Below are 55,250 nucleotides of genomic sequence, written 5' to 3'. Positions count from 1 at the left end.
CTCGTCGACGAGGCCAACCAGGAGAGCGACCCGGCGAAGGCCGTCGCGAAGTTCCAGGACTCCGAGAAGATCCTCGCCGAGCAGATGCCGGCCATCCCGCTCTGGTACCAGAACGGCAGCGCGGGCTACGCCGAGCGCCTCTCGGACGTGGCGCTCAACCAGTTCAGCGTCCCGGTGTACGACCAGATCAAGGTCGGCTGACCCACGTTTCGGATCGATCCTGGAGCAGTCCATGGGACGTTATGTGATCCGGCGGCTGCTCCAGATGATCCCGGTGTTCATCGGCAGCACGTTCCTGATCTTCGTCATGGTGTACGCGCTCGGCGACCCGGTCGCGGCCCTCTTCGGCGACAAGGCCCCCGACCCCGCGACCGCCGCCCGCATCCGCAAGGACCTCTACCTCGACCAGCCCCTGTGGAAGCAGTACCTCCACTACATGGGCCAGATCTTCCAGGGCGACTTCGGCACGGCCTTCAACGGACAGTCCGTCACCGAGCTGATGGCCGCCGCCTTCCCCGTCACCCTGCGCCTGACCCTGGTCGCGATCTTCTTCGAGGTCGTCATCGGCATCACCCTCGGCGTGCTCAGCGGGCTGCGCCGCGGCAAGACCGTCGACACTTCCGTGCTCGTGGCCACCCTCGTGGTCATCTCCGTGCCGACCTTCGTGACGGGCTACCTCCTCCAGTACCTCTTCGGTGTCACATGGGGCTGGGTACGGCCCACCGTCTCCCCGGAGGCGCCCCTCAACGAGCTGATCCTGCCCGGCATCGTCCTCGCGCTGGTCTCCCTCGCCTACGTCACCCGGCTGTCGCGGACCTCCATCGCCGAGAACGTCAAGGCCGACTACGTGCGCACGGCCACCGCCAAGGGCCTGCCCCGCAGCCGGGTCGTCACCCGCCACCTGCTGCGCAACTCGCTGATCCCGGTGGTCACCTTCATCGGCACCGACATCGGCGCCCTGATGGGCGGCGCCATCGTCACCGAGCGGATCTTCAACATCCACGGCGTCGGCTACCAGCTCTACCAGGGCATCCTGCGCAACAACTCGCCCACCGTCGTCGGCTTCGTGACCATCCTCGTCATCGTCTTCCTGCTCGCGAACCTGCTCGTCGACCTGCTCTACGCGGTCCTGGACCCGAGGATCCGTTATGCCTGAGCCCGAGCCCGAGCCGCCCGAGCGCGCCGAGGGCCCCGGCGGATACGACCCCGTCGGCCCCCGCCGGCACGAGGCGGTCTCCCCCACCGGCCAGGGAGGGCCCATGGATCTCGCGCTGGAGGAGGCGGAAAGCGTCGAGGGCATCGAGAAGACCGCCGGGCCGACCGGCCCCGGACCCACCGAGAAGGCCCGCTCGCTGTGGTCCGACGCCTGGCACCAGCTGCGCCGCAACCCCGTCTTCGTCCTCTCCTCGCTGCTGATCCTCTTCCTCGTCATCATCTCGATCTGGCCGCAGCTCATCGCGAGCGGCGACCCGCTCCAGTGCGACCTGTCCAAATCGCAGCAGGGATCCTCCCCGGGCCACCCCTTCGGCTACGACACCCAGGGCTGCGACGTCTACACCCGCACGGTGTACGGGGCGCGCGCCTCCATCACCGTGGGCGTCTGCGCCACCCTCGGCGCCGCCCTGCTCGGCTCGGCCCTCGGCGGGCTCGCGGGATTCTTCGGCGGCTGGGGCGACGCGCTGCTCTCCCGGGTCGCCGACATCTTCTTCGGCATCCCGGTGGTCCTCGGCGGCCTGGTCTTCCTGTCGGTCGTCACCAGCACCACCGTGTGGCCCGTGGTCGGCTTCATCGTGCTCCTCGGCTGGCCGCAGGTCGCCCGCATCGCCCGCGGCTCGGTGATCACCGCCAAACAGAACGACTACGTCCAGGCCGCCCGGGCCCTGGGCGCCGGCAACAGCCGGATGCTGCTGCGCCACGTGGCGCCCAACGCGGTCGCCCCCGTCATCGTCGTCGCCACCATCGCGCTCGGCACGTACATCGCGCTGGAGGCCACCCTGTCCTTCCTCGGCGTCGGACTGCGCCCGCCGACCGTCTCGTGGGGCATCGACATCTCCAACGCGGCCTCGCAGATCCGCAACGCCCCGCACATGCTGCTCTGGCCGGCCGGCGCGCTCAGCATCACGGTGCTCGCCTTCATCATGCTAGGCGACGCGGTGCGCGACGCCCTCGACCCCAAGCTGCGCTGAGGAGCCCCGCACATGCTGCTCGAAGTCCGCGACCTGCACGTGGAATTCAAGACGCGCGACGGAGTCGCGAAGGCGGTCAACGGCGTCGACTACTCGGTGGACGAGGGCGAGACCCTCGCCGTGCTCGGCGAGTCGGGCTCCGGCAAGTCGGTGACCGCCCAGGCCGTGATGGGGATCCTCGACATGCCGCCGGGCCGGATCGCGGGCGGCGAGATCCTCTTCAAGGGCAAGGACCTCCTCACGATGAAGGAGGAGGAGCGGCGCAGGATCCGCGGCGCCGACATGGCGATGATCTTCCAGGACGCCCTCTCGTCGCTGAACCCGGTCCTGAGCGTGGGCAAGCAGCTCGGCGAGATGTACGAGGTGCACCGCGGGATGTCCCGCAAGGACGCCAAGGCCAAGGCCGTCGAGCTGATGGACCGGGTGCGGATCCCGGCGGCGAAGCAGCGGGTGGGGGACTTCCCGCACCAGTTCTCGGGCGGCATGCGCCAGCGCATCATGATCGCCATGGCGCTGGCCCTGGAGCCCTCGCTGATCATCGCGGACGAGCCGACGACGGCCCTGGACGTGACGGTCCAGGCGCAGGTGATGGACCTGCTGGCCGAGCTGCAGCGCGAGCTGAACATGGGCCTCATCCTGATCACCCACGACCTGGGCGTGGTCGCGGACGTGGCCGACAAGATCGCCGTCATGTACGCGGGCCGGATCGTCGAGGCGGCCCCCGTCCACGAGATCTACAAGGCGCCCGCCCACCCGTACACGCGCGCCCTGCTGGACTCCATCCCGCGCCTGGACCAGAAGGGGCAGGAGCTGTACGCCATCAAGGGCCTGCCGCCGAACCTGCTGGCCATCCCGCCCGGCTGCGCCTTCAACCCGCGTTGTCCGATGGCGCAGGCCGTCTGCCGTGCCGAGGTCCCGCCGCTCGCGCAGGTCGCCGAGGAGCGGACCAGCGCGTGCTTCTTCTGGAAGGAGTGCCTCCATGGCTGAGTCCCTTCTGGAAGTGAAGGACCTGGTCAAGCACTACCCGCTGACCCAGGGCATCGTCTTCCGCACACAGGTCGGCGCGGTCAAGGCCGTCGACGGGGTCTCCTTCGACCTGCGCGCCGGCGAGACGCTGGGCATCGTCGGCGAGTCCGGCTGCGGGAAGTCGACCGTGGCCAAGATGCTGGTCAACCTGGAGCGGCCGACGGCGGGTTCGATCCTCTACAAGGGGGAGGACCTCGCCAAGCTGTCCGGCCGCGCCCTGAAGGCCGTGCGCCGCAACATCCAGATGGTCTTCCAGGACCCGTACACCTCGCTGAACCCGCGCATGACGGTCGGCGACATCATCGGCGAGCCCTACGAGATCCACCCCGAGGTGGCTCCCAAGGGCTCGCGCCGACAGAAGGTCCGGGACCTCCTCGACGTGGTCGGCCTGAACCCGGAGTACATCAACCGCTATCCGCACCAGTTCTCCGGCGGCCAGCGCCAGCGCATCGGCATCGCCCGCGGCCTCGCGCTCCAGCCAGAGATCATCGTGGCCGACGAGCCGGTCTCCGCGCTCGACGTCTCCGTGCAGGCGCAGGTGATCAACCTCCTGGACCGCCTCCAGAAGGACTTCAGCCTCTCCTACGTCTTCATCGCGCACGACCTGTCGATCGTGCGGCACATCTCGGACCGGGTGGGCGTCATGTACCTGGGCCGGATCGTGGAGATCGGCACCGACAGCCAGATCTACGACCACCCGACCCATCCGTACACCCAGGCCCTCCTTTCGGCCGTCCCCGTGCCCGACCCGGAGGCCCGCGCCCACCGCGAGCGGATCATCCTCTCCGGCGACGTGCCGTCCCCGGCCAACCCGCCGTCGGGCTGCCCCTTCCGCACCCGCTGCTGGAAGGCCGAGCCGCGCTGCGCGGCGGAGGTTCCGCTGCTCGCGGTGCCGGAGGTCTTCCCCTCGGGCCCGGCGGCCCATCCCTCGGCATGTCACTTCGCGGCGGAGAAACAGGTGGTGCCGCAGATGCCGCCGGAGTAGTCCCGGCCGGTCCGGCGGCGTTCCGCCCCGTGGGACACGCTCGCCGCCGACCAATCATTTCCGGCCACCCGTGGGGTGGGGGACGCGGGTGCGGCCGCCGCCCCGCAACGCGGTTTACACGGGGGCAACTTGACCGTTTCTGCCCCGAGATCTGGGGCATGCAGCCTGTGTGGCGTGCGGCCGTGCGGGTGCCGACAGTCGGCCGGGGAGGCGCACAGCCGCCCCGGCCGACCTCCCCGTGACCCCACCCGTGCGCGCCATGCGCCCCTCGTGCTGCCGGATTTCGATCGATGCGCTGGCACGGATAGTTATGATCCGTAGCGCACGGTGGGTATGACTCTCGCCGAGCGCGAATGCGCGTACCGATGTCCGCTCGACGTGGAGGTGAAACGCCGTGGCACTCTCGATCTCCGCCGTGGTGCTGCTGGCGATCATCGTCTTCCTGCTGGTCCGGAGGGCCGGCCTGAAGGCGGGACACGCGGTCGTCTGCGTCCTGCTCGGCTTCTACCTGGCGAGTTCCACCATCGCCCCGACCCTGAGCCAGCTCACCTCGAACGTGGCGAGCATGATCAGTGGCCTCAAGTTCTGAGCCGTGCCTCGTAGGCTAGGCCCATGAACGGTCTTCCCGCCCGTCGTCTGCTCCTCGTGCACGCGCACCCGGACGACGAGTCCATCAACAACGGCGTCACCATGGCCAAGTACGCGGCCGAGGGCGCCCACGTCGCGTTGGTGACCTGCACCCTCGGTGAGGAGGGCGAGGTCATCCCGCCCGCCCTCGCCCACCTGGCGGCCGACCGCGACGACACCCTCGGCGCCCACCGCGTCGGCGAACTCGCCGCCGCCATGGCCGAGCTGGGCGTCCACGACCACCGGTTCCTCGGCGGCCCCGGCCGCTACCGGGACTCCGGGATGATGGGCGCCCCGCAGAACACCCGCCCGGGGGCCTTCTGGTCCGCCGACGTGGACGAGGCGGCCGCGTACCTCGTGGAGGTGATCCGCGAGCTGCGCCCCCAGGTGCTCGTCACGTACGACCCGGACGGCGGCTACGGGCACCCCGACCACATCCAGGCCCACCGGGTCGCCATGCGCGCCGCCGAACTGGCCTCGGAGACCGCGTACCGGCGCGACCTCGGCGACCCGCACGCCATCGGGAAGATCTACTGGAACCGCGTACCGCTCTCCGTGGTCGAGGAGGGCTTCGCCCGGCTGCGCGCCGCCGGAGCCGGCAACCCCTTCCCGGGGCTCGGCTCGCCCGAGGACGTGCCGGGTGTCGTGGCCGACGAGCGGATCACGGCCGAGATCGCGGCCGAGGATGCCTTCGTCGCGGCGAAGGCGGCCGCCATGCGGGCCCACGCCACCCAGATCGCCGTGGACGGGCCCGTCTTCGCCCTCTCCAACGACCTGGCGCAGCCGCTCTTCACCCGCGAGTACTACGAACTGGCCGAGGGCCGGCCGGGCGTACCGGAGGGGACGCGCGAGCACGACCTCTTCGCCGGGGTGCGGGCATGACCGGCCGCATGACGGTGGGCCGGATCGCCGGCTGCCTGGGCCTGGTCGTCGCCGGCGCGCTGACGGGTGCGGCCGGCTGGCTGGTGGTGGACCTGTGGTTCCCCGGCGGGCTGCTGCTCGCCCTGCTGGCGCTCTTCGGTCTGTTCCTCGGAGGCCGGATCGCCCTCGGTACCGCCCTCGGCGTGGGCGGGGCCGCGGCCGGCTGGTTCCTCGCGTACGTGATGCTCAGCGTTCCGCGGCCCGAGGGGGACTTCCTCCTCAGTTCGTCCGGAATCGGCATGTACGCCTACCTTTTGGGGGGAACGGTGCTCGCTGTGATGTGTGCCACGATGCGCGGTCCGCTGGACCGGCCGGTTTCGGCCGCGCGCTCCGCCAAGTGACGTGGTGTCGGACCTCGTAGGGAGATCGGGGCAGGGCCGCTCACGGGGTCTCCGGGGCCGGTTCAGGGGGGTTTGACGGGCCCCGTGCGGAACCCCTGAATCCCGGCCGTCAGTTGCGTGCGGGCGGCGGCCAGTATGGTGGACGGGCCGCCGAGCTGCCCGCGCACGGTATGACGGGCGGCGGAGCCAACCGGGAGAACCTGCCTTGAGTCGTGAAACCGACAGTTCGTCCTCCGGGCCCAAGGGGCACGGTGGAGCCGCATACCCCTCGGGGACGCCGCCGTACGGAACCGGCCAGCACCCGTCCACGACCGTGTCGTCCGGACCTGGCGCGTCGACCGCTCCAGAGGAGAACCCTGTGACCTCGAAGCCGTCCACGCCCGAATCCGACGGGCCCAAGACCGAGACCACCCTGACGACCCGGATCCGGATCAACATCCCCGGTTCCCGGCCGATCCCGCCGGTGGTCGTGCGCAAGTCGATGGGCACCAACTCCGGCGCGGCCGCCGCCGCGCCCGGGCAGGGGCCGGAGCAGACGCCCGAGCCGAAGCCCGCGCCCGCGCCCGCGCAGCGGCCGCAGCCGACGAGGATCGAGGCCGAGCGGGAGCCGGAGCAGGCCCCGCCGGCCCCCGCCCAGCGCCCGGCCGAGGCCGAGGAGCCGGCCACCAGCAACTGGTTCGCCCCCCGCAAGCCCGCGGGCGCCGCCCCCACCGCCCCGCCGCCGCCCGCCGCCGCGCAGATGCCGCCGGCCGCCGCCGCCCCGCCGCCCCCGCTCGCACAGCGGCCCGTGCCCGGCACGGCGCCCGGCCCGACTTCGCCCGCGCCCGTGCCGGGCGGCGGCTACGCGCCCCCGCCGCGCACCCAGGCCCCGCCGGCGCCGGACAGCGCCTACGCGCCGCCGCGCACCCCGCCGCCGCCCGTGGCGGACTACGACACCGGCTACGCCCAGCCGCCCGCGCCCGGCGGCCCGGGCGTCGGGTCCACCCAGGGCTTCCCGGTGTACGGGAGCGACCAGGGCGACGGCGGCCCCGTCACCGAGGCCTTCCCCGTCTACGGCAGCCAGCCCGCCGGACCCACCGGCGGCCCCGGCTACGGCTCCGGCCCGGTCGCCGGACCCGGCGCCGGCCCCCGCGTCGAGGAGGCGGCGAGCTGGCCCGGCCCCGAGCTGGACACGCCGCCGCCGACCCCCGTACCCGCACCGGCACCCGCGGCGCCGCGCCCCGCGCCCGCCCAGCCGAAGGACACCGCGAAGCCCGCCAAGAAGGGCCGCTCCAAGCTGGTCCTGCTCGGCGGCGCCGTCGTGGCCCTGATCGGCGTGGCCTACGGCGCCGGGCTGCTCCTGAACCACTCCGACGTCCCCAAGGGCACCACCGTCCTCGGCGTCGACATCGGCGGCAGCCGCGACGAGGCCGTGGCCAAGCTCCAGACGGCCTTCGGCACCCGCGCCTCCACCCCGATCCAGCTCAACGTCGGCGGCAAGCAGGTCGAGCTGAAGCCCGACAAGGCCGGGCTGACCCTCGACAGCCAGACCACCGTCCGCAACGCGGCCGGCAGCGACTACAACCCCGTCACGGTCATCGGCTCCCTCCTCGGCAACGAGCGAGTCGCCGACCCCGTGATGCCGGTCGACGAGGAGAAGCTCCAGGTCGCGCTCCAGGAGCTCGCGGGCACGGCCGGCTCGGCCACCGAGGGCACGATCACCTTCGACACCGGCAAGGCCGTCGCCGTCCCCGGCAAGCCCGGCACCACCCTGGACGTGGACGGCTCCGTCGACCTGGTCACCAAGGCCTTCCGCGACCAGGTCGCCACCGGCAAGGCGGCCGTGGCCGAACTGCCGACCACCACCAAGGAGCCGGCCGTCACCCAGGCCGAACTGGACCGGGCGATGAAGGAGTTCGCGGAGCCGGCGATGTCCGCCATCGCCACGGTCAAGGCGGGCGGCAAGTCGCTCCCCTTCGGCTCCAAGTCCCTGCCGAAGTTCCTCAGCATGCAGGCCGTCGACGGCCGCCTCACGGAGAAGTTCGACCTGGAGGCGCTCAAGGAGGTCTACGGGAACACCTTCGACGGGGTCCTGATCACCCGCGGCACCGGCGCCAAGACGGCCGTCACCCCGCAGGACGTCGCCGGCGCCCTCGGCAAGGCCCTGCGCGGCAAGACCACCGCCGAGCGGACCGTCGTCATCGACACCAACGCGAGCTGACCCGCGCCGCGCCACGACGGACCAGTGCCCCCGCCCGGACCCCCGGGCGGGGGCACTGTCATGTCCGCCGCATGACATCCGTCATCCGGCACACACGACGCCCGGCACTGCCGCGCGGGACCCCGTACGGGCGAATCTCTACCCATGACGACGACGACCGCGGCACGCACCGCGAAAACCGCCACCGACACCGTGGTCAGCTTCGAGAACGTGACCAAGGACTACGGCACGGTCCGGGCGGTCGACGGCCTCACCCTCGCACTCCACCCGGGCGAGACCGTCGCGCTCCTCGGCCCCAACGGCGCCGGGAAGTCCTCCACCCTCGACCTCCTGCTCGGCCTGCGCCCCGCCGACTCCGGCTCCGTACGGCTCTTCGGCACCACCCCGCGCGAGGCCGTCGCCGCCGGCCGGGTCGGCGCCATGCTGCAGAGCGGCGGCCTGATGGAGGAGGTGACCGTACGGGAGATCGTCGCGCTCGGCTGCGCCCTGCACCCGCGGCCCCACCCCGTCGACGAGGTCCTCTCCCGCGCCGGCATCGACAAGATCGCCGACCGCAAGGTCGACAAGCTCTCCGGCGGCCAGGAGCAGCGGGTGCGCTTCGCCCTCGCCACAACCGGCGACAACGACCTGATCGTGCTCGACGAACCGACCACGGGCATGGACGTCACCGCCCGCCAGTCCTTCTGGGCCACCATGCGCGAACAGGCCGACCAGGGCCGCACGGTGCTCTTCGCCACCCACTACCTGGAGGAGGCGGACGCGATCGCCGACCGGGTGCTCGTCCTCGGCAAGGGCCGGCTGCTCGCCGACGGCACCGCCGCCGAGATCAAGGCCAGGGCCGGCGCCCGGAAGGTCTCCTTCGAGCTGGACGCCCTGGAGGCCGTGGACGAGCAGGTGCTCCGCGCGCTGCCCGCCCTCACCGCCTTCGAGCGGCACGGCGCGACCGTGCGGCTCCAGTCCGCCGACCCCGACGCGACCGTCCACGCCGTGTACGCGCTCGGGCTCTACCCCCGCCATCTGGAGGTCGCGGGCCTCGGCCTGGAACAGGCCTTCGTCGCCCTCACCGAGGCCGAGGAGGCCGCCCTGTGAACGCCCTGATCAGGCTGGAGATCGTCCGCGCCCTGCGGAACAAGAAGTACCTCTTCTTCACCGTCCTCTACCCGGCCGCCCTCTTCCTGATGCTCGGCGGCACCCTCGACGGCACCACCAAGGTCATGGGCACGGAGCTGACCATGCCCGCCTTCTACATGGTCGCCATGGCCTCCTTCGGAGCCCTGACCGCCGTCCTCGTGGGCAACAGCGAACGCATCGCCAAGGAGCGCGAGCGGGGGTGGGTCCGCCAGCTCCGGCTGACCGCCCTCCCCGGCCACGGCTACGTCCTCGCCAAGACCGCCGGCGCCGGCGTCCTCTCGCTCCCCGCCATCCTGACCGTCTTCGCGGTGGCGGCCGTCACCAAGGACGTACGGTTCGACGCCTGGCAGTGGCTCGCCCTCACCGGCGCGATCTGGGCCGGCAGCCTGGTCTTCGCCGCGCTCGGCGTCGCCATCGGATACCTGGCCGACGGCGACAGCGTCCGGCCCGTCTCGATGCTGTTCTACTTCGGCCTGTCGATCCTCGGCGGCCTGTGGATGCCCACGACGAACTTCCCGCAGTGGCTCCAGACCATCGCGAGCTGGCTCCCCACCCACGCCTACGCCGGCCTCGGCCAGGCCATCGAGCTGGGCGGCGCACCGCACGCCAAGGACGTGGCGATCCTCGCCGGGTACTTCGTACTGTTCACCGGTGCCGCCGCCTGGCTGTACCGCAAGGACTCACTGAAGGCATGAACCCGTGGCACTGACGAAGGAACGCGAGGACCGGGACTTCCCGGCCATCGGCAAAGTACCGGAGAGCCGCCGCCAGAAGACGGTGAAGGCGCTCTGGATCAGCATCTGGCTGTTCTACCTGAGCGCCCCCGTCACCGACCTGATCAGCGGCGGGCACAGCCCCGGGGTCCGGCTGCTCGGTGGGCTGGGCCTCGCGGCCTTCGTCGCCTGGTACCTGGTGCTGGTCTTCCGCACCGCCCGCCCGATGCCGGTCCGCCGGGTGCTGCTCTCCCTGGCGGTCCTCGCCGCCCAGGCCACGCTCCTGTCGCTGACCCTGGGCCGCGAATGGCTCGTGCTCTTCGTCTACGTGGCCATCTCCTCCGGGGCCGCGCTGCCGGCCCAGTACTCCCGCTGGACCGTCCTCGGCACGACCGCCCTGCTGGCGGTCACGGCGACCGCGGTCCCCGGCGGCACCGCCTACCTGGCGGGCCTGCTGATCCCGGCGCTGATGGGCGGGTTCGCCATGGTCGGCGTCCGCGCGATGATCCGGACCACGATAGAACTCCGCGAGGCGCGGGCCACGGTGGCCCAGCTCGCCGCCAACGAGGAACGCCTGCGGATGGCCCGCGACCTGCACGACCTGCTGGGGCACTCGCTGTCGCTGATCACGCTGAAGAGCGAGCTGGCGGGCCGGATGCTGCCCGGGCAGCCCGAGGCGGCCGCCCGGCAGGTCGCGGACATCGAACGGGTCAGCCGGCAGGCGCTGGTCGACGTGCGCGAGGCGGTGAGCGGCTACCGGCGGCCCACCCTGCCCGGCGAACTCGCCGGCGCCCGGACGGCCCTGGCCGCGGCGGGCGTGGTCGCGGACCTCCCGGCGGAGCCGTCCGGAGAGCTCCCGGAGGAAGCGGAATCGGCCCTGGCCTGGTCGCTGCGCGAAGCCGTGACGAACGTGGTCCGGCACAGCGGGGCGAAGCGCTGCCGGGTCACCCTGGAGACGCGCCAGACGCTGGACGGGCCGGTGCTGGAGCTGACGGTGACGGACGACGGCTCGGGCGGCCCCGGCGGCCCGGCCGCCCCCGGCAACGGCCTGACGGGCCTGACGGAGCGTCTGGCGGCGGTCGGCGGCAGCCTGTCGGCGGGCCCCGCCGGCCGGACCGGCTTCGCCCTCACGGCCCGCGTCCCGCTGGCCCTAGGATCGGGATCATGACCTCACGCCCGATCCGTGTCCTGCTGGCGGAGGACCAGTCGATGGTCCGCGAGGCGCTCGCCGCCCTGCTCGGCCTGGAACCCGACATCGAGGTGCTCGTGCAGGTGGCCCGCGGCGACGAGGTGGTGGACGCGGCCCGCGCGCACGACGTGAACGTCGCGCTGCTGGACATCGAGATGCCGGGAATGACGGGCATCGAGGCGGCCGCGGCCCTGCGGACGGCCCTGCCCGACCTGCGCATCGTCATCCTCACCACCTTCGGCCGCCCCGGCTACCTCCGCGGCGCGATGGAGGCGGGCGCCTCGGCCTTCCTGGTCAAGGACGCGCCGGCCGCGCAGCTGGCGGAGGCGGTGCGCAAGGTCCTCCACGGGGAGCGCGTCATCGACCCCACGCTCGCGGCGGCGGCCCTGGCGGAGGGCGCGAACCCGCTGACGGACCGCGAACGGGAGGTCCTGCGGGAGGCGGAGTCGGGCGCGACCAACGCGGAACTCGCGGCGCGGCTGCACCTGTCGGCGGGCACCGTCCGCAACTACCTCTCGACGGCGATCCAGAAACTGGCGGCGCGCAACCGTGCCGAAGCCGTGCGCGTGGCCCGCGAGAAGGGCTGGCTCTAGCCGCAGCCCCGCCCCCCGAGGCTCCGCCCCCGCTCCTCAAACGCCGGAGGGGCTGGATTGCCGCCGGCGTCGGAAAATCAAGCCCCGCCGGCGATTGAGGCGCGGGGTCCGGGGCGGAGCCCCGGTCAGTTCAGCAGGGCGCGGGCGGAGACGGCTTCGGCGTGGATGCGGGCCGCCGCGTCGGCGTCGATCGCGGCGACGACGCCTGCGTACGCGTCCAGCTCGGCCGCGCCCTCCTGGAACGCGCCCCGTTCCACCAGCAGCCGGGCCCGCTCGTACCGCAGCGCCGCCGGGTGCGACGGCAGCAGCAGCGACAGGTCGAGCGTCCACAGGGCCACGCCCGACTGCTCCGGGCGGGTCGACGCCCAGGCCCGGATGTTGCCCAGGATCCGCAGCACGATCGCCAGGGTGTCGGCCGGCGTGCGCGGCCCCGACGCCAGCTCCGCGGGCCCGGCGCCCAGCGACGCGCCGCCCGCGAAGGGGTCCACGACCACGCCCTCCTCGGGGTCCCCGAAGCCCACCACGAAGTGCCCGGGCAGCCCCAGCCCGTACACCGGCGCCCCCGCCCGCCGGGCGACCTCCAGCCAGACGACGGACAGGAGGATCGGGAGGCCGCGGCGCCGCCGCAGGACCTCGTGCAGCAGCGAGGACGACAGCCGGCCGTAGTCCGCCGGGGTGCCGTGGAAGCCGAGCCGTCCGCCCAGCAGTTCCGTCACGGCCGACGCCCACGCCCGCGCGCCCCGCAGCCCGTACGGCAGCATCCCGGCGAGCCGGTCCAGCTCGATCTGCGCCCAGTCCATGGCGCGTTCGTCCAGGTCCGGGTCCGCCTCCGTGGCCAGCAGCAGGCACAGCAGCGCCAGATCGGGCCGCTCCGAGCGGGCCTCCGCCGCGAACTGCTCCCGCCAGTCCACCGGACTCACCCCGCCGCCCGGTAGTGGTGGTACGCGTGGTGCGTCGCGAAGCCCAGCCCGTCGTACAGCGCCAGCGCCCCCGCGTTGTCCGTCTCGACCTGCAGCCACGCCGCCGACGCGCCCTCCTCCAGCGCCCGGCGGGCCAGCGCGGCCATCACCGCCGTCGCCAGGCCCTGCCGGCGCTCCACGGGATCGACGGTCACCGCCGAGAAGCCGGCCCACCGCCCGTCCACCACGCACCGCCCGACGGCCCGGCCCCCGGGCAGCGCCGCGAACCACACCGACGGCCCTTCCACCAGCAGCCGCCGCGCCACGTCCGGGTCGCCGACCTTCCCGTAGCGTCCGAGCCACTCCTCGTCCGGGACGCGGGTCAGCCGTACGGATCCGGCGGCGGGCGCCGCCACGTCGGCGACCGTCGCCAGCGCCCCGATCCGTACCTCCGCCGACACCTCGGACGCCCAGCCCCGCCGTTCCAGCTCCGCGCAGAGCAGCTCCTGCGTGCCGACGGCCCCGGTCGAGGCCTGCACATAGGCCGGAAGCCCTCGTTCCGCGTACCAGGAGGTCACTCGCGCGAGTGCATCGTCCAGCGGTATGCCCGGGTCGCCCACCGCCAGGACCGAATTGGCCCGCCGGGTGAAACCGGCGGCGGCGCGCAGCGTCCACTCGCCGAGGCGCTCGCTCTCCAGCGGCTGCCAGGACCGCGCCGCGACCCGCGACAGCTCCTCGAAGGAGGCCGCCGGACCCCGCCGCCGGGCCGGTGCCGGAGGCACGATCTTGCCCGCCACCAGCGAGGATTCCGCGATGCGGACGGACTGCCCGTTCTTCTTTGTGATCAGCAGCACACCCTGGTCCCAGGATGTGAGAACACCGACCGTGTCCGTGAACTCGGGTGATCCGCTCAGCCGGGCCTCCACCCGTCGTACAGAGACACGTTTACCCACGTCAGCCGGGGTAATTCGGACCTCCAGCAGTCCTCCGGCGTTGATTTCCACAGCTCTGTCCGCCCCTCCTGTTCGGATCGTGCCCGGGAACGGAGATACTAGGTGCGGGCATCGACGACGCCGCGCTCCCGCGCGATATGGAAAGCCCTACCGAGGAGGAACGAGAGCGTGACCTACGTCATCGCGGAGCCTTGTGTCGACGTCAAGGACAAGGCATGCATCGAAGAGTGCCCCGTCGACTGCATCTACGAGGGCCAGCGGTCCTTGTACATCCACCCGGACGAGTGCGTCGACTGTGGTGCGTGTGAGCCGGTCTGCCCGGTCGAGGCCATCTTCTACGAGGACGACACCCCGGAAGAGTGGAAGGACTACTACAAGGCGAACGTCGAGTTCTTCGACGAGCTCGGTTCGCCCGGTGGTGCCTCCAAGCTGGGCCTGATCGAGCGCGACCACCCCTTCGTCGCCGCGCTGCCTGCCGGAATCAACGGCGAGCACTGACCCTTCAGGCAGACGCGCCCCTCGGTCCCGTACGGCCTCGTCGCCGCACGGGACCGAGGCGTTTGCGGACCCGCTACCAGCCAGTACTCAGAGAGAGCAGAGACCATCGTGGCCGCAGTATCCGACCGTCTTCCCGCCTTCCCCTGGGACAAGCTGGAGCCGTACAAGAAGACGGCGGCGGCCCACCCGGACGGCATCGTCGACCTGTCCGTCGGCACGCCCGTGGACCCGGTGCCGCAGCTGATCCAGCGGGCCCTGGTCGAGGCCGCCGACTCCCCGGGCTACCCGACGGTGTGGGGCACCGCCGCCCTGCGCGACGCGATCACGGGCTGGCTGCGCGGGCGCCTCGGCGCGAGCGCCGCCGAGCACCGCAACGTCCTGCCGGTCGTCGGCTCCAAGGAACTGGTGGCCTGGCTGCCGACCCAGCTGGGCCTGGGCGCCGGTGACAAGGTGGCCTACCCCCGGCTCGCCTACCCGACGTACGAGGTCGGCGCGCGGCTGTGCGGCGCCGAGGCCGTCGTCTACGACGACCCCACCGCGCTCGACCCGGCCGGCGTGAAGCTGCTGTGGCTCAACTCCCCGTCCAACCCCACCGGAAAGGTCATTCCGAAGGAAGACCTGGTCCGGATCGTGGCCTGGGCGCGCGAGCACGGGATCCTGCTCTTCAGCGACGAGTGCTACCTGGAGCTCGGCTGGGAGGCCGAGCCCGTCTCCGTCCTCCACGACGACGTCTGCGGCGGCTCGTACGAGGGCATCGTCGCCGTCCACTCCCTCTCCAAGCGCTCCAACCTGGCCGGCTACCGGGCGGCCTTCATCGCCGGTGACGCGGACGTGCTCGGCGAACTCCTCGAGATCCGCAAGCACGGCGGCATGATGACCCCCGCCCCCGTGCAGGCGGCCACGGTGGCGGCGCTCGGCGACGACCAGCACGTCGAGGAGCAGCGCGGGCGCTACGCGGCCCGCCGCACCGCGCTGCGCGCGGCCCTGGAGGCGCACGGCTTCCGGGTCGAGCACAGCGAGGCGAGCCTCTACCTGTGGGTGACCCGGGACGAGCCCTGCTGGGAGACGGTCGCCCACCTCGCGGACCTGGGCATCCTGGTGGCGCCCGGCGACTTCTACGGCGAGGCGGGCGCGCGGTTCGTGCGCGTCGCCTTCACCGCCACCGACGAGCGCGTCGAGGCGGCGGTCAAGCGCCTCGGCTGAGCGGCGGCGGTCCGGAACGGCCCGAGGGGGCCGGGAGTTCGCACTCCCGGCCCCCTCGGTGTTTCCCGCGGGCGTCAGCCGCCCAGCGGCGCGCCACCGGGCAGTCCCGCCGGCAGGACACTGCCGACGGGCAGCTCGGCCACGGGGAGCTGGGAGACGGGCAGCTCCTTGGTGGTGGGCAGCCCGCCGAGCAGGCCCCCCGCCTTGCCGGCCACGTCGGCGGCCGGGGCCGGCAGGGTCTTGGCGGTGGAGCCCACCGCGTCGGTGGCCGCACCCGCGGTCGCGTCGGTGGCGGCCTCGGGCGCGTCCTGCGCGGTGAGTGCGCCCAGCTGCGGCACGGACTCCAGACCGGCGGCGCTGGCCGCGCCGGCCGCACCGACCACGGGCGCTGCCCCGGCTGCGAGGAGCAGCGCGGCACGGGCGATCCGACGGGTCAGGGGGAGAGACATGTTGCTCCTAAGCGGTAGCGGCTGAGTACGCCGTGACTAACCGCTCGCAGGGCGGGTGGAGTTGCGGTGCCGGTGGGTAAAGGATCGGTAACGCATCGTTTAATCGGCTTCCGCGACAAGCGCATCGGACACGCGCCGACCAGGGCTTCCGTCCGTCCCGGGGTCCGTGGCCGGCCCAACGGATCACCCTCGCAGGAGTGATCGCTCGTACGCGCGGCCGGGTGTCCGCCCCGGCGTGTCGTCAGGGCCCTGCGGAGGGCCGGACGGCCGGACGGCCGGCCAGACGGCCGGAGCCGGTGCGGGCCGGCCCGGACGGGGGTCGGCGGACGGGGTCAGCGGGCCATGAAGATCCGTACCTCGCCCGTGTCCGCGTTGCGCGGGTCCCCGTCCCCGTCCTTCGCCCCCGTGCCGCCCTTCTGCTGCCACTGGCCCCGGCCCTGCCCCCCGACCCAGGCGCGCAGGTCGTAGGACACCCGGGAGATCCCCATCTCCTTGGAGTGGGCCACCGCCCAGTGAGCCATCGCCCGGCTGCGGCGAACCGCGGCCTCCCCGCCGTTCGCCTTCTCCTTCAGGGTGACCTCGGCCTCCGGGCCGCCCTTGCCGCCGCCGTTGCGGCCGGCCTGGCCCGCCTGGCCGGCCTGCGGGGGCATGGTGTGCAGGCCGTCCTTGCCGAAGATCCGGACCATCTCGGCCCGCACCTTCTCCGGGTCGCCGGGCCCGACGGGCTCGGGACCGCCGCACTCCAGGATGCCGTCGCCGCCGAAGGCGGCCGTCAGCACGATCGCGTCCGGCTCGTGCTTCGCGTACGCCTGCGGGAACCCGCTGCGCTGCACCTTCTGCGCGGCCACCGTCAGCGGCAGCCGCGAGTACCCCGGCACGTCGACGAGGTGGTCGTAGAAGATGCCCGCCGAGTAGACCGGGTCCCGGATCTGCTCCGGCGTGCCCCAGCCCATCGAGGGCCGCTGCTGGAAGAGGCCCAGCGAGTCGCGGTCGCCGTGGTCGAGGTTGCGCAGCGCGGACTCCTGCATGGCGGTCGCCAGCGCGATCGTCACCGCCCGGTCCGGCAGGCCCTTCGCCACGCCGACCGCGGCTATCGTCGCCGCGTTCGCCGCCTGCTCCGGGGACATTTCGTACGATTCAGAGGTTCCGTCGTGGTTGCCCGAGTACACCCTGGCCGTGCAGTACGGGGCGCCGCCGCCGCCGTTCGAGGCACGCTGGACGGCGAAGTAGCCGACCAGGGCGAGGAGAACGAGCAGACCGACGGCCGCGCGCAGCGGGCGGCGGCGGCGAGGACGGGAAACACGGTTCTCGGACACGCGGCCCACCGTACTTGAGGCATATGACGCGTCCACCGGCCGGACGGCGAGGCCCCCTCCCAGTCCGGGGCGTTAGGGTCGTTCCATGTCCGAATCCGAGCTGGACCTCACCCTGGACGCCGCCGAGCTGACCGCCCGGCTCGTCGACATTCCGTCCGTGAGCGGCGACGAGAAGGTACTCGCCGACCTCGTGGAAGACGCGCTGCGCGGCCTGCCGCACCTGACGGTGGACCGTTTCGGCAACAACGTCGTCGCCCGCACGCACCTCGGCCGCGCCGAGCGCGTCGTGCTCGCCGGCCACCTCGACACCGTGCCGATCGCCGACAACGTCCCGTCCCGCCTCGACGAGAACGACGTCCTGTGGGGCTGCGGCACCACCGACATGAAGTCCGGCGTCGCCGTACAACTGCGCATCGCCGCGACCGTGCCCGAGCCGAACCGGGACCTCACCTTCGTCTTCTACGACCAGGAGGAGGTCGCCGCCGACCTCAACGGTCTGGGCAAGGTCGCAGGCGCCCACCCCGACTGGCTGACGGGGGACTTCGCGGTCCTGCTGGAACCCTCCAACGCCGAGGTCGAGGGCGGCTGCCAGGGCACCCTGCGGGTCCTGCTGCGCACCGCCGGGGAGCGCGCCCACTCCGCCCGCAGCTGGATGGGCTCCAACGCCATCCACTCGGCCGGCCCGATCCTGGCCCGGCTCGCGGCGTACGAACCGCGCAAGCCGGTCATCGACGGCCTGGAGTACCACGAGGGCCTCAACGCGGTGCGCATCGAAGGCGGCGTCGCCAACAACGTCATCCCCGACGCGTGCACGGTGACGGTCAACTTCCGCTACGCCCCCGACCGTACGGAGGCCGAGGCCCTGGCCCACGTACGGGAGGTGTTCGCGGACTGCGACATCGCCGAGTTCGTCGTCGACGACTCCTCCGGCGGCGCCCTCCCCGGCCTCTCGCACCCGGCGGCCGCGGCGTTCATGGAGGCGGTCGGCGGCCGGGCCATGCCGAAGTTCGGCTGGACGGACGTCTCCCGCTTCAGCGCGCTGGGCGTCCCGGCGGTGAACTACGGCCCGGGAGACGCACTGCTGGCCCACAAGGTCGACGAGCGGGTCGAGACCAAGGCGATCCTGCACTGCGAGGAACGACTTCGCGCCTGGCTGACCGCCTGAATTCCGCTTCCCGTCACCTTTGTGCGCCTACCCTGATCCAACGATCAGCAGGAGGGAGCACATCATGGGCAACCCCGAGAGTTCCGCTCGTCGTCGGCCCGAGGAGCAGCAGCTCGGGCCGGTGCTGAGGAGGCGGAGCCAGGTGCAGGCGGGCAGTACGACGGACCAGCGGCTGCTGGACTCCGCCGGGCCCTCCGAGTGGGTGCACACCGATCCCTGGCGGGTCCTGCGCATCCAGTCGGAGTTCATCGAGGGCTTCGGCACGCTCGCCGAGCTGCCGCCCGCGATCAGCGTGTTCGGATCGGCCCGTACTCCGGCGGATTCACCGGAGTACGACGCGGGCGTACGGATCGGGCGCGCGCTCGTCGACGCCGGCTTCGCCGTGATCACGGGCGGCGGCCCGGGCGCCATGGAGGCGGCCAACAAGGGCGCGCGGGAGGCCAACGGCATCTCCGTGGGCCTGGGCATCGAGCTGCCGTTCGAGCAGGGGCTGAACGAGCACGTCGACCTGGGGCTGAACTTCCGCTACTTCTTCGTCCGCAAGACGATGTTCGTGAAGTACAGCCAGGGCTTCGTGGTCCTCCCGGGCGGGCTCGGCACGCTGGACGAGCTGTTCGAGGCGCTGACCCTGGTCCAGACCCGGAAGATCACCCGCTTCCCGATCGTGCTGTTCGGCACGGAGTACTGGAGCGGGCTCGTCGACTGGCTGAAGAACACGGTGATCGCGCAGGGCAAGGCCTCCGAGTTCGACCTGCTCCTCTTCCACGTCACGGACGACGTGGAAGAGGCGGTGACGCTGGTCAGCAAGGAGGTCGGCGAGGGCTCGAACGAACGCGCCGCCCTCGGCGCCACCGAGGAACTGGCCCGGGAGGCCGGCGACTAGTGCTGTGGCCGGAAAGGTTTGCCGGGCGTCGCAACCGGGTGAACCTTGCCGGTCACAGCACTGGGTCGGCGCCGCCGTCGGGGCCGTCGCCTCAGGCGAGGCCCCGGCGGGCGGACGCCGATGGCGTCAGGCCAGTCCCCGGCGGGCGACCGCCGGGGGGCGGTGGCCCTGGATCGAGCGGACCATGTTTAGGATCTGGCGGGTCTCGGCGACCTCGTGGACGCGGTAGACCTGCGCGCCCAGCCACGCCGAGACGGCCGTCGTGGCCAGGGTGCCCAGCAGGCGCTCCTTGACCGGCTTGTCGAGGGTCTCGCCGACGAAGTCCTTGTTGGACAGGGAGACCAGGACCGGCCAGCCCGTCGCCGTCATCTCCTCCAGCCGGCGCGTGGCCTCCAGCGAGTGGCGCGTGTTCTTCCCGAAGTCGTGACCTGGGTCGATCATGATCGCGTCCCGGCGGACGCCGAGCGCGGCGGCGCGTTCGGCGAGGCCGACCGTGACCCGCAGGATGTCCTCCATCACGTCCTCGTACGCGATCCGGTGCGGGCGGGTGCGCGGCTCGACCCCGCCCGCGTGGGTGCAGACGAGGCCGGCGTCGTAGCGCGCCGCGACCTCGGCCAGCTTGGGGTCCACCCCGCCCCACGCGTCGTTCAGCAGGTCCGCCCCGGCCTCGCACACGGCCTCGCCGACCTCGTGCCGCCAGGTGTCCACACTGATCACCACGTCCGGGAAGCGGCGCCGGACCTCGGCCACGAAGCCGACCGTGCGCCGTGCCTCCTCGGCCGCGTCCACGTGCTCGCCCGGGCCCGCCTTGACCCCGCCGATGTCGATGATCGCGGCGCCCTCGGCGACCGCCTGCTCGACCCGGTCCAGCGCCGGCTCGTCGCGGAACGTCGCGCCCTGGTCGTAGAAGGAGTCCGGAGTCCGGTTCACGATGGCCATGATCACCGGCTCGTGGGTGTCGAACTCGCGCCTGCCCAGTCGCAGCATCCTGCTCTTTCCTCCTTCGGAGGCCCTCGCGCCTCGCCCTGCGACCTTAACCTGGTGGCCGGAGTCTCTCAGGGGAGTGATCGTGTTCTTCTTCTTGATGATCGCGCTGGTCGTGGTCGTGGCGGCGGTCACCCTGGCCGTGATCGGGGGCGGCTCGGAAGCCGTCCTGCCGGAAGCGGATCCGGACCGGGTGGCGGACGGGTTGCCGGAAACCCGCCCCGTCGTACGGGCCGACATCGACGCGCTGCGCCTGCCCGTCGCGCCGCGCGGCTACCGGATGGCCGAGGTGGACGACGTACTGGAGCGGCTCGCGGCGGAACTGGCCGAGCGGGACGCGCGGATCGCGCAGCTGACCGCCGCGGGGGCCGGCCCCGCCGGCCCCGCCGCCCCGGCCGGCCCGGCGGAGGTGACCGACCGGGTCGACCTCGGCAAGGGCGGTGAGCGGTGAGCGGCGTACTGGCCGGAGCGGACGGGCTGCGGCGCTGCCCGTGGGCGGTGTCCACGCCGGACTACGTCGCCTACCACGACACCGAGTGGGGGCGCGCGGTCCACGGCGACGACGCCCTGTACGAACGGCTGTGCCTGGAGGCCTTCCAGTCCGGGCTGTCCTGGATCACGATCCTGCGGCGCCGGGAGGGTTTCCGTAGGGCCTTCTCCGACTTCAAGATCGCGGCGGTCGCGGAGTTCGACGAGCGGGACGCGGAGCGGCTGCTGGCCGACGAGGGGATCATCCGCAACCGGGCCAAGATCGAGGCGACCCTGGCCAACGCGAAGGTCCTCGCCGGATGGGAGCCGGGCGAGCTCGACACCCTGATCTGGTCCCACGTCCCGGAGGAGCCAGGACCGGCGCCGCGGACGGTCATAGAGGTGCCGGCCATCACCCCGGAGTCCACCGCCCTCTCCAAGGCCCTGAAAAAGGCCGGCATCCGCTTCGTCGGCCCCACGACGGCCTACGCGCTGATGCAGGCCTGCGGGCTCGTGAACGACCACTTGGCGGACTGCGCGTCGCGCCTGGCGGCGAGCTGAGCGGGTCGGCTGCACCGGGCCGGTGTGGGGGCCTGTCGCGGCGCGGGCTAGCGGGTGCGGGGGTCGGTTGGGGCGGGGGCGGGCCGGTTGGCTGCGCCGCTCGGGGCGGTGTGGGGGGGTTGGTTGTGGCGCGGCCGGGCGGGTGTGGGGGTCGGTTGGGGGCGGGGGCGGGTGCGCGCCGGGGCGTCTCCTCGGGCGCCGAACGTGACGAGGGGTCGGAGAGCGGAGCCTTGTTGTGTTCGGCACCCTGCGGGGATCACCCCGACACACACCCACCCCCACCCCAACCGCCCCGGCTGACCAACCTTCCGGTGCTGGCGCACCATCCGGCCTCCCCACGCAAATCCAGCCCCGCCGCACCAAATCCAGCCCCTCCGGCGTTTGAGGAGCGGGGTCCGGGGCGGAGCCCCGATCTTTGAGCCGCACCGGCCAGCCGTGCCGTACCTTCCGGCTGGGCCGCGCAAATTCAGCCCCTCCGGCGTTTGAGGAGGGGGGGTCCCCCCGGACGGAGTCTGGGGGAGGGTGCGGGGCGGAGCCCCGTCTAGCGGCCGAGGTACTGGGGCGGCTGCTTCGCCAGGAAGGCCTGGACGGCGATGCCGTGGTCCTCGGAGGCCCCCGCACGGGTCTGGAGGACGTCCTCGTGGGCCAGGGCCTCCGCCAGGGAGTGCGAGGCCCCGTAGGCCAGGGACTCCTTCAGCGCGGCGTACGCGACCGTGGGGCCCGCGGCGAGGGCGCGGGCCACGGCCTCGGCTTCGGCGTGCAGCGAGTCCGCGGGCACCAGGCGGTTCGCGATGCCGAGCTCGTACGCCTCCTGGGCCTTGACCGACCGCGGGAAGAGCAGCAGGTCCGCCGCCCGGGAGCCGCCGATCAGGCGGGGGAGGGTCCACGAGACCCCGGAGTCGGCGGTCAGCGCCACCCCGGCGAACGAGGTGTTGAAGGAGGCGGTGTCCGCGACCACCCGGAAGTCCGACGCCAGCGCGAAGCCGAAGCCCGCCCCGGCCGCCACGCCGTTCACCCCGGCCACGACGGGCTTCGGCATCTCGGTGAGCGCCCGAACGATCGGGTTGTAGTGGTCGGCGACCGTGCTCATGGTCAGCGAGGTGCCGCTCTCGCGGTCCGAGGCGAGGTTGCCGATGTGCTCCTTGAGGTCCTGGCCCACGCAGAAGGCCCGGTCGCCGGCCGCGGTCAGCAGCACGGCCCGCACCGCCGTGTCCCCGGCCGCCGCCTCGACCGCGTCGCGCAGGGCGACCTTGGCCTCGGTGTTCATCGCGTTCATCGCGTCCGGACGGTTGATCGTGATGGTCGCGAGTCCGTCGGTCACTTCGTAGAGCACGCTGTCGGCCATGGCAGGGGGTCCCCCTTCGTCGCGGGCTTGGCTACCGGCCGGTACCGGCCGGTGCAAGGGCCAGCATGGCGGACCGGAGGCGGCGCGCACATGTGATGTGCGTCAAAGAAAGCCGGAGCCGTTCTCGTGGTGCGGCGGCGCAGTATCGCAGGCGGGTCCCCGAAATGAGTGGTTTTGGTCGAGCGCGTTGCGCAAGCGTTCCCGGGTGATGTTGGTCATCGGGTCCTGACATGCGGGATAATGGCTGGGAAGCAATGTGTTCGATGCCGGGTATTAGGCGCCTGAACGGGGCCGTCGGCTGACGATGAGCTGGTTTCAGGAAGGGGAACGAGCATGGCGGCCATGAAGCCGCGGACGGGCGACGGCCCGCTCGAGGTCACCAAGGAGGGGCGGGGCATCGTCATGCGCGTACCGCTCGAGGGCGGCGGTCGGCTTGTCGTCGAACTGACCCCTGATGAGGCGGACGCCCTGGGTGACGCCCTGAAGAAGGTCGTCGGCTGACCTCCCGAGGACGCTGACAGCACTTCCACCTTCTGCATTCTCTGCGCTGCCCCGACCGCGATCTGCGGCCGGGGCAGCGTTGTGTCGTGTTCGAGGACAGATCCCCTTCCGGAGCCACGCCGTGACCTTCTCCCCGCCCGCGCCGCCCGCCTTCGCCGACTGCAGTCCCCGGCAGAAGGCGGCCCGGGTCCTCTCCGACGTGCTGGCGCCGGCGAACCTGGTGGTGGCCCTGCTCCTGCTGATCGGCTGGCACAGCACCGCCTCGTGGACCGGGCTCGGCTGGGGCCTGCTCGGCGCCCTGTTCTGCGGCGTGGTCCCGATCGGCATCATCGTCCTCGGCGTCCGCCGGGGGGCGCTGACCGACCAGCACATCAGGGTGCGGCGCCAGCGGCTCGTCCCGATGGGGCTGAGCCTGCTGTCCGTCGTCGCCGGGATCACCCTGCTGCACGTCCTCGGCGCGCCCGGGGAGGTCTTCGCACTGGTCGTCGCGATGCTCGTGGGCCTGGTGTCGTCCCTGCTGGTCACGGTCGGCTGGCAGATATCGATCCACATGTCGGTGGCCGGCGGCACGGTGATGATCCTGGCGCTCGTCTTCGGCCCGCCGGTGCTCCCCGCGGCCCTGATCGCCGCCGCCGTCGGCTGGTCCCGCCTGGTGCTGAAGGCGCACACCCCGGCTCAGCTGCTCGCGGGCACCGTACTGGGCGGCACGGCCGCGCTCACCTTCGCGCTCCTGAGCTGACGTACGGAGCTCAGCGGCGGACGGCGCAGAGCAGCCCGTCGCCCACCGGGAGCAGCGCGGCCTCCAGGGCCGGGCTCTCCCGGACGCTGCGCAGCAGCTCGCGGACGCGGAGCACCTCCACCGGCTGGGCCGCGGAGTCGACCGTACGGCCGTCGGAGAAGACCCCTTCGAAGCACACCAGTCCGCCGGGGCGCAGCAGCCGCAACGATTCGGCGAGGTAGTCGAGGGACTCGGTGGGGTCGCCGTCGCAGAAGACGAGGTCGTAGCCGCCGTCGGCGAGCCGGGGCAGGACGTCGAGGGCACGGCCGGGGATGAAGCGGGCGCGGTTGCCCGCGAAGCCGGCGGCGCGGAAGGCCTGGCGGGCGAAGGCCTGCCGGTCCGGCTCGGGATCCACCGTGGTCAGCACCCCGTCGGGGCGCATGCCGTGCAGGAGGTGGATGCCGGAGACGCCGGTTCCGGTGCCGATCTCGGCGACCGCCTTGGCGTCCGCGGTGGCGGCCAGCAGGCGCAGCGCGGCCCCGGTACCGGGGGAGACGGAGCGCAGGCCCGCTTCCCTGGACCGGTCGCGGGCCCATCGCAGAGCGTCGTCCTCGGCGACAAACGCGTCGGCGAACGCCCAGCTCGTCTGCCGGTTGCCGGTAATGACCCTCTCCTGTCCCCATAGTTGGCGCAACGGTGACTGTATCCGCTGACGTCGGGAACCCGCAGATGGGACCGGGCGTTGTGCAGGGTGTGTGCGGGATGAGAAGGGACGGTGCCGGGCAGATCGACAGCCGCGGCCGCTCCGGGACCTAAATCTCGCGTAAAGATACTGCAAAAACGCTTATCCGGAGCTGACAGAGGGGGTGGCTATGGTAGGGACTCCACTGGACACCACCAGAGCCGACAGGGGAGGTGCGGCTGCGCCTGTGGATCGTGGGGGCGTACTGAGGCGCCTCTTCTGGTCGGCGGGTGAGCCGAAATCCGTGACCTACATTGCTGACCGCTTCCACACCGCCGACGCCGCAACCACCGCGACCTTTGCCGCCGATGCGGGCTCCCAGGCGTGGACCCCTCCTTCGTGGGAGGAGATCGTCAGCACGCACAGCGCGCGGGTCTACCGCCTTGCCTACCGTCTGACGGGCAACCAGCACGATGCCGAGGACCTGACCCAGGAGGTCTTCGTCCGCGTCTTCCGCTCGCTGTCCACCTACACGCCCGGCACCTTCGAGGGCTGGCTCCACCGCATCACGACGAACCTGTTCCTGGACATGGTCCGCCGCAAGCAGCGGATCCGTTTCGACGCGCTCGCCGACGACGCCGCCGAGCGGCTGCCGAGCCGTGAGCCGTCCCCGCAGCAGGTCCTGCACGACACCCACTTCGACGCGGACGTCCAGCAGGCGCTGGACACCCTCGCGCCCGAGTTCCGCGCGGCCGTGGTGCTGTGTGACATCGAGGGCCTGTCGTACGAGGAGATCGCCGCCACGCTCGGCGTGAAGCTCGGCACCGTGCGCAGCCGTATCCACCGGGGCCGATCGCACCTGCGCAAGGCGCTCAAGCACCGGTCTCCCGAGGCCCGTGCCGAACAGCGCGCCCTGGCGGGCGTGTCCATGGGTGCCCCCGGCGCCGGGGGAGAGGGCGGAGCCGAGTGAGCGAAGTCAGTCCGTCTCCTGCCGAACAGCACCTGGGCGACCGGCTCGCCGCCCTGGTGGACGGGGAGCTGAAGCACGACGCACGGGAGCGGGTCCTGGCCCATCTCGCGACGTGCGCCAAGTGCAAGGCCGAGGCCGATGCCCAGCGCCGCCTGAAGACCATGTTCGTGGAGAGCGCGCCCCCGCCGCTGTCCGCGGGGCTGCTGGCGCGGCTGCAGGGGCTCCCGGGCGGCGCCCCCGACGGCTCCTCCGGTCCGCTCGGCGGTCCGCCCGGCCCGACGGCGGCCGACCCCTTCGACGCGTTCGCGTACGGGCTGCCCCCGGCCGCCCGGCCGCAGCAGCAGGGCTTCCGCATACACGAGGTGGGCCGGCCGCGCCGTCGGTTCGCCTTCGTCGCCGCCGGAGCCGTGTCGCTGGCCGCGCTCGCCCTGGGCGGTGCGCTGCCGCAGGAGGGCCTGGATCCGAACGTCCGGGGGGAGTCCCCCGCGCCCGCCTCCAGGACCGGCCCCGCCCTCCCCGTGACCGACGCGTCGGTCCGTGAGCGCATGCCCACGCCCGCGGCCGTCCCGACCCTCCTGTCGACCGCCGCGACGCCCCTGCCGCCCGTGCACCCCACCCCCGCGAGCCCCGCGCGTCCGGTCTCCCTGCTGCGCTGACCCCGGAGCTGGTTGAATCAGCTGCACATGCGCACAGGTACGCGGGGAGCGCCCATGGCCGACAGGCAGCAGACCGACCCGGCTCCACAGTGGTGGAGCCGGCCCGAGGGCACGGCGGACGGCCGCCCCGGGGCGGTGCCCGCCCCGCGCCCGGGAGCCGGAGAAGAGGCGGACCCGGCGGCGTGGCAGGCGCCCGCGGCCGAGGACCGCGTCCCGGCCAGCCGTGAGGCCGGGACGGAGGGGGAACCGCCCGCCCGCGAGGTGCGCTACGACCCCTGGGGCGAGCAGCCGCTCCAGGTCGTGGACCGCGGCAAGGACCGGCGCGGATTCCGGCTGTGGCAGGTGGCGGCCCTCAGCGCCGCAACGGCCCTGCTCGCCGGCGGGACCGGCGGCTACGTCGGCGTCCTCGCCGAACGGCAGAGCAGCACCCGGCTGGAGCTCCCCCAGGCCGCCGTCGCCGACAAGGGCCGCGCACCCGAGAGCGTCGCCGGGATCGCGGCCACCGCGCTCCCCGGGGTGGTGACCCTGCACGTGCGGGGCGAGAAGGGCAGCGGCACGGGCACCGGCTTCGTCCTCGACGAGCAGGGCCACATCCTGACCAACAACCACGTGGTCGCCGACTCCAAGGAGATAGCGGTCACCTTCAGCACCGGCGAGAGCGTCACCGCCGAGCTGGTCGGCCGCGACTCCGGGTACGACCTGGCCGTGGTCAAGGTCAGCGGCGTACGGGGCCTGCGGCCGCTGAGCCTGGGGAACTCCGAGAACGTGAAGGTCGGCGACCCGGTGGTGGCCATCGGCGCGCCCTTCGACCTCTCCAACACCGTCACCGCCGGCATCATCAGCGCCACCGGCCGGCCCGTCACCGCGGGCGGCGACAAGGGCGACGGAAGCGACATCAGCTACGTCGACGCGCTGCAGACCGACGCACCGATCAACCCCGGCAACTCGGGCGGCCCCCTCCTCGACGCCAGGGCCCACGTGGTCGGCATCAACAGCGCCATCCGCGGCGCCGACAAGGACGACCCCAGCCGCCAGGGCGGCTCCATCGGGCTCGGCTTCGCCATCCCCATCAACCAGGGCAAGCGCGTCGCCGAGGAGCTCATCCGCACCGGCCGCGCCACGCACCCCGTCATCGGGGTCACGCTCGACATGGACTACACGGGCGACGGAGCCCGGGTCGGGGACAAGGGCGAGGACGGCAAGCCGTCCGTGGTCGCCGACGGGCCGGGCGCACGCGCCGGGATCAAGGCCGGCGACGTCATCACCAAGGTGGACGGACAGCGCGTCCGGGGCGGTGACGAGCTGATCATCAAGATCAGGGCGCACCGCCCGGGCGACCCGCTCACCCTCACCGTGGTGCGCGAGGGCCGCGAACGCACGCTGCAGGTGGTCCTCGGATCGGCGAACGGATCATGAGCGGCGGGTGACGGGCGGGTGAAACCGTCACGGAGGCCGCACACGGGTATGGGTGGGTGGACAACGCCGGGTACCGTGTGTTCGGGCCCGCAGTGACAGAGAGCCGAGGAGCGGCAAGGTGTTCAACGACATAGGCGCACTCGAACTCGTCACGATCGTGGTGCTCGGCATCCTCGTCTTCGGCCCGGAGAAGCTGCCCAAGGTCATTCAGGACGTGACCGGCTTCATCCGGAAGGTCCGTGCGTTCTCGGACAGCGCGAAGCAGGACATCCGCTCCGAACTCGGCCCGGAGTTCAAGGACTTCGAGTTCGAGGACCTGAATCCGAAGACGTTCATCCGCAAGCAGCTGACCGAGAACGAGGACCTCAGGGAACTCCGCAGCAGCTTCGACCTCCGCAAGGAGCTGAACGACGTCACCGAGGCCGTGAACGGCGACGGGGCCACCCCCGCGGCGCCCTCCTCGTCGGCCGCCGCCACGCCCATCGGCACCGGCCCCGATCTGCTCAAGAAGCCCGCCTCCCCGGACCTGGACCAGCGCTCGCGCTTCGACGCCGACGCCACGTGACGCGCGGCCTGCCCGGCGTTTGGCGGCCGGGTGGCTATCCTCCATCTGTTGTCCGGACCCAGGACGCCCGAGGGAGGGGGTCCCCCCAGCCCAGCGAGGGGGAGGGCCGTTCCGGACCCCACGGAACGAGAGGCCGCTCAGATGGAGACGACGAGCAGTAGCCGGGTCGGCGCCCAGACCGCCGAGGCACCCGCCACCGCCGCCGCACCCGCGCAGGAACCGCAGACCGACGCGCAGACCGACACACAGCCGCAGGACGCCGCCGCACCGGTGCCGGCCGCCCGGCGGACGGCCGAAGGCTTCCTGGCCGCAGACTTTCCCTGGTACGGGCTGGACGGGGCCTTCACCGGCCCCCGCTGGCTGATGCAGGTCGGCACCGCCGCCGACGGGACCGTGGAGCACGGCTCCACCGGTCACGGCGACGAGCCCTCCGCCCGGGGCGAGATCGCGACCGGCGAGAAGGAGCGTTTCGCGGTGGTCATCACCGTGGCGAGCAACCCGCTGCGCCGCAGCGGTGACGGCACCGGCGTCCTGGAGGCCACCTCGGTCTCCTCGGCGGCCTGGCTGGCCGGCTCCGGGCTGCTGGCCTACAGCTGGCCGGGGCAGATGGACCACTCCCTGCGCGACGACTGGCTCGACCAGCAGACCGAGGCCGCGTGGGAGCTCGCGGACGACCTCGCCGGGGAGGACTGGTCGACGCTGTCGCTGCCGGTGGACGGGGAGCCGACGCCGTTCCACTACCGCGAGTCCGAGTTCGGGTGGGTGCTGGCCGGCTCGACCGGCAGCGGGGTCCACCTCGGTGCCTACGGGCGCGGGATGAGCGCGTACGGGCTCGGCTTCTCGGCCATCGCGGACCTCACGACGTACGAGTAGGCGGGCGGGTACGGGAAAGGGCACCGCCGGCCGGCGGTGCCCTTCGTGCCGCGCGGCCCGGTGCGGGCCGCTCCCGGCTAGAACTTGTTGCGCGGGGTGATGCCCAGCGACATGCCCGAGAGGCCGCGGGCGCGGCCGCCGAGCTTGCCGGCGATGGCGCGCAGGGCCGCACCCGCCGGGGAGTCCGGGTCGGACAGGACGACGGGCTTGCCGTCGTCGCCGCCCTCGCGCAGGCGCACGTCGATCGGGATCGAGCCCAGCACCGGTACCGAGGCGCCGACCGTCTTGGTCAGCCCGTCGGCGACCTTCTGGCCACCGCCCGAGCCGAAGACGTCCACCATCTCGTCGCAGTGCGGGCACGGCAGGCCCGACATGTTCTCGACGACGCCGACGATCTTCTGGTGGGTCTGCACGGCGATCGAGCCGGCCCGCTCCGCGACCTCGGCCGCGGCCTGCTGCGGGGTGGTGACGACGAGGATCTCGGCATTCGGCACGAGCTGGGCCACCGAGATCGCGATGTCGCCGGTGCCCGGCGGCAGGTCCAGCAGCAGGACGTCCAGGTCGCCCCAGAACACGTCCGCCAGGAACTGCTGCAGCGCGCGGTGCAGCATCGGTCCGCGCCACACCACCGGGGCGTTGCCCGGGGTGAACATGCCGATGGAGATGACCTTCACGCCGTGCGCCGACGGCGGCATGATCATGTTCTCGACCTGGGTGGGCTTGCCGTCCACGCCGAGCATCCGAGGCACGCTGTGCCCGTAGATGTCCGCGTCGACCACGCCGACCTTCAGGCCGTCCGCCGCCATCGCCGCGGCCAGGTTGACCGTGACCGAGGACTTGCCGACGCCGCCCTTGCCGGACGCGACCGCGTACACGCGGGTCAGCGAGCCCGGCTTGGCGAAGGGCACCTCGCGCTCGGCGGTGCCGCCGCGCAGCGTGGCGGCCAGGTCCTTGCGCTGCTCGTCGCTCATCACGTCGAGGGTGACGGCGACGGAGGTGACGCCCGCGACCTTCTCGACGGCCTCGGTGACGTTCTTGGTGATGGTCTCGCGCATGGGGCAGCCCGACACCGTGAGGTAGACCGTGACGGCGACCGCGCCACCGTCGCCGATCTCCACCGATTTGACCATGCCGAGCTCGGTGATCGGCCGGTGGATCTCGGGGTCGTTCACCGTCGCCAGAGCGTCCAGGATCGCGTCCTGCTCAGGCACGGCGGCGGAGCTTGTGTCGGTAGCCATGCCCCGATGGTACGGCTCGGTAGCAGGCCTCGGGAAAGCCCGTCAGCGGTCGCCTTCATCACGTTCCGCCGGGAATAGCCGGCGCTCGTCCATCTCCTTGATCAGGTCCTGGAACTCGGATCTGATCCAGTCGCGGGTGGCGACCTCGCCCAGACCCATCCGCAGGGCCGCGATCTCGCGGGTCAGGTACTCGGTGTCGGCGATGGACCGCTCGTTCTGCTTGCGGTCCTGCTCCAGGTTGACCCGGTCCCGGTCGTCCTGCCGGTTCTGCGCGAGGAGGATCAGCGGAGCGGCGTACGAGGCCTGGAGCGACAGCATCAGCGTCAGGAAGATGAACGGGTACTTGTCGAACCGCAGGTCGTCCGGCGCGAAGATGTTCCACAGCACCCACACCACGATGACCAGGGTCATCCAGACGATGAACCGGCCCGTGCCGAGGAACCGCGCCACCTTCTCCGACAGCCGCCCGAAGGCCTCCGGGTCGTACTCGGGCAGCAGCGAGCGCCGCGGCGCGCGCGGCAGGTCCAGGCGGACCCGCGAGCGGGTCAGCGCGCTCGACCCGGTGCTCTGGGCCGACTTCCCCGCACGCTCGGCGGAACGTTCCGCTGCCTCCGCCGTGAGCCCGTGCTCACGCGCCTGCACCCGGGCCTGCTCGCGCCGCTCCCGGATCTGCTCGCGCCGCCGCTCACGGGCCTGCTCACCGCGCCCCCGGTCGAAGCGCCCTCGCTCACTGGCCACGCAGGGCCTCCTCGGAATGGAATTCCGTCTCCCGCCAGTCGTCCGGCAGCAGGTGGTCCAGTACGTCGTCCACGGTCACCGCGCCCAGCAGCGAGCCGCTCTCGTCGACCACCGGCACCGCCACCATGTTGTAGGCGGCCAGGTGCGTGGTCACCGCGGGCAGCGAGGCGTCCGGCCGCAGCGGCGGCAGGTCCGTGTCGACGATCGAGCTGACCAGGGTGAACGGCGGGTCCCGCAGCAGCCGCTGGAAGTGCACGGTGCCCAGGTACTTGCCCGTGGGCGTCTCGTCCGGCGGCCGGCACACGTACACCTGCGCCGCCAGCGCCGGCGACAGGTCCGCCTGCCGTACGCGGGCCAGCGCGTCCGCGACCGTCGCGTCCGGCCGCAGCACGATCGGCTCGGTGGTCATCAGACCGCCCGCGGTGTTCTCCTCGTAGGACAGCAGGCGCCGCACGTCGGCCGCGTCGTCCGGCTGCATCAGCGTCAGCAGCCGCTCCTTGTCGTCCTCCGGCAGCTCGGAGAGCAGGTCGGCCGCGTCGTCCGGGTCCATCGCCTCCAGGACGTCGGCGGCGCGCTCCTCCTTCAGCTTGCCGAGGATCTCCACCTGCTCGTCCTCCGGCAGCTCCTCCAGGACGTCCGCGAGCCGGTCGTCGTCGAGGGCGTTGGCCACCTCGGCGCGCCGCTTCGGCGTCAGGTGGTGCAGGACGTTCGCCACGTCCGCCGGGCGCATCTGCTCGAAGGTGGCGACCAGGCTCTCGGCGCCCTGCCCGTGCTCCTCCAGCGAGAAGCCCGTCACGGCCGACCACTCCACCGTCAGCGTCTCGCCGCGCCGGCGCAGCGCCCCCGACTTGCCCTTCCGTACGAAGATCCGGTCGATCTCCCAGTCCCGGCGGGCCGGCAGCTGCTGGATGGCCACGTCCAGGACGGTGACCTCCTCGCCGCTGCCGACCAGCGTCACCCGGCGGTCCAGCAGCTCGCCCAGGACCAGCCGCTCGGTGGGGCGCTGCTCGAAGCGCCGCATGTTGACGACACCGGTGGTGATGACCTGCCCGGACTCCACCCCCGTGACGCGCGTCATCGGCAGGAAGATCCGGCGCCGGCTGACCACCTCGACCACCAGACCCAGCAGCCGGGGCGGCCGGCCGCCGACGCGCAGCATCGCGACCAGATCGCGGACGCGCCCGACCTGGTCGCCGTTGGGGTCGAAGACGGGCACACCCGACAGATGCGAGACGAAGATCCGCGGGGCGCCTGCAGCCATCCGAGCGCCTCCTAGAGCGTCGACCAACAGTCTTATGGGCCCTCAGGCTAGCCCGTGCCGCGGGCAAGCGTCCTGGTGGGCGGTCCGCCCGGGGCCCGGCGGGGTCTCCCCCCGTCACGCGGGGCGCGGTCGCGGGCGGCGGCGTACGGGCGGGTACGCTGCCTGCTGCTCGCAGACGACCGACGAGAGGCACCCGCACGTGACCGCCTACTTCCCTGCCGCGCGGCTGCGCCGCGCCGCCTTCATCGGTGTGCTGTGCGCGGGCCTCGCCGTCACGGGTACGGGCTGCGGGGAGGACCCCGACGAGGGCACGAACGGTGTCGGCAAGCTCTCCGCCGACAAGATCGAGGAGAAGGCGAAGGCGGCCGCCACGGGCGCCGACTCGGTGCACCTGTCCGGCACGCTGGTGAGCGGCGGCAAGTCCTTCACCCTCGACATGCGGCTGAAGTCGGACGGCGGCTCCGGCGAGGTGAAGTCGAAGGACGACACCTTCCAGCTGCTGCGCGTGGGCGAGCAGCTGTACCTGAAGGCGAGCGCGGCGTTCTGGGGACAGTCCGACTCGGCCGGCAAGCTCGGCGACAAGTACGTGAAGGTGCCCGAGGGCGACCCCTCGTACAAGCAGTTCCGCGGGTTCACCGACATGGACGTCCTGCTGGACGGGCTGCTCGGCCTGGAGGGCAAGCTCGCGAAGGGCTCCTACACGAAGGTCGGGCACACCCGCGCGGTCCAGGTCACCGCGGACGCGGGCAAGGGCGGCAAGCTCTCGGTGTCCCTGGAGGGCACCCCGTACCCGCTGCTCATGGAGCGGGCGGGCGGCGCCGGCCGGGTGGAACTCGCCGAGTGGGGCAAGGCCTTTCCGCTGGAGGCGCCCGCGCAGGACCAGACGGTCGACTACGGCACCCAGCTGCCGACGACGAAGGACCAGAGCGGCGAGCCCGCCCCGGCCCCCTCGAAGGGCTCCGGCCAGGGCGCGAACCCGACGAAGCCCTAGGCCCGCTCCGGGGCGCCCCCTAGGCCGCCTTCCTGCGCTTCAGCAGGAGCTTCGGGAGGCCCGCCGGGATCGGCCGGCGCGTGGTCGCGGGGGAGGCCAGGGGGGCCGCGGCCAGCGAGCCGCCGGGCAGTTCGGACCGCACCGACGCCGGCTCCAGCCGCAGCAGCCGGCACTCCCGCGCCCACCGCTCCGTCATGTCCTCGGAGTCGGGCGCGTTCAGCCGCTTGCCCTTGAGTTCGGCTACCGCCGCCGCCCACTCCTCGCCGCGCGGGGGGAGCTCGCGCACGGTCGCCGTCCAGGCGACCAGCCGCCCGCCCTTGTCCTTGCTCCGCACGGTCACCTCGGCCGACGCGCCGTCCGCCAGCCCCGGGAACGGCTGCTCACCGGGCCCGTCGCCCACGACGTGGGCCGCGCCGTCCACCCAGGCGTGCCACAGGGCGCGGTCCGCCCCGGCGCCGCGGACCCAGATCAGGCCGGACTTCTTGGTGGCCTCCTCGACGAGGGCCAGGTCGAGCGTGCTGAGAGTCATGCGGACAGGGTAGGGGGTCCCTCCGCCCGGCCTACAGCCAGCCGTGGCGGCGCAGCGCGCGGTGGATGGTGAAGCAGGAGGCGGCGATCGCGACCATCACCATCGGGTAGCCGTAGCGCCAGTGCAGCTCGGGCATGTGCTCGAAGTTCATCCCGTACACCCCGCAGATCATCGTCGGCACGGCGATGATCGCCGCCCATGAGGTGATCTTGCGCATGTCCTCGTTCTGGGCCACGGTCGCCTGCGCGAGGTTGGCCTGCAGGATCGAGTTCAGCAGCTCGTCGAAGCCCATCACCTGCTCGTGCACCCGCGCCAGGTGGTCGGCGACGTCGCGGAAGTACTTCTGGATGTCCGGGTCCACCAGCCGCATCGGCCGTTCGCTCAGCAGCTCCATCGGGCGCAGCAGCGGCGAGACCGCCCGCTTGAACTCCAGCACCTCCCGCTTGAGCTGGTAGATGCGGCCCGCGTCGCCGCCGCGCGTACTGCCCTTGGCGGGGGCGGCGAAGACGTCGCTCTCCACCTCGTCGATGTCGTCCTGCACGGCCGCCGCGACCGCGATGTACCCGTCGACGACGTGGTCGGCGATGGAGTGCAGGACCGACGAGGGGCCCTTGGCGAGGAGGTCGGGGTCGTCCTGGAGCCGGTGCCGCAGACCCTTGAGGGAACCCTGGCCGCCGTGCCGCACGGTGATGACGAAGTCGGGGCCGGTGAAGCACATCACCTCACCGGTCTCCACCACCTCGCTGGTGGCGGTCAGTTCGGCGTGCTCGACGTAGTGGATCGTCTTGAAGACGGTGAAGAGCGTGTCGTCGTAGCGCTCCAGCTTCGGCCGCTGGTGGGCGTGGACCGCGTCCTCCACGGCCAGCGGGTGCAGTCCGAAGGTGGCGGCGATCCCGGCGAACTCGGCCTCGGTCGGCTCGTGCAGACCGATCCAGGCGAAACCGCCGTCCTCGCGGACCCGGCGGATCGCCTCACGCGGCGTCAGACACGCCGGCCCCAGCACCCGCCGGCCGTCGCGGTACACGGCGCAGTCGACCACCGCGCTGCTCGCCGACGGGTCACGGGTGGTGTCGTAGCCGGGCTGGGCGGGGGTGGACTTGCGCAGCGACGGGCGGACGGCCGCACGCAGGTAGGGCAGCATCGACATGGCAGGCTCCTTCGCACGCACGGCTGCGGACCGTACGGGTGGGAGACCCTCCACGACCGCGGGCGGGCACGCCCGGGCTCGGGGGAGGGAACAGGACGGGAGGACAAAGTTCTGCCGTCGCTCTTCTACTGATCAGGAGATCAGACGGAGCGGGAAGCGTCCGTCACAGAAGCGGAAGAGCGATTGGTACTGCACGATCGACTTCGATCCATTGCAGCCCCACCTCCTCCGGCCGGTCCCCCGTGGGGGAGGTCCTGTCTCCGGGGTGCCAGGCATGCTTCGGCATGCGGCCCCGAACAGCTGTCAACACTATCAGCCGACGGATGGTCAAGACCCGCCCTTTACCCGCCTGATACGAGTTCTATGCTCGCTCCATGGCAGAAATTCTGGCCCTCGTCGAGGCCCGGCTGCGCACCGCGTTCGGTGAACCCGACGCCCGCGCCGCCGTCACCTTCCTGGGCACCGACCGCATCGAGGTACTCCGTTTCGCCGAGGGCGACCTCGTGCGGTACGCGACCCTCGGGATGTCCGCGCACCCGATGACCGATCCGACCGCCGTGGTCGCCGACCCCGTACGGGGCCCGCGCGCCGAGCTCGTGCTGACCGTACGGGCAGGGCTGGCGCCCACCGACAAACTGCTCAGGCCGCTCGCGGTGCTGGCCGCGTCCCCGCAGGTCGAGGGGCTCGTCGTGGCTCCCGGGGCCTCGCTGGACGTGGGCGGTCCGCTGTGGGACGGGGCGCCCTTCACCTCCGTCCTCGTGGCGGAACCCGGCGGTCTGGTGGAGGACCTCGAGCTCGACGAGCCCATGGATCCCGTGCAGTTCCTGCCCCTGCTCCCCATGACGGCGAACGAGGCCGCGTGGAAACGCGTGCACGGGGCGGCCGCCCTCCAGGAACGCTGGCTCGCGCGCGGGACGGACCTGCGGGACCCTTTGCGTACCGCCGTCGCGCTGGACTGACGGCCCGGACGGGTGACCGCGCCTTGACTGGCGGCCGGGCGGGGAGGAGCGTGGCTTCCTATGAGGGGTGAACCAAGTTGCCCGAAGTGCGGTGGCCGGGTCAGGGCGCCCGGACTCTTCTCCGACTCCTGGCAATGTGCGCTGCACGGCGCCGTCCACCCCCTCCAACCCGTCATCCCGCCCAGTGTCGAAGGCCTGGGCGTCGTGGCGCACCGGTCCCGGGTGCCGGTGTGGATGCCGTGGCCGCTGCCGGTGGGGTGGCTGTTCACCGGGATCGCGTCCGCCGGTGACGACCGCAGCGGCGGCCGGGCGACGGCCGTGGCCTGTTCGGGCCCCGGGCCGCTGGGCGGCATCGGCGAGCTGGTGCTCGTCGCCGAGGAACTGGGCGTCGGACTCGGGGCGCGGTACGCGGGCATCGACGGACCCGACCCCGGCTCCCACATCGACGTCTCGTCACCGCCGCACGCCAAGGTCGTCGCCGCGGGCCGCCCGGCCCCCCTGTGGCACCTGAACGGAGCCCCCGACGACCGGGCCGTCTTCGCGGGGGAGGCGAGGGGCCTGTGGCTCTGGGCCATCGTCTGGCCGGAGCAGTCCGGCCTCCTCATGTACGACGAGCTCGTCCTCACCGACCTCCGCGACGCGGGAGCGGAGGTCGAGCTCCTTCCTTGCGGGGCCCTGAGCCCGCGCATCCTGGGCCCGGCCTAGGGGGCAGGGGCGCCCCGTCCGCCCGGTTATCCTGGAGTGTCCCCCACCCGTCCGTACGACCTCTGGAGCTCGGCTGTGCGCATCGACCTGCACGCGCACTCCACGGCATCCGACGGTACGGACACCCCCGCCGAGCTGGTGCGCAACGCCGCCGCCGCGGGCCTGGACGTGGTGGCGCTGACCGACCACGACACCGTGGGCGGATACGGGGAGGCCCTCGCGGCCCTTCCCGCCGGACTGACCCTCGTGACCGGGGCCGAGCTGTCCTGCCGGCTCGACGGGATCGGCGTGCACATGCTCGCGTACCTCTTCGACCCCGAGGAGCCCGAGCTGGCCCGCGAGCGGGAGCTCGTCAGGGACGACCGCACCCCCCGCGCCCGGACCATGGTCGACAAGCTGCGGGCGCTCGGCGTCGACGTCACCTGGGAGCAGGTGGCGCGGATCGCCGGCGAGGGCTCGGTCGGGCGGCCGCACGTCGCCACCGCCCTGGTCGAGCTGGGTGTCGTGCCCACCGTCTCGGACGCCTTCACGCCCGACTGGCTCGCCGACGGCGGCCGCGCGTACGCCGAGAAGCACGAACTCGACCCCTTCGACGCCATCCGCCTGGTCAAGGCGGCCGGCGGCGTCACCGTCTTCGCGCACCCCGCCGCCGTCAAGCGCGGCCGGTGCGTGCCCGAGTCCGCGATAGCCGAGCTGGCGGCCGCGGGCCTGGACGGCATCGAGGTGGACCACATGGACCACGACGCCGGCACCCGTGCGCGGCTGCGCGGTCTGGCGGCCGACCTCGGACTGCTGACCACCGGGTCCAGCGACTACCACGGCAGCCGCAAAACCTGCCGCCTCGGGGAGTACACGACCGACCCCGAGATCTACGGCGAGATCACGCGCCGCGCGACCGGGGCCTTCCCCGTGCCCGGCGCCGGCGGACGCGGGCGCTGACCGGCCCCTCCCGGCCCGCTCCACCCGTCCCCGCTTCTTTTCGCGACACCCCTCTCTCCTGCAAGGCATCACTGTGTTTGATTTCGCCGTCTTCGGATCCCTTTTTCTCACCCTTTTTGTGATTATGGACCCCCCGGGGATCACGCCGATCTTCCTCGCCCTGACCTCCGGCCGCCCCGTCAAGGTGCAGCGCCGGATGGCCTGGCAGGCCGTGTGCGTGGCCTTCGGTGTCATCGCCGTCTTCGGCATCTGCGGTCAGCAGATCCTCGACTACCTGCACGTCTCCGTTCCGGCGCTGATGATCGCCGGTGGTCTGCTGCTCCTGCTCATCGCGCTCGACCTGCTCACCGGCAAGACCGACGAGCCGAAGCAGACCAAGGACGTGAACGTGGCCCTGGTGCCGCTGGGCATGCCGCTGCTCGCCGGGCCCGGTGCGATCGTGTCCGTGATCCTGGCCGTGCAGAAGGCGGAAGGGGCCGTCGGCCAGGTCTCCGTCTGGGCCGCGATCATCGCCATGCACGTCGTGCTGTGGATCACCATGCGCTACTCGCTGGTGATCATCCGGGTCATCAAGGACGGCGGCGTCGTCCTCGTGACGCGGCTCGCCGGCATGATGCTCTCGGCGATCGCCGTCCAGCAGATCATCAACGGCGTGCTCCAGGTCGTACACGGCGCCTGAACCGACCGCCCCGCGCATGCGAACGCCCCCGCACCGGACCGGTGCGGGGGCGCGAACGTCGTCGTGCGGGCGTCAGAGGGACGCGCTCTCGGCCGGTCGGATCAGAATGCGCTGGCCGACGGCCGCGGCGTGCTGCACGATCCGGTTGACGGAGGCCGCGTCCACGACGGTGCTGTCCACGGCGGATCCGTCGACGTCGTCCAGGCGCAGAATCTCGAAGCGCATGGGGCTTCTCCCTTCGTCGGTGTTCTCCTTGCAGAGGGTTCAACGAAGTGTAGGCCGCAATCATTCCCTACGCTAAGGAAATTTTTTCACTGGCTAAGTACTAGGGGGCGCAGGCGTCCCAGAAGGCGGCCAGCGCGGCGGCCGTGACGGCCGGATCCTCGGCGTTCGGGGAGTGCCCCGTCCCGGGGACGACCACCCGCTCGGCGCCCAGGCGGCGGGCCATCTCGTCCAGCAGCGGGACCGGCCACGCGTCGTCGACGGCCCCTGACAGGACCAGCTTCGGCAGCCCGGTCCGGCCCAGCTCCGCCACCCGGTCGGGCTCGGAGATCAGCACCCGGCCCGTGACGATCAACTGCTCGGGAACGGTCGCCACCCACCGCCCCCGCAGGAACTCCGCCAGCTCGGCGGAGTCCGCGGCCGCGTCCTGCGGGTCGTAGGCACGCATCGCCGCCCAGACCGCGGGCATGTCCCCGCCCATCGCCTCCAGCGCCGCCACCAGCAGCTTCGTACGCGCCTGCTGCTCCTCGGTGATCGCGGCGGGGCCGCTGCTCAGCAGGGTCAGCGAGGCGAAGGGCGTGGGGTCGCGCAGCACCGCGGCGCGCGAGATCAGCCCGCCGAGCGAGTGCCCGACCAGGTGCACGCGGTCCGAACCCAGGGCCCGGACCTGCGCGAGCACGTCCCGAGCCAGCTCCTCCAGGGCGTACGGCGCCTCCTCGCGCGGGCCCGGGCTCTCGTACTGACCGCGTCCGTCGACGGCGACCACCCGGTACCCGGCGGCGGCCAGCGGCTCCAGGAGGCCGATGAAGTCCTCCTTGCTGCCCGTGAAACCGGGCACCAGCAGGGCGGTGCCGCGGACGGGCTCACCGGCCTCGTGCACGGCGAAGGTGCCGCGATCGGTGGTGAGGAGGTACGCACGGGCGGCGGCGGGCAGGGTCAGGCGCGGCGGCTTGCTCATGGGCCAGAGGTTACCGGCCCGTAGATTCCCGGCGCAGCCTCGCCCGGGCCGCGCCGGGTACGCCGACGGCCCCGGCTCCCTCGGAAGGGGGACGGGGCCGTCGGCGTAGTGCTCGGGTGCCTACGCCTCCGGGGCGGCCGCGACCTTGCGGGTGCGGGTGCGCTTCGGCTTGACCGGCGCCTCCTCGGCCACGGCGGCGGCCTCGGCGACCGGAGCGGCCTCGGCGACCTTGCGCGCACGGGTCCGCTTCGGCTTGGCCGGAGCCTCCTCCGCCACGGCCACCGCGCCGGCCTCGGCCGGAGCGGCCTCGGCGACCTTGCGGGTGCGGGTGCGCTTCGGCTTGACCGGCGCCTCCTCGGCCACGACGGGGGCCTCGGCGACCGGGGTCACCGGGGCGGCAGCGACCTTGCGGGTGCGCCGCGCCTTGACCGGCTCGACGGGCGGGGCCATCTGGAAGTCCGGCTCGGGGGCACTCGCCACGATCTTGCGCGGGCGGCGGGCCCGGACGGGCGCGGGCTCGACGGGCGCGGCCATCTGGAAGTCCGGCTCCGGGGCGCTCTCCTCGACCTTGCGGGTGCGGGCGCGCCGCGGCTTGACCGGGGCCTCCTCGGCGACCGGGGTCACCGCGGCCACGGGAGCCTCGACCACGGCGGCCGGAGCCGCCTCCACGACCTGAGCGCTCTCCACGGCCTGGGCCGGCACCGCGCCCACACGGGTGCGGCGGCGGCGCGGCCGGCGCGGCTCGTCGGCGGCCGGAGCGACCGGCGCGTCCACCACGGGGGTGACGGCGGCGGCCTCGGCGCCCTCGGCGAGCTCCGCACCGCCACGGGTGCGGCGGCGCTGACGCGGCGTACGGGTGCGCGCGGGGCGCTCCTCGGTCACCACGGCGGCAGCGGCCGGACCGGAACGCCCGCCACGGCCACCGCGGCCGCCGGTCTCGCCCAGGTCTTCCAGGTTCTCGGCCTTCAGGCCGGCCCGCGTGCGCTCGGCGCGCGGCAGGATGCCCTTGGTGCCGGCCGGGATGTTCAGCTGCTCGAACAGGTGCGGGGACGTGGAGTACGTCTCCACCGGCTCGTGGAAGTCCAGCTCCAGCGCCTTGTTGATCAGCTGCCAGCGCGGGATGTCGTCCCAGTCGACCAGGGTGACGGCGATGCCCTTGTTGCCCGCGCGGCCGGTGCGGCCCACGCGGTGCAGGAAGGTCTTCTCGTCCTCCGGCGTCTGGTAGTTGATGACGTGGGTCACACCCTCGACGTCGATGCCGCGCGCGGCGACGTCGGTGCACACCAGCACGTCGACCTTGCCGTTGCGGAACGCGCGCAGCGCCTGCTCGCGCGCACCCTGGCCCAGGTCGCCGTGGACGGCGCCCGAGGCGAAGCCGCGCTTCTCCAGCTGCTCGGCGATGTCGGCCGCCGTGCGCTTGGTACGGCAGAAGATCATGGCCAGGCCACGGCCCTCGGCCTGCAGGATGCGGGAGACGAGCTCCGGCTTGTCCATGTTGTGCGCGCGGAAGACGTGCTGCGCGATGTTGGCGACGGTCGCGCCCTCGCCGTCCTCGGAGACGGCGCGGATGTGCGTGGGCTGCGTCATGTACCGGCGGGCGAGGCCGATGACCGCGCCCGGCATGGTCGCCGAGAACAGCATCGTCTGCCGCTTCGCCGGCAGGTAGTTCATGATCTTCTCGACGTCGGGCAGGAAGCCCAGGTCGAGCATCTCGTCGGCCTCGTCCAGGACGAGCGCCTTGACGTGCGACAGGTCCAGCTTCCGCTGGCCGGCCAGGTCGAGCAGGCGGCCCGGGGTGCCGACGATCACGTCGACGCCCTTGTTGAGCGCCTCGACCTGGGGCTCGTACGCGCGGCCGCCGTATATGGCGAGGACGCGGACGTTGCGGACCTTGCCCGCGGTCAGGAGGTCGTTGGTGACCTGGGTGCACAGCTCGCGGGTCGGAACCACCACGAGGGCCTGCGGAGCGTTGGTCAGCTGCTCGGGCTTGGCCCGGCCCGCCTCCACGTCCGCGGGGACGACGACCCGCTCCAGCAGGGGAAGGCCGAAACCGAGCGTCTTGCCGGTGCCGGTCTTGGCCTGGCCGATGACGTCCGTGCCGGAAAGGGCGACGGGAAGGGTCATCTCCTGGATCGGGAAGGGGGACACGATGCCGACGGCCTCAAGGGCCTCGGCCGTCTCGGGAAAGATCCCGAGGTCTCGGAACGTAGTCAGGGTGCTGCCTCTTCTGTGAGACGCGGCGCGAGGCGGCGAGGGGGGTCGTACCGTGCTGTGCTTGCAGTACTGCTACGTACGAAGCTGCGCGGGACCACTAGCCTTCGCTCAGGCGCATCGGCCGCTGAGGGGGCCCCTCGTGGGAGGCGGTACGCATGAACGTACGCACCACACCGAGGGCGGTCGGTTGGAGCCGATCGGGCCACCGACCGGGCATCCTCATTGGGACGGCCCGCCGAGTATTCGGCAGGCGCATTACCACTGTACCCCGGAATCGCGCAGCTGTGTCGGGTGAATTCACCGGGTAGACGCGTTTAGCTGGACAGCCGGTCAACCGGCATGGTGCCTTGGAGGGCCATTCGGCGGGCTATTGTGCGGAGCATGTCGACCGTAGAAAACGCCTCGCCCGCCGACGACAGCGCACCCGACGAAGCCGTCGGCATCGCTTCCCAGGACTGGGCGACCGCCTCTGCCTCGCCGCAGTACCGGGCCGCCGTCGTGGACCTGCTCGGCGCGCTCGCGTACGGAGAGCTCGCGGCCTTCGAGCGCCTCGCGGAGGACGCGAAGCTCGCGCCCACCCTGGACGACAAGGCCGAGCTCGCCGCGATGGCCTCCGCCGAGTTCCACCACTTCGAGCGGCTGCGGGACCGGCTCACGGCCATCGAGGTCGAGCCCACCGCCGCCATGCAGCCCTTCGCCAAGGGCGTCGACGACTTCCACCGCCAGACCGCACCCTCGGACTGGCTGGAAGGCCTGGTCAAGGCGTACGTCGGCGACTCCATCGCCAGCGACTTCTACCGCGAGGTCGCCTCCCACCTGGACACCGACACCCGCGCGCTCGTGCTCGGCGTGCTCGACGACACCGGCCACGGCAACTTCGCCGTCGAGAAGGTGCGCGCCGCGATCGAGGCGGACCCGCGCTGCGGCGGCCGGCTCGCGCTGTGGGCCCGCCGGCTGATGGGCGAGGCCCTCTCGCAGGCGCAGCGCGTGGTCGCCGAGCGTGACGCCCTCTCGACCATGCTGGTCGGCGGCGTCGACGGAATGGCGGCCGGCTTCGACCTGGCGGCCGTCGGCGAGATGTTCACCCGGATCACCAAGGCGCACACCAAGCGGATGGCGGCCCTCGGCCTCGCCGCCTGACCCGTCGCCCCCACCCGCTCCACAGGGCCCCGCAGGGCTTCGTACGCCGGCCCCGGCGCGCATCGTGCGCGCCGGGGCCGGCCTACGTCCGTCGGGAGATCCTCGGACCCTCAGGGATCAGCCTTGCGACGGGAGTGAAAACGGAGTCCTGCGGGCGGGCCTGCGCGGCCCGGAGGCCGGACGGAGCAGCAGGGACAGGACCACGGCCGACACGAGCACCCCGCCGACGAAGGTCGCGGTCAGGGTGTTGTGCCCGGGACCCAGCGCGAAGTGGGTGAGATACGCCCCGAACAGCGCCCCCAGCACACCGCTGACCAGCACCACTCTCGGGGACGGAAGTCGGCGTGCGAGCACTCGGGCGGCTGTTGCGGACAGGGCGAGGCCCAACAGAGCGGAGCCGAGCACTTCCATCAGCAGCATGAGGTCTCTCCCATACGTCAGGGCAAACCGGGTCACTGCGGTCCTACCCGAAGCGGAAGAAAGGGAAACGGCCCGGTGGAGGCAACCACCGGGCCGTTCGCGACAGTTCTCAGAGCGCGCCGAAGCCGACCTTGCGCACGCTCGGCTCACCCAGGTCGACGTACGACAGGCGGTCGGACGGCACCAGGACCTTGCGGCCCTTGTTGTCGGTGAGGCTCAGCAGCGGCTCGTTGCCGGACAGCGCCGCGGTGACGATGCTCTCCAGCTCCTCGGCGCTCAGGTCGCTCTCCAGCACGATCTCCCGGGGTGCGTGCTGCACGCCGATCTTGACCTCCACGGCTTTGTCCCTCCGACGATCCGGTTCGCGCGATCAGCCGCGCCGTACGCGGTCCACATTAGCCCGGTGAGGGGATGGGGGCCGCGCGGAACGGACACGCTGGCAGCGAACAACGGCAGGTGCGGGCCACGGGCCCGCCGGCTCAGCCCAGGTCGGCGGTCGGCTCGGCGCCGTGCAGCGGGAAGCCGGCGATACCGCGCCAGGCGAGCGAGGTCAGCAGGCCGACCGCCGTGTCACGGGCGACCGGGCTCTCGCTGGACAGCCAGTAGCGGGCCACGACCTGCGAGACCCCGCCCAGGCCCACGGCCAGCAGCATCGACTCGTCCCGGGACAGGCCGGTGTCCTCGGCGATGACCTCGCAGATGGCCTCGGCGCACTGGAGCGAGACGCGGTCCACGCGCTCGCGCACCGCCGGCTCGTTCGTCAGGTCGGACTCGAAGACCAGCCGGAAGGCGCCGCCCTCCTCCTCCACGTACGCGAAGTACGCGTCCATCGTCGCGGCCACGCGCAGCTTGTTGTCCGTCGTCGACGCGAGCGCCGTGCGCACGGCCAGCAACAGCGCCTCGCAGTGCTGGTCCAGCAGCGCCAGGTACAGGTCCAGCTTTCCGGGGAAGTGCTGGTACAGCACCGGCTTGCTCACTCCGGCACGCTCGGCGATGTCGTCCATCGCCGCCGCGTGGTAGCCCTGCGCGACGAAAACCTCCTGCGCCGCGCCCAGGAGCTGGTTGCGTCGGGCTCGGCGCGGCAGTCGCGTGCCCCGCGGACGCGCTGCCTCGGTCTGCTCGATGGCTGTCACGCCGCCTCCCACTTTCTCTAAGAACACAGTGCGCTCTGCGCCGCGCCCGCCATCGTACTTTTCGGTAACCGAATCTGGAGGGTCCAAGCCGACTTTTCTCGCGGTACGGACGACCCGGAGGCGCTGGTCAGCGGTCGGTCGGGGCCGGTCAGCGGTAGTCGTCCTCGTCGAGCGGCACCACCCGCGCCTGCTCGGCCGCGTCCCCGTCCGCGGCCTCGCCCACCTCCGCCCCGGTCATCGGGTCGTCCTCGTCCGGCCGGAGGTCGGCCTGCTGCTCCGCCACATCCGCCTCGGGCGCCTCAGGATCGAGGGTCTCCGGGAACGGCTCCCGGAAGGTGTCCGGCTCCACAGGGTCGACAGTCATGCCGCTCCCCTCGCTTCCTTGCTCTCACCTATGAGCCTAGGAGGATCGGGGATGCACCGCTATGCGGATCCGTATCCGCATGTGTCTGTGACCGCGAACACAGGAAGTGGAGCGTGATCGTCTCGTAACATTGCCCGCATGTCTTCGACCGAGCTGCCGGGCGTACGGTCCACCGCCGAGCCGGCCTCCCTCGCGGGAGCCGTCCGGGTGGCCGAGGGAGAGCAGCTGCGCACCGCCGCGCTGCCCGGGCTGGAACTGGCCGTGCGGGTGCGCCCGCCCCTGCGCACGGGGCTGCCGCCCGCGCTCTTCGTACACGGACTGGGCGGTTCCTCGCAGAACTGGTCGGACCTCATGGCGCAGCTGGCCGACACCGTCGACGGCGAGGCCCTGGACCTGCCCGGATTCGGCTGGTCCCCGCCGCCCGCCGACCGCGACTACTCCGTCACCGCGTTCGCCCGCGCCGTCATCCGCCACCTCGACGCCGCCGGGCGCGGTCCCGTCCACCTGTTCGGGAACTCCCTGGGCGGCGCCGTCTCCACCCGGGTCGCGGCCGTCCGGCCCGACCTCGTGCGCACCCTCACGCTGGTCTCGCCCGCCCTGCCCGAACTGCGCGTGCAGAAGTCGGCCGTGCCGACCGCACTGCTCGCCGTACCGGGGGTGGCGGGGCTCTTCAGCCGGTTGACGCGGGGCCTCAGCGCCGAGCAGCGCACCCGGGGGGTGACGGACCTCTGTTACGGAGACCCCTCCCGGGTGACACCCGAGGGGTTCCGCCACGCCGTGGAGGAGATGGAGCGGCGGATGGCCCTGCCGTACTTCTGGGAGGCGATGACCCGCTCCTCGCGCGGCATCGTCGACGCCTACACCCTCGGCGGCCAGCACGGGCTGTGGCGCCAGGCGCAGCGGGTTCTCGCGCCGTCCCTGCTGGTCTACGGTGGCCGGGACCAACTGGTCTCGTACCGTATGGCGCACAAGGCCGCCGCCGCCTTCCGGGGTTCGCGGCTGCTGAGCCTGCCCGAGGCCGGGCACGTGGCGATGATGGAGTACCCCGAGGTGGTCGCCGCCGCCTTCCGGGAGCTGCTGCACGACACGGGCACGGGCGAGGGCGAGACCGACCGGGATACCGAAGACGGCAGAGGCTGAGGACCGTGGGACGACATAGTCGCAAGGGCCCGAGCCCGGCCCCGGCTCCTGCCGCGGCCCCCGCTCCCGCCCCGCCGCAGGCGGAGTACGAGCCGTGGCCGTACGAGGAACCGGCCGCCGCGCAGTGGCCCGAACCCACGGTGAACCACCAGGGGTACGTCTCCCAGGACCCGCCGTTCACCGGCGCCAGGTCCGGGGGCCACCCCCAGCAGTACGAGCCCGGCGGCGCCTGGGGGGCCCGCCCCGACTCCGTGTACGGGGACTGGCACGGGGTCCCGCGCCCCCGCCGCGCCACCGGCGGCACGGCCCCGGCGGCGCCCGCCGCGGGCGCGGCCCTCATGGACTCCGACACCCCGGCCTTCGGCACCCCCGCGGTGGGCTTCCCCCAGGTGGTCCTGGAGCAGCCGGCCCCGGCACCTGCCCGGGCCCCCTTCCCGTTCCCGGCTCCCGAGTCCGACCCCGTCACCTCCACGGGCTCGCACCGCCGCGTGCCCGGGCCGCGCGCACCGGTCGATCCGGTCGAACCGCTCGAACCGCTCGAGGAGCCGTCCGGCTCCGGCCGCGGCCACAAGGTCCGTACCTACACCGGCATGGCCGCCGCGGCCGTCACCACCGTCCTCGCCGTCGTCGTCGCGGGGCAGCTGATCGCGGACGGCGACGGCCCCAAGACCGGTACCGCGGCCGCCCCCGGCAAAGGCCGGTCCGACACGGCCGCCTCCCGCTCGGACGGCCGCCCCACGCCGGACGCGGCGGCGGCCGCGCCCGCGGCGCCCTCCGCCGCACCCCCGCCGGAGCTGACGTACGAGCAGCAGATGGCCCAGCAGCTGCCGATCGACGCGAAGCTCACCGGCCCCGGCACCTTCGACACCGTGCCCGGAGTGGCCAAGGCCCCCGGGAAGGGCCGGCTCGTGCGCTACCGCGTCGACGTCGAGCAGGGTCTCGGCCTGGACCCGCAGCTGTTCGCCGAGGCGGTACAGCGCACCCTCAACGACCCCCGCAGCTGGGCCCACGGGGGCACGATGACCTTCGAGCGGGTGCCGGGCGGCGAGGCCGACTTCGTGATCACACTGGCCAGCCCCGGGACCACCGGTGTCTGGTGCGCCAAGTCCGACCTCGACACCACCGTCGACAACGTCTCCTGCGACTCCGCGTCGACCTCCCGGGTCATGATCAACGCCTTCCGCTGGGCACAGGGCTCCGCGACCTACGGTCCGGACCAGATGTTCGCCTACCGCCAGATGCTCATCAACCACGAGGTCGGCCACCGGCTCGGACACGGGCACGTGAACTGCCAGACCCCGGGCGCCCTCGCGCCGATCATGCAGCAGCAGACGAAGTCCCTCGACATCGGCGGAATCGAGTGCAAGGCGAACCCCTGGGTGTACCCGGGGAATTGACGTCGCCAGGCGGTGGAGCCGCGGGGAGCCGCGTTGACAATCCGTCCGATCATCGGCGATGGTTCTCCGCATGTCGCAGCACCACACCATGACCGCGAGCGCCGCCATCGAGCTGGCGCTGCTTGGTGTGACCGCGCACAGCGTGGCCGACATCCTCTGTCGCTGACGCTCGCCTGAAGCGCCGCGACCCTTTCCTCGTATTTCGCCGCGCCCGGGTGTACGCATGCCCGCGGGCGCGGCTCTTTTCGTCATCGGTGATCCCTTTCCGGCGCCGATCGCTGCCCCCGGCGTGGCCTTCTCCCGCTCCACCTCCTTTTCCTCCTTCACGCCGAGAGGTCCTTTTCCGATGTTGCGTCAGTCCCACATATCGCGCCGCGTGGCCGCGGTCGCCGTCAGCCTCGTACTGGCCGGGGGCGCCGCCGCCTGCGGGCCCAAGGACGGCGCGGACAAGGCCGGTTCGGCCGACAAGCCGGGCGCCGCCGGGGGTGCGCCGCAGAAGGGCGGCACCCTGACCGTCCTCAACTCCGAGCCGCAGAGCGACTTCGACCCGGCCCGCCTCTACACCTCGGGCGGCGGAAACGTTCCCTCGCTGGTGTTCCGCACGCTGACCACCCGCAACCGCGAAGCCGGGGCGGCCGGCACCAAGGTCGTGCCCGACCTGGCCACCGACACCGGCAGGCCCAACGCCGACGCCACCGAGTGGACGTACACGCTCAAGGACGGGCTGAAGTACGAGGACGGCTCCCCGATCACCACCGCCGACATCAAGTACGGCATCGAGCGGTCCTTCGCCGGCGAGCTGTCGGGCGGCGCCCCCTACCTGCGCGACTGGCTGGTCGGCGGGGAGACGTACGAGGGCCCCTACAAGGACGGCGGCAAGGGCCTCGACTCGATCGTCGTGCCCGACGCGAAGACGATCGTCTTCAAACTGCGCAAGCCCGAGGGCGAGTTCCCCTTCGTCGCCACCCAGACGCAGTTCGCACCCGTCCCCAAGGGCAAGGACACCGGGGTCAAGTACGAGGAGCACCCCGTCTCCTCCGGCCCGTACAAGGTCGTCAAGAACGACAACGACGGCGAGCACCTCACCCTGGAGCGCAACGAGCACTGGGACGAGAAGACCGACGAGGAGCGCAAGGCCTACCCGGACAAGATCGACGTCCGCTCCGGGCTGGACTCCGCCGTCATCAACCAGCGCCTGTCCACCAGCTCCGGCCCCGACGCGGCGGCCATCACCACCGACACCAACCTCGGGCCCGCCGAACTCGCGCAGATCGGCAGCAACAAGGAGCTGGAGGGACGCATCGGCACCGGTCACTTCGGCTACGTCAACTACCTGGCCTTCAACCCGAAGGTGGCCCCCTTCGACAACCCGAAGGTGCGCCAGGCCGTCTCCTACGCCATCAACCGCACCAGCGTGATCAACGCCGCCGGCGGCTCCGCGCTCGCCGAGCCCGCCACCACCTTCCTGCCCGAGCGCGAGGCCTTCGGCTTCACCCCGTACGACCACTTCCCCGCGGGCAAGACCGGCGACCCGGCCAAGGCCAGGCAGCTGCTGGCGGAGGCGGGCTTCCCCGACGGCCTCACCGTCACCCTGACCCACTCCACCGCGCAGAACCGCCAGACCAGCCCCGAGGTCGCCACCGCCGTCCAGCAGTCCCTCGCCGCCGCCGGCATCACCGTCAAGCTGGAGGGGCTGGAGAACAACGCCTTCAACGAGAAGCGCTGGGACGCCAAGAACACCCCCGGCTTCTTCCTCTCCCGCTGGGGCGCCGACTGGCCCTCCGGCGGCCCCTTCCTCGCCCCGATCTTCGACGGCCGGCAGATCGTCACCAACGGCTCCAACTACAACCACGCGCAGCTGAACGACCCGGCGGTCAACGCCGAGATCGACGAGATCGCCAAGCTGACCGACCTCGCGGCGGCCGGCAAGCGCTGGGGCGCCCTCGACAAGAAGATCGGCGAGCAGGCCCTCGACGTGCCGCTCTTCCACCCGGTCTACAAGCGGCTCGTCGGCAAGGACGTCAAGAACGTCGTGATCAGCGACTGGACGGGCGTCCTCGACATCTCGCAGGTCTCCGTCAAGTGACCGTCGCCGCCGAACGAGCGGTGCCCGCGCCCGGGATCGTCACCCCGGGCGCGGGCACCGTCCGCCAGATCGGGCGGCGCCTGCGCCGCCGCCCCGCGGCCCTCGCGGCCGCCGGCGTCCTCGCCCTGCTCGTCGTGGTCGCCCTCACCGCGCCCCTGCTCGCCCAGCTCACCGGCCAGGACCCGAACGCCTACCACGACGACCTCGTCGACTCCGCGCGCGGCGGCGTCCCGTACGGCTCCTTCGGCGGGATCTCGGCGGACCACTGGCTCGGCGTCGAACCGGGCACCGGCCGCGACCTGTTCACCCGGCTCGCCTACGGCGCCCGGGTCTCGCTGCTCGTCGCCCTCGGCGCCACCGCCGTACAGACCGCCGTCGGAGTGGCCGCCGGGCTCGCCGCCGCACTCGGCAACCGCTTCGTGGGACAGCTCATCGGCCGGTTCACCGATGTGATGATCGCCCTGCCCATGCTGGTGCTCGGCATCGCCCTCACCGCCGTCGTCCCGCCCGACTTCCCCCGGCCGCTCCTGCTGATCCTGATCATCGGACTGCTCGACTGGGGCGGCATCGCCCGGATGGTGCGCGCCCAGACCCTCGCCCTGCGCGGCCTGGACTTCGTCGACGCCGCCCGGCTCTCCGGCAACAGCACGCTGCGCATCGCCCGCCGCGAACTGCTGCCCTCGCTGGCCGCGCCCGTCATCACCTACGCCGCGATCAAGGTCCCCACCGCCATGGTGGCCGAGGCCTCGCTGTCCTTCCTCGGCGTCGGCGTGAAACCACCCACCCCCTCGTGGGGACAGATGCTGTCCAGCGCCCAGACCTGGTTCCGCGCCGACCCCGCCTACGTCCTGCTCCCCGCCGGGCTGCTCTTCGTCACCGTGCTCGCCTTCACCGTGCTCGGCGACGCCGTCCGCACGGCCCTCGACCCGCGCGAAGGCTCCCGCCTGCGGGTCGGCACCAGAAAGGAGCGCGAGCAGTGACCCGCTTCGTACTCAAACGGACCGGCGGCGCACTGCTCGTGCTCCTCACCCTGTCCGTCCTCATCTACGCCCTCTTCTACCTCGCCCCCGGCGACCCCGCCCGGCTCGCCTGCGGGGAGCGCTGCAACCCGGCGCAGATCGCCCAGGTGCGCGAACAGCTCGGACTGAACGAGTCGGCGCTCACCCAGTACCTGCACTTCCTCCAGGGACTGCTCGTGGGCCGCGACTACTCCGGCGGCGCCGGACTCGTCCTGCACTGCGACGCGCCCTGCCTGGGATTCTCGTACCAGAACGACCAGCAGGTCACCGAGCTCATCCTGGAACGGCTGCCCGCCACCCTCTCCCTCGCGCTCGGCGCGCTGGTGATCTGGCTGGTGGTCGGCGTCGGCACCGGACTGCTGTCCGCGCTGCGCCGCGGCGGCATCACCGAACGGGCCCTGACCGTCCTCACGCTCGCCGGGACCGGCACCCCCGTCTTCATCCTGGGCCTGCTGCTGCTCATGAGCGTCTGCGCCTACCTCCAGTGGCTGCCCTTCCCGACGTACGTGCCGCTGACCGAGGACCCCGAGCAGTGGGCCTGGAACCTGCTCCTGCCGTGGGTGACGCTCGGCCTCTTCGAAAGCGCCAAGTACGCCCGTCTGACCCGCAGTTCGACCCTGGAGACACTCGCCGAGGACCACATCCGCACCTTCCGCGCCTACGGCGTGGGGGAGCGGGCCGTCGTCACCCGGCACGCGGTGCGCGGCGCCGTGGCCCCCGTGATCGCGCTCAGCGCCGTGGACTTCGGCACGATGATCGGCGGCGCCGTGCTGACCGAGTCGCTGTTCGGGATCCCCGGCCTCGGCAAGACCCTCATCGACGGGGTGCGGGTCGTGGACCTGCCCGTCGTCGTCGGCGTCGTCCTCGCCATCGGCACGGCCGTGGTCCTCGCCGGCGCCATCGCCGACCTGCTGTACGCCGCCGCGGACCGAAGGGTGACCCTCGCATGACGGAACCACTGGTGGAGGTCGACGGCCTCGTGGTCGACTTCCCGGTCGGCGGCGCGGGGGAGTACGTACGGGCCGTGGACGCGCTCTCCTTCACCCTCGACGCGGGACGCGCCCTGGGCATCGTCGGCGAATCCGGCAGCGGCAAGTCCACCGTGGCCGCGGCCCTGCTGGGACTGCACCGCGGCACCGGCGCACGGCTGACCGGCACCGTCCGGGTGGGCGGCACCGACGTGGCCGCGGCCCCGGCCGCCGAGCTGCGCCGGCTGCGGGGCGGGACCGCCGCGATGGTCTTCCAGGACCCGCTGAGCTCCCTCGACCCGTACTACGCCATCGGCGACCAGATAGCCGAGGTGTACCGGGTCCACGCCGACGTCACCCGGCGGGCCGCGCGGGCGCGGGCCGTCGAGGTGCTGGACCGGGTCGGCATCCCGGACGCGGTACGCCGCTCCCGCGCGCGGCCGCACGAGTTCAGCGGCGGCATGCGGCAGCGGGCCCTCATCGCGATGGCGCTGGCCTGCGAGCCGCGGCTGCTGATCGCCGACGAGCCGACCACCGCGCTGGACGTCACCGTCCAGGCGCAGATCCTGGACCTGCTGCACGGGCTGCGGGAGGAGCGGGGGCTCGGGCTGCTGCTGGTCACCCACGACGTCGGGGTGGCGGCGGAGAGCGTGGACGACCTGCTGGTCATGCGGGGTGGCTCCGCCGTGGAGCGGGGGGCGGTGGGGGCGGTGCTCTCCGCGCCCGCCGACCCGTACACCAAGGCCTTGCTGGCGGCGGTGCCGAGGCTGGACGGGCCGCGGGCCTCCCGGGCGCTGCCCGGACCCGCGCCTCAAGCGCCGGCGGGGCTGAAAGATCGGGGCTCCGCCCCGGACCCCGCGCCTCAATCGCCGGCGGGGCTCAGAGGTCGGGGCTCTGCCCTGGACCCCTCGCCTCAAGCGCCGGCGGGGCTGGAGGTGGCGGCCAGGGTGGCCGCGGCGGAGCCCGTGGTCGAAGTCTTCGGGCTGCGGCGGGAGTTCGGGCGGGGGAAGCGGCGGGTCGTGGCCGTGGACGGGGTGTCGCTGGCCGTGCGGCCCGGGGAGACGCTGGGGATCGTGGGGGAGAGCGGCAGCGGCAAGAGCACGCTCGGACGGATGCTCGTCGGGCTGCTGGAGCCCAGTTCCGGGCAGGTGCGCCGGGACGGCGCCGAGGCCGTCGGGGTCACGGACGGCGTGCAGATGGTGTTCCAGGACCCGGTGTCCTCACTCAACCCGCGCCGCTCCGTCGGCGAGTCCATCGCCGACCCGCTGCGCGCGGCCGGGGAGCGGGACGAGGCGGCCGTGCGCGCCCGGGTCGGGGAGCTGCTGCTGCGCGTCGGGCTGGAGCCGGGGCACTACGACCGCTACCCGCACGAGTTCAGCGGCGGCCAGCGCCAGCGGGTCGGCATCGCCCGGGCCCTGGCGCCCCGCCCCCGGCTGATCGTCTGCGACGAGCCGGTCTCCGCCCTCGACGTGACCACGCAGGCGCAGGTCACCGCCCTGCTGGCGGAGCTCCAGCGGGAGCTCGGCATCGCCCTGGTCTTCATCGCGCACGACCTGGCGGTGGTGCGGCAGGTCAGCGACCGGGTGGCCGTCATGCGGGCCGGCGAGGTCGTGGAGGAGGGCCCGGTGGACGAGGTCTACGACCGCCCGGCCCACGCGTACACCCGTCGGCTGCTGGCCGCCGTCCCGGCACTGGATCCCGTACTGGCCGCCGAGCGCCGCACCTCGCGACAGGAGGCCTTCGCCTAGTGCTGTGGCCGGGAAGGTTTGCCGGGCGTCGCGAGCCGGAGAACCTGTCCGGTCACAGCACCAGGTCCTGTCCGCCCGGCCAAGGCCCGGGAGCCAGGCCGTACTTCTGCCGTACTTCTAGCGTGCTCGAACGCGAACCGTACGGGAAAGTTACGACTCTTCACCCCTTCCGGTGGCGCGACGGACAACCGTCCGTCGCGCCTTCGGCATATCCGCTTGAGTTCTCCCGCGGCGGGTCGCCTGACCGACGGCGACCGCCTGAACGGGAGATCGGGGGTGCCACTCGTGCGGATCGGACTGGTCACGGAAGGTGGTTATCCGTATGCCACGGGAGAGGCGAGGCTGTGGTGCGACCGGCTCGTGCGCGGGCTCCCGCAGCACGAGTTCGAGCTCTACGCACTGAGCCGCACCGCCGAGCAGGAACGCGCACGGGTCCCGCTGCCCGAGCACGTCACCAGCGTCCGGACGGCCCCCCTGTGGGCCCCCGCCGACGACGGGCGCAGCTACTCCCGGCGCGAGCGCCGGCGGTTCGGCGAGTGCTTCCGGGAGCTGGTCCGGGGGATCTGCGCCGGCGCGCCCGACCCCTTCGCCTCCGGGCTGTACGGACTCGCCGAACTCGCCCGCGAACAGGGCGGGCTGTACGCGGCACTGCGCTCCGAGTCCGCGGTGCGCGCGCTGGAGTCCGCCTGCCGGGCGCCGGGCGCGAGCGGCACCGTACGGGCGGCGCAGGTGACCGACCTGCTCCGGTTCGTGGACGAACTGGAGCGACTGCTGCGGCCGTTGTCGCTCGACTGGTACGAGGACCGCGGCGGCCTCGGCGCGGCCGACATCTGCCACGCCGCGGCGGGCGGGGTGGCGGCCCTCCCGGGCCTGCTGGCCAAACGCTTCTGCGGAGTCCCGCTGCTGGTGACCGAGTACGGCGTCCAGCTCCGGGCCCACTACCTGGCCCAGCTCGACGCACGGCGCGAGCCGGCCGACCGCCCCGCCGTACGGGCCCTGCTCGCCGCCTTCCACCTGCGGCTGGCCGTCGAGATCTACGCCCGCGCCGACTTCCTGACCCCGGGCAACGCGCACGCCCGGCGCTGGCAGGAGAAGTGCGGGGCCACCCGCGAACGGCTGCGCACCGTCTACCCGGGAATGGAGGCGGACCGATTCGCCTCCGTCGGGGAGGCCGCGGACTGCGGGGACCCCGACACGCTCGTGTGGGTCGGCCGGATAGAGCCCGCCAAGGACCTCATCGCGCTGCTGCACGCCTTCGCCGAGGTCCGCCGGGCCGCGCCCGACACCCGGCTGCGGATCTTCGCCACGGCCGCGGCCCCCGGCTACCTCGCCGACTGCCGCTCGCTGGCCGCCCAGCTCTTCCCCGACGAGGCCGCCGACGCGGTCACGGTCGGGGAGAACCCCGTCACCTTCGAGGAGATCGGCGGGCCCGACGCGCCGTCCCCGGCCGAGGCGTACGGCGCCGGGCGCGTCGTCGTGCTGTCCTCCGTCATCGAGGGCTTCCCGGTGACCCTGGCCGAGGCGATGTTCTCCGGCCGGGCCACCGTGTCCACCGACGTGGGCGCGGTGTTCGAGGTCATCGGCGGCACCGGGCTCGTCGTGCCGCCGCGCAACCCGCGGGCGCTGGCCGACGCCTGCCTGTCGCTGCTGCGCGATCCCGAGCGGGCGCAGCGGCTCGGCGCCGCCGCGCGGGCGCGGGCGCTTGAGCTCTTCACCGTCGAGCAGAACGTGGCGGCCTTCCAGGAGATCTACCTGCGGCTGCTGGCTAAGGGCTCCGCCCGGCCGGCCGGGGAGGTCCCCTTCGCCCGGCCCCCGGAGGCGCACGTCCCGGGCCACTGGACCAGCCCGACCTGGGCCCAGCCCCTCCCGGACCCGAGCTCGGAGGCCGCCGTATGACCCCCGTCGACCCGCAGACCGCAGCCCTGCCGACAGCACCCCCGGCCGGGGGTCTCGGAGCCCCGCTCGCGCCGAATCCGGCCTTGCCGTCGGCGCTTCCGGCGCGGGATCTCGCAGGCTTGGCCGCGCCGAGATCAGCCTCGCCGGCCGCGCCTTCGGCCGGGGGTCTCGGAGCCTCGCTCGCGCCGAATCCGGCGTTGCCGTCGGCGCTTCCGGCGCGGGATCTCGGAGGCTTGGCCGGTCCGGAATCAGCCCCGCCGGGGGGTGGGGGGGGGGGGGGGGGGGGGGGGGGGGGGGGGGGGGGGGGGGGGGGGGGGGGGGGGGGGGGGGGGGGGGGAGGTA

General features: G+C 72.7%; 59 protein-coding genes (1 of these 59 running past the window's edge). 40 read left to right on the top strand and 19 right to left on the bottom strand.

The genetic code is table 11. The annotated features are described in order from the left end of the window. The 13 genes from ACZ6JT_RS16730 to ACZ6JT_RS16670 all read left to right on the top strand — a co-directional run. Window positions 1-201, top strand: partial view of a peptide ABC transporter substrate-binding protein gene (locus ACZ6JT_RS16730; RefSeq protein WP_469210487.1) — the end only. 1,431 nt of this gene lie to the left of the window's left edge; the window shows 201 of its 1,632 coding nt (coding positions 1,432-1,632); its start codon lies off the left edge, out of view; it ends in the stop codon at window positions 199-201. Between the two features lie 31 nt (window positions 202-232). Beyond that, on the top strand, window positions 233-1,156 hold the full coding sequence (locus tag ACZ6JT_RS16725; protein ID WP_469210486.1) for an ABC transporter permease: 924 nt from the start codon (window positions 233-235) through the stop codon (window positions 1,154-1,156). Between the two features lie 103 nt (window positions 1,157-1,259). Beyond that, a complete protein-coding gene (locus tag ACZ6JT_RS16720) occupies window positions 1,260-2,186 on the top strand; it encodes an ABC transporter permease (RefSeq protein ID WP_469210728.1) in 927 nt (308 codons plus the stop codon). Window positions 2,187-2,198: 12 nt separating this feature from the next. Beyond that, on the top strand, window positions 2,199-3,173 hold the full coding sequence (locus ACZ6JT_RS16715; RefSeq protein ID WP_469210483.1) for an ABC transporter ATP-binding protein: 975 nt from the start codon (window positions 2,199-2,201) through the stop codon (window positions 3,171-3,173). Continuing rightward, on the top strand, window positions 3,166-4,197 hold the full coding sequence (locus ACZ6JT_RS16710) for an ABC transporter ATP-binding protein (protein ID WP_469210482.1): 1,032 nt from the start codon (window positions 3,166-3,168) through the stop codon (window positions 4,195-4,197). The genes ACZ6JT_RS16715 and ACZ6JT_RS16710 overlap by 8 nt, the downstream gene beginning before the upstream one ends. A 394-nt stretch (window positions 4,198-4,591) precedes the next feature. After that, a complete protein-coding gene (locus ACZ6JT_RS16705) occupies window positions 4,592-4,786 on the top strand; it encodes a hypothetical protein (protein WP_030012369.1) in 195 nt (64 codons plus the stop codon). Window positions 4,787-4,809: 23 nt separating this feature from the next. Beyond that, window positions 4,810-5,706 (top strand): N-acetyl-1-D-myo-inositol-2-amino-2-deoxy-alpha-D-glucopyranoside deacetylase, encoded by an 897-nt coding sequence (gene mshB, locus ACZ6JT_RS16700; protein ID WP_469210480.1) that lies wholly within the window; start codon window positions 4,810-4,812, stop codon window positions 5,704-5,706. After that, window positions 5,703-6,086, top strand: a complete 384-nt coding sequence (locus tag ACZ6JT_RS16695; RefSeq protein ID WP_376620285.1) for a DUF6113 family protein — start codon at window positions 5,703-5,705, stop codon at window positions 6,084-6,086. The genes mshB and ACZ6JT_RS16695 overlap by 4 nt, the downstream gene beginning before the upstream one ends. Before the next feature lie 205 nt (window positions 6,087-6,291). Next, the gene (locus ACZ6JT_RS16690; protein ID WP_469210479.1) at window positions 6,292-8,286 is read left to right on the top strand and encodes a peptidoglycan binding domain-containing protein; all 1,995 of its coding nucleotides are present in this window, start codon (window positions 6,292-6,294) and stop codon (window positions 8,284-8,286) included. A 144-nt stretch (window positions 8,287-8,430) separates the two neighbouring features. Then, entirely contained in the window at window positions 8,431-9,375 is a 945-nt protein-coding gene (locus tag ACZ6JT_RS16685; RefSeq protein WP_469210477.1) for an ABC transporter ATP-binding protein, read from the top strand. Beyond that, window positions 9,372-10,112: an ABC transporter permease gene (locus ACZ6JT_RS16680; RefSeq protein WP_469210475.1), complete on the top strand. Its 741-nt coding sequence runs from the start codon at window positions 9,372-9,374 to the stop codon at window positions 10,110-10,112. Before ACZ6JT_RS16685 ends, ACZ6JT_RS16680 begins: the two co-directional genes overlap by 4 nt. A gap of 4 nt (window positions 10,113-10,116) precedes the next feature. Then, the gene (locus ACZ6JT_RS16675) at window positions 10,117-11,298 is read left to right on the top strand and encodes a sensor histidine kinase (RefSeq protein WP_469210473.1); all 1,182 of its coding nucleotides are present in this window, start codon (window positions 10,117-10,119) and stop codon (window positions 11,296-11,298) included. Further along, window positions 11,295-11,912, top strand: a complete 618-nt coding sequence (locus ACZ6JT_RS16670; protein WP_469210471.1) for a response regulator — start codon at window positions 11,295-11,297, stop codon at window positions 11,910-11,912. Before ACZ6JT_RS16675 ends, ACZ6JT_RS16670 begins: the two co-directional genes overlap by 4 nt. Before the next feature lie 125 nt (window positions 11,913-12,037). On the opposite strand, the gene ACZ6JT_RS16665 is transcribed toward ACZ6JT_RS16670, so the two are convergent. Next, on the bottom strand, window positions 12,038-12,823 hold the full coding sequence (locus ACZ6JT_RS16665) for a transglutaminase-like domain-containing protein (protein ID WP_469210469.1): 786 nt from the start codon (window positions 12,821-12,823) through the stop codon (window positions 12,038-12,040). 5 nt (window positions 12,824-12,828) lie between these two features. Then, complete coding sequence (locus ACZ6JT_RS16660; RefSeq protein WP_469210467.1) at window positions 12,829-13,815, bottom strand: GNAT family N-acetyltransferase; 987 nt, start codon at window positions 13,813-13,815, stop codon at window positions 12,829-12,831. Window positions 13,816-13,932: 117 nt separating this feature from the next. Here ACZ6JT_RS16660 and fdxA point away from each other — a divergent pair, with 117 nt between their 5' ends. Next, entirely contained in the window at window positions 13,933-14,262 is a 330-nt protein-coding gene (gene fdxA / locus ACZ6JT_RS16655) for a ferredoxin (RefSeq protein WP_030011906.1), read from the top strand. 108 nt (window positions 14,263-14,370) lie between these two features. Beyond that, window positions 14,371-15,465 (top strand): succinyldiaminopimelate transaminase, encoded by a 1,095-nt coding sequence (dapC, locus tag ACZ6JT_RS16650; RefSeq protein WP_469210465.1) that lies wholly within the window; start codon window positions 14,371-14,373, stop codon window positions 15,463-15,465. A 74-nt stretch (window positions 15,466-15,539) separates the two neighbouring features. Here dapC and ACZ6JT_RS16645 read toward each other — a convergent pair whose 3' ends face one another. Both ACZ6JT_RS16645 and ACZ6JT_RS16640 read right to left on the bottom strand, forming a co-directional pair. Further along, window positions 15,540-15,914 (bottom strand): ATP-binding protein, encoded by a 375-nt coding sequence (locus tag ACZ6JT_RS16645; protein WP_469210463.1) that lies wholly within the window; start codon window positions 15,912-15,914, stop codon window positions 15,540-15,542. A 332-nt stretch (window positions 15,915-16,246) separates the two neighbouring features. Then, complete coding sequence (locus ACZ6JT_RS16640; protein ID WP_469210461.1) at window positions 16,247-17,230, bottom strand: hypothetical protein; 984 nt, start codon at window positions 17,228-17,230, stop codon at window positions 16,247-16,249. 85 nt (window positions 17,231-17,315) lie between these two features. Between ACZ6JT_RS16640 and dapE the strand changes: the two genes are divergently transcribed. Beyond that, complete coding sequence (gene dapE, locus ACZ6JT_RS16635) at window positions 17,316-18,395, top strand: succinyl-diaminopimelate desuccinylase (protein ID WP_376619130.1); 1,080 nt, start codon at window positions 17,316-17,318, stop codon at window positions 18,393-18,395. Between the two features lie 64 nt (window positions 18,396-18,459). Next, the gene (locus ACZ6JT_RS16630) at window positions 18,460-19,278 is read left to right on the top strand and encodes an LOG family protein (RefSeq protein ID WP_469210459.1); all 819 of its coding nucleotides are present in this window, start codon (window positions 18,460-18,462) and stop codon (window positions 19,276-19,278) included. Between the two features lie 126 nt (window positions 19,279-19,404). On the opposite strand, the gene folP is transcribed toward ACZ6JT_RS16630, so the two are convergent. Beyond that, window positions 19,405-20,265, bottom strand: coding sequence for a dihydropteroate synthase (folP, locus tag ACZ6JT_RS16625; protein ID WP_469210457.1), 861 nt, complete (start codon window positions 20,263-20,265; stop codon window positions 19,405-19,407). A gap of 76 nt (window positions 20,266-20,341) precedes the next feature. Between folP and ACZ6JT_RS16620 the strand changes: the two genes are divergently transcribed. Both ACZ6JT_RS16620 and ACZ6JT_RS16615 read left to right on the top strand, forming a co-directional pair. Continuing rightward, window positions 20,342-20,713 (top strand): DivIVA domain-containing protein, encoded by a 372-nt coding sequence (locus ACZ6JT_RS16620; RefSeq protein ID WP_469210455.1) that lies wholly within the window; start codon window positions 20,342-20,344, stop codon window positions 20,711-20,713. Further along, window positions 20,710-21,291 (top strand): DNA-3-methyladenine glycosylase I, encoded by a 582-nt coding sequence (locus ACZ6JT_RS16615; RefSeq protein WP_469210453.1) that lies wholly within the window; start codon window positions 20,710-20,712, stop codon window positions 21,289-21,291. The genes ACZ6JT_RS16620 and ACZ6JT_RS16615 overlap by 4 nt, the downstream gene beginning before the upstream one ends. Window positions 21,292-21,832: 541 nt before the next feature. Here the strand turns inward: ACZ6JT_RS16615 and chcB are convergent. Continuing rightward, on the bottom strand, window positions 21,833-22,636 hold the full coding sequence (gene chcB / locus ACZ6JT_RS16610) for a 2-cyclohexenylcarbonyl CoA isomerase (protein ID WP_469210452.1): 804 nt from the start codon (window positions 22,634-22,636) through the stop codon (window positions 21,833-21,835). Window positions 22,637-22,969: 333 nt separating this feature from the next. Between chcB and ACZ6JT_RS16605 the strand changes: the two genes are divergently transcribed. Next, entirely contained in the window at window positions 22,970-23,137 is a 168-nt protein-coding gene (locus tag ACZ6JT_RS16605; protein WP_003966491.1) for a DUF3117 domain-containing protein, read from the top strand. Window positions 23,138-23,258: 121 nt separating this feature from the next. After that, a complete protein-coding gene (locus tag ACZ6JT_RS16600; RefSeq protein ID WP_469210449.1) occupies window positions 23,259-23,876 on the top strand; it encodes a hypothetical protein in 618 nt (205 codons plus the stop codon). Window positions 23,877-23,886: 10 nt separating this feature from the next. Here the strand turns inward: ACZ6JT_RS16600 and ACZ6JT_RS16595 are convergent, their stop codons facing one another. Continuing rightward, a complete protein-coding gene (locus tag ACZ6JT_RS16595) occupies window positions 23,887-24,549 on the bottom strand; it encodes an O-methyltransferase (RefSeq protein ID WP_030710037.1) in 663 nt (220 codons plus the stop codon). Window positions 24,550-24,727: 178 nt separating this feature from the next. Between ACZ6JT_RS16595 and sigE the strand changes: the two genes are divergently transcribed. From sigE to ACZ6JT_RS16570, 5 genes are all read left to right on the top strand, one after another. Continuing rightward, window positions 24,728-25,507 (top strand): RNA polymerase sigma factor SigE, encoded by a 780-nt coding sequence (sigE, locus tag ACZ6JT_RS16590; RefSeq protein ID WP_327416171.1) that lies wholly within the window; start codon window positions 24,728-24,730, stop codon window positions 25,505-25,507. Beyond that, window positions 25,504-26,163, top strand: a complete 660-nt coding sequence (locus ACZ6JT_RS16585; protein WP_469210445.1) for a zf-HC2 domain-containing protein — start codon at window positions 25,504-25,506, stop codon at window positions 26,161-26,163. The genes sigE and ACZ6JT_RS16585 overlap by 4 nt, the downstream gene beginning before the upstream one ends. Window positions 26,164-26,217: 54 nt before the next feature. Further along, window positions 26,218-27,579 (top strand): S1C family serine protease, encoded by a 1,362-nt coding sequence (locus tag ACZ6JT_RS16580; RefSeq protein WP_469210442.1) that lies wholly within the window; start codon window positions 26,218-26,220, stop codon window positions 27,577-27,579. Window positions 27,580-27,697: 118 nt separating this feature from the next. Further along, window positions 27,698-28,144: a sec-independent translocase gene (locus ACZ6JT_RS16575; RefSeq protein ID WP_469210441.1), complete on the top strand. Its 447-nt coding sequence runs from the start codon at window positions 27,698-27,700 to the stop codon at window positions 28,142-28,144. Window positions 28,145-28,285: 141 nt separating this feature from the next. After that, window positions 28,286-29,017 carry a hypothetical protein gene (locus tag ACZ6JT_RS16570; protein ID WP_469210439.1) on the top strand — a complete coding sequence of 244 codons (732 nt, stop codon included), beginning with the start codon at window positions 28,286-28,288 and terminating at the stop codon, window positions 29,015-29,017. Window positions 29,018-29,094: 77 nt separating this feature from the next. Here ACZ6JT_RS16570 and ACZ6JT_RS16565 read toward each other — a convergent pair whose 3' ends face one another. From ACZ6JT_RS16565 to ACZ6JT_RS16555, 3 genes are all read right to left on the bottom strand, one after another. Beyond that, entirely contained in the window at window positions 29,095-30,255 is a 1,161-nt protein-coding gene (locus ACZ6JT_RS16565) for an Mrp/NBP35 family ATP-binding protein (protein ID WP_469210437.1), read from the bottom strand. A 42-nt stretch (window positions 30,256-30,297) separates the two neighbouring features. Next, complete coding sequence (locus ACZ6JT_RS16560; protein WP_383563839.1) at window positions 30,298-30,804, bottom strand: DUF1003 domain-containing protein; 507 nt, start codon at window positions 30,802-30,804, stop codon at window positions 30,298-30,300. 178 nt (window positions 30,805-30,982) lie between these two features. After that, the gene (locus ACZ6JT_RS16555) at window positions 30,983-32,254 is read right to left on the bottom strand and encodes a magnesium transporter MgtE N-terminal domain-containing protein (RefSeq protein ID WP_469210435.1); all 1,272 of its coding nucleotides are present in this window, start codon (window positions 32,252-32,254) and stop codon (window positions 30,983-30,985) included. A 199-nt stretch (window positions 32,255-32,453) separates the two neighbouring features. Between ACZ6JT_RS16555 and ACZ6JT_RS16550 the strand changes: the two genes are divergently transcribed. After that, complete coding sequence (locus ACZ6JT_RS16550) at window positions 32,454-33,245, top strand: hypothetical protein (protein ID WP_376619118.1); 792 nt, start codon at window positions 32,454-32,456, stop codon at window positions 33,243-33,245. A 19-nt stretch (window positions 33,246-33,264) separates the two neighbouring features. Here ACZ6JT_RS16550 and ACZ6JT_RS16545 read toward each other — a convergent pair whose 3' ends face one another. Both ACZ6JT_RS16545 and ACZ6JT_RS16540 read right to left on the bottom strand, forming a co-directional pair. Then, entirely contained in the window at window positions 33,265-33,774 is a 510-nt protein-coding gene (locus tag ACZ6JT_RS16545; protein ID WP_469210433.1) for a hypothetical protein, read from the bottom strand. A 31-nt stretch (window positions 33,775-33,805) separates the two neighbouring features. Next, the gene (locus tag ACZ6JT_RS16540) at window positions 33,806-34,921 is read right to left on the bottom strand and encodes a magnesium and cobalt transport protein CorA (RefSeq protein WP_469210431.1); all 1,116 of its coding nucleotides are present in this window, start codon (window positions 34,919-34,921) and stop codon (window positions 33,806-33,808) included. A gap of 374 nt (window positions 34,922-35,295) precedes the next feature. Here ACZ6JT_RS16540 and ACZ6JT_RS16535 point away from each other — a divergent pair, with 374 nt between their 5' ends. The 4 genes from ACZ6JT_RS16535 to ACZ6JT_RS16520 all read left to right on the top strand — a co-directional run bounded on the left by ACZ6JT_RS16535 (window position 35,296) and on the right by ACZ6JT_RS16520 (window position 38,203). Further along, window positions 35,296-35,880, top strand: coding sequence for a suppressor of fused domain protein (locus ACZ6JT_RS16535; protein ID WP_469210429.1), 585 nt, complete (start codon window positions 35,296-35,298; stop codon window positions 35,878-35,880). Between the two features lie 60 nt (window positions 35,881-35,940). After that, window positions 35,941-36,585 carry a DUF6758 family protein gene (locus ACZ6JT_RS16530; protein WP_469210427.1) on the top strand — a complete coding sequence of 215 codons (645 nt, stop codon included), beginning with the start codon at window positions 35,941-35,943 and terminating at the stop codon, window positions 36,583-36,585. Between the two features lie 75 nt (window positions 36,586-36,660). Next, window positions 36,661-37,524 (top strand): PHP domain-containing protein, encoded by an 864-nt coding sequence (locus tag ACZ6JT_RS16525; RefSeq protein WP_469210425.1) that lies wholly within the window; start codon window positions 36,661-36,663, stop codon window positions 37,522-37,524. Window positions 37,525-37,597: 73 nt separating this feature from the next. Then, complete coding sequence (locus ACZ6JT_RS16520; RefSeq protein ID WP_469210423.1) at window positions 37,598-38,203, top strand: MarC family protein; 606 nt, start codon at window positions 37,598-37,600, stop codon at window positions 38,201-38,203. A 72-nt stretch (window positions 38,204-38,275) separates the two neighbouring features. On the opposite strand, the gene ACZ6JT_RS16515 is transcribed toward ACZ6JT_RS16520, so the two are convergent. The 3 genes from ACZ6JT_RS16515 to ACZ6JT_RS16505 form a co-directional block, all read right to left on the bottom strand. Continuing rightward, complete coding sequence (locus ACZ6JT_RS16515) at window positions 38,276-38,428, bottom strand: hypothetical protein (protein ID WP_469210421.1); 153 nt, start codon at window positions 38,426-38,428, stop codon at window positions 38,276-38,278. A 100-nt stretch (window positions 38,429-38,528) separates the two neighbouring features. After that, window positions 38,529-39,383, bottom strand: a complete 855-nt coding sequence (locus tag ACZ6JT_RS16510; RefSeq protein ID WP_469210419.1) for an alpha/beta fold hydrolase — start codon at window positions 39,381-39,383, stop codon at window positions 38,529-38,531. 120 nt (window positions 39,384-39,503) lie between these two features. After that, a complete protein-coding gene (locus ACZ6JT_RS16505; RefSeq protein ID WP_469210418.1) occupies window positions 39,504-41,507 on the bottom strand; it encodes a DEAD/DEAH box helicase in 2,004 nt (667 codons plus the stop codon). Window positions 41,508-41,978: 471 nt separating this feature from the next. Here ACZ6JT_RS16505 and ACZ6JT_RS16500 point away from each other — a divergent pair, with 471 nt between their 5' ends. Beyond that, window positions 41,979-42,737, top strand: a complete 759-nt coding sequence (locus ACZ6JT_RS16500) for a ferritin-like fold-containing protein (RefSeq protein ID WP_030709997.1) — start codon at window positions 41,979-41,981, stop codon at window positions 42,735-42,737. 117 nt (window positions 42,738-42,854) lie between these two features. On the opposite strand, the gene ACZ6JT_RS16495 is transcribed toward ACZ6JT_RS16500, so the two are convergent. The 4 genes from ACZ6JT_RS16495 to ACZ6JT_RS16480 form a co-directional block, all read right to left on the bottom strand. After that, entirely contained in the window at window positions 42,855-43,157 is a 303-nt protein-coding gene (locus ACZ6JT_RS16495; RefSeq protein WP_365474904.1) for a hypothetical protein, read from the bottom strand. Between the two features lie 109 nt (window positions 43,158-43,266). Next, window positions 43,267-43,494 (bottom strand): DUF3107 domain-containing protein, encoded by a 228-nt coding sequence (locus ACZ6JT_RS16490; protein WP_030709995.1) that lies wholly within the window; start codon window positions 43,492-43,494, stop codon window positions 43,267-43,269. 142 nt (window positions 43,495-43,636) lie between these two features. After that, window positions 43,637-44,290, bottom strand: a complete 654-nt coding sequence (locus tag ACZ6JT_RS16485; protein WP_469210415.1) for a TetR/AcrR family transcriptional regulator — start codon at window positions 44,288-44,290, stop codon at window positions 43,637-43,639. Window positions 44,291-44,438: 148 nt separating this feature from the next. After that, window positions 44,439-44,654: a hypothetical protein gene (locus ACZ6JT_RS16480; protein ID WP_469210413.1), complete on the bottom strand. Its 216-nt coding sequence runs from the start codon at window positions 44,652-44,654 to the stop codon at window positions 44,439-44,441. 138 nt (window positions 44,655-44,792) lie between these two features. On the opposite strand from ACZ6JT_RS16480, the gene ACZ6JT_RS16475 reads away from it, so the two are divergent. From ACZ6JT_RS16475 to ACZ6JT_RS16440, 8 genes are all read left to right on the top strand, one after another. Beyond that, window positions 44,793-45,794, top strand: a complete 1,002-nt coding sequence (locus ACZ6JT_RS16475) for an alpha/beta fold hydrolase (protein ID WP_469210412.1) — start codon at window positions 44,793-44,795, stop codon at window positions 45,792-45,794. Between the two features lie 5 nt (window positions 45,795-45,799). Beyond that, window positions 45,800-47,191, top strand: coding sequence for a DUF3152 domain-containing protein (locus ACZ6JT_RS16470; RefSeq protein ID WP_469210410.1), 1,392 nt, complete (start codon window positions 45,800-45,802; stop codon window positions 47,189-47,191). A gap of 70 nt (window positions 47,192-47,261) precedes the next feature. After that, entirely contained in the window at window positions 47,262-47,357 is a 96-nt protein-coding gene (locus ACZ6JT_RS16465) for an Ms4533A family Cys-rich leader peptide (protein WP_351301183.1), read from the top strand. Between the two features lie 180 nt (window positions 47,358-47,537). Then, a complete protein-coding gene (locus ACZ6JT_RS16460; RefSeq protein WP_469210407.1) occupies window positions 47,538-49,277 on the top strand; it encodes an ABC transporter substrate-binding protein in 1,740 nt (579 codons plus the stop codon). Continuing rightward, the gene (locus tag ACZ6JT_RS16455; protein ID WP_469210405.1) at window positions 49,274-50,257 is read left to right on the top strand and encodes an ABC transporter permease; all 984 of its coding nucleotides are present in this window, start codon (window positions 49,274-49,276) and stop codon (window positions 50,255-50,257) included. The genes ACZ6JT_RS16460 and ACZ6JT_RS16455 overlap by 4 nt, the downstream gene beginning before the upstream one ends. Beyond that, window positions 50,254-51,246, top strand: coding sequence for an ABC transporter permease (locus ACZ6JT_RS16450; RefSeq protein ID WP_030709987.1), 993 nt, complete (start codon window positions 50,254-50,256; stop codon window positions 51,244-51,246). Before ACZ6JT_RS16455 ends, ACZ6JT_RS16450 begins: the two co-directional genes overlap by 4 nt. Next, entirely contained in the window at window positions 51,243-53,012 is a 1,770-nt protein-coding gene (locus ACZ6JT_RS16445; protein WP_469210403.1) for a dipeptide ABC transporter ATP-binding protein, read from the top strand. Before ACZ6JT_RS16450 ends, ACZ6JT_RS16445 begins: the two co-directional genes overlap by 4 nt. A 285-nt stretch (window positions 53,013-53,297) precedes the next feature. Continuing rightward, on the top strand, window positions 53,298-54,908 hold the full coding sequence (locus tag ACZ6JT_RS16440) for a DUF3492 domain-containing protein (protein ID WP_469210401.1): 1,611 nt from the start codon (window positions 53,298-53,300) through the stop codon (window positions 54,906-54,908). Window positions 54,909-55,250 lie beyond the last annotated feature (342 nt).

The organism is Streptomyces sp. NPDC046308 (assembly GCF_055588065.1).
The sequence above is the reverse complement of the archived record's forward strand: the minus strand, read 5'-3'. Positions and strand labels throughout refer to the sequence as shown.

What these genes read in the sequence shown, in the direction of transcription:
- ACZ6JT_RS16725 (WP_469210486.1), top strand. Translation starts at nt 233, where the DNA reads ATGGGACGTTATGTGATCCGGCGGCTGCTCCAGATGATCCCGGTGTTC.
- ACZ6JT_RS16515 (WP_469210421.1), bottom strand. Translation starts at nt 38,428, where the DNA reads ATGCGCTTCGAGATTCTGCGCCTGGACGACGTCGACGGATCCGCCGTG.
- ACZ6JT_RS16505 (WP_469210418.1), bottom strand. Translation starts at nt 41,507, where the DNA reads ATGACCCTTCCCGTCGCCCTTTCCGGCACGGACGTCATCGGCCAGGCC.
- folP (WP_469210457.1), bottom strand. Translation starts at nt 20,265, where the DNA reads ATGCTGCGACTGGGCAGGCGCGAGTTCGACACCCACGAGCCGGTGATC.
- ACZ6JT_RS16500 (WP_030709997.1), top strand. Translation starts at nt 41,979, where the DNA reads ATGTCGACCGTAGAAAACGCCTCGCCCGCCGACGACAGCGCACCCGAC.
- ACZ6JT_RS16475 (WP_469210412.1), top strand. Translation starts at nt 44,793, where the DNA reads ATGTCTTCGACCGAGCTGCCGGGCGTACGGTCCACCGCCGAGCCGGCC.
- sigE (WP_327416171.1), top strand. Translation starts at nt 24,728, where the DNA reads ATGGTAGGGACTCCACTGGACACCACCAGAGCCGACAGGGGAGGTGCG.
- ACZ6JT_RS16670 (WP_469210471.1), top strand. Translation starts at nt 11,295, where the DNA reads ATGACCTCACGCCCGATCCGTGTCCTGCTGGCGGAGGACCAGTCGATG.
- ACZ6JT_RS16495 (WP_365474904.1), bottom strand. Translation starts at nt 43,157, where the DNA reads ATGCTGCTGATGGAAGTGCTCGGCTCCGCTCTGTTGGGCCTCGCCCTG.
- ACZ6JT_RS16545 (WP_469210433.1), bottom strand. Translation starts at nt 33,774, where the DNA reads ATGACTCTCAGCACGCTCGACCTGGCCCTCGTCGAGGAGGCCACCAAG.
- ACZ6JT_RS16530 (WP_469210427.1), top strand. Translation starts at nt 35,941, where the DNA reads ATGAGGGGTGAACCAAGTTGCCCGAAGTGCGGTGGCCGGGTCAGGGCG.
- ACZ6JT_RS16645 (WP_469210463.1), bottom strand. Translation starts at nt 15,914, where the DNA reads ATGTCTCTCCCCCTGACCCGTCGGATCGCCCGTGCCGCGCTGCTCCTC.
- ACZ6JT_RS16720 (WP_469210728.1), top strand. Translation starts at nt 1,260, where the DNA reads ATGGATCTCGCGCTGGAGGAGGCGGAAAGCGTCGAGGGCATCGAGAAG.
- ACZ6JT_RS16480 (WP_469210413.1), bottom strand. Translation starts at nt 44,654, where the DNA reads ATGACTGTCGACCCTGTGGAGCCGGACACCTTCCGGGAGCCGTTCCCG.
- ACZ6JT_RS16605 (WP_003966491.1), top strand. Translation starts at nt 22,970, where the DNA reads ATGGCGGCCATGAAGCCGCGGACGGGCGACGGCCCGCTCGAGGTCACC.
- ACZ6JT_RS16630 (WP_469210459.1), top strand. Translation starts at nt 18,460, where the DNA reads ATGGGCAACCCCGAGAGTTCCGCTCGTCGTCGGCCCGAGGAGCAGCAG.
- ACZ6JT_RS16465 (WP_351301183.1), top strand. Translation starts at nt 47,262, where the DNA reads ATGTCGCAGCACCACACCATGACCGCGAGCGCCGCCATCGAGCTGGCG.
- ACZ6JT_RS16695 (WP_376620285.1), top strand. Translation starts at nt 5,703, where the DNA reads ATGACCGGCCGCATGACGGTGGGCCGGATCGCCGGCTGCCTGGGCCTG.
- ACZ6JT_RS16685 (WP_469210477.1), top strand. Translation starts at nt 8,431, where the DNA reads ATGACGACGACGACCGCGGCACGCACCGCGAAAACCGCCACCGACACC.
- ACZ6JT_RS16580 (WP_469210442.1), top strand. Translation starts at nt 26,218, where the DNA reads ATGGCCGACAGGCAGCAGACCGACCCGGCTCCACAGTGGTGGAGCCGG.
- ACZ6JT_RS16510 (WP_469210419.1), bottom strand. Translation starts at nt 39,383, where the DNA reads ATGAGCAAGCCGCCGCGCCTGACCCTGCCCGCCGCCGCCCGTGCGTAC.
- ACZ6JT_RS16570 (WP_469210439.1), top strand. Translation starts at nt 28,286, where the DNA reads ATGGAGACGACGAGCAGTAGCCGGGTCGGCGCCCAGACCGCCGAGGCA.
- ACZ6JT_RS16540 (WP_469210431.1), bottom strand. Translation starts at nt 34,921, where the DNA reads ATGTCGATGCTGCCCTACCTGCGTGCGGCCGTCCGCCCGTCGCTGCGC.
- ACZ6JT_RS16565 (WP_469210437.1), bottom strand. Translation starts at nt 30,255, where the DNA reads ATGGCTACCGACACAAGCTCCGCCGCCGTGCCTGAGCAGGACGCGATC.
- ACZ6JT_RS16445 (WP_469210403.1), top strand. Translation starts at nt 51,243, where the DNA reads ATGACGGAACCACTGGTGGAGGTCGACGGCCTCGTGGTCGACTTCCCG.
- ACZ6JT_RS16535 (WP_469210429.1), top strand. Translation starts at nt 35,296, where the DNA reads ATGGCAGAAATTCTGGCCCTCGTCGAGGCCCGGCTGCGCACCGCGTTC.
- ACZ6JT_RS16555 (WP_469210435.1), bottom strand. Translation starts at nt 32,254, where the DNA reads ATGGCTGCAGGCGCCCCGCGGATCTTCGTCTCGCATCTGTCGGGTGTG.
- ACZ6JT_RS16460 (WP_469210407.1), top strand. Translation starts at nt 47,538, where the DNA reads ATGTTGCGTCAGTCCCACATATCGCGCCGCGTGGCCGCGGTCGCCGTC.
- mshB (WP_469210480.1), top strand. Translation starts at nt 4,810, where the DNA reads ATGAACGGTCTTCCCGCCCGTCGTCTGCTCCTCGTGCACGCGCACCCG.
- dapE (WP_376619130.1), top strand. Translation starts at nt 17,316, where the DNA reads ATGTCCGAATCCGAGCTGGACCTCACCCTGGACGCCGCCGAGCTGACC.
- chcB (WP_469210452.1), bottom strand. Translation starts at nt 22,636, where the DNA reads ATGGCCGACAGCGTGCTCTACGAAGTGACCGACGGACTCGCGACCATC.
- ACZ6JT_RS16710 (WP_469210482.1), top strand. Translation starts at nt 3,166, where the DNA reads ATGGCTGAGTCCCTTCTGGAAGTGAAGGACCTGGTCAAGCACTACCCG.
- ACZ6JT_RS16715 (WP_469210483.1), top strand. Translation starts at nt 2,199, where the DNA reads ATGCTGCTCGAAGTCCGCGACCTGCACGTGGAATTCAAGACGCGCGAC.